The organism is Burkholderia sp. NRF60-BP8, from assembly GCF_001522585.2.
Classification (GTDB): domain Bacteria; phylum Pseudomonadota; class Gammaproteobacteria; order Burkholderiales; family Burkholderiaceae; genus Burkholderia.
In genome coordinates this window covers 1,363,271-1,420,941 of the sequence record NZ_CP013373.1, presented here as the reverse complement: position 1 = coordinate 1,420,941, position 57,671 = coordinate 1,363,271, and the positions used below count along the sequence as shown (strand labels likewise).

Below are 57,671 nucleotides of genomic sequence, written 5' to 3'. Positions count from 1 at the left end.
CGGCGGGCTGAAGACACTGTTCCAGTTGGAGAACGGCTTCGACCCGAGCAACGGCCGGCAGGGCCAGGGCGGCCGCCTCTTCGGCCGGCAAGCGTTCGTCGGCCTGACGAGCGACCGCTACGGCACGCTCACGTTCGGCCGCCAGTACGACCCGCTCGTCGATCTCGTGCAGGGCATCACCGCCGACAACTACCTCGGCAGCGTGTTCGCGACGCCGGGCGACGTCGACAACTACGACAACAGCTTCCGCGTCGACAACGCGGTGAAGTACACGTCGGCCGTCTATGCGGGCCTGCAGTTCTCGGCGATGTATTCGTTCGGCGGCATCGCCGGCAGCACCGGCGCCGCGCAGTCGTACTCGGCCGCCGTGTCGTACAACAACGGGCCGTTCAGCGTCGCGGGCGGCTACTTCCACGCGACCAACAGCCCCGCGTCGAACGGCTTGCGCAACGGCTGGACCAGTTCGTCGGACGGCACGTTCGACGGCCCGATCAACAGCGGCTATGCCAGCGCGCACTCGCTCGGCATCGCCCGCATCGCGGGCCAGTACGTCGCCGGCCCGTTCACGTTCGGCCTCGGCTACAGCAACGCGCAGTACCGCCGCGACGCAAGTTCGGTATTCGGCTCGAACGAGCACTACAACACGGGGCAAGGTTTCGTGAACTACCAGGCGACGAATGCGCTGCTCGTCGGCGTCGGCTACAGCTACACGCGCTCGGGCGGCGACACGTCGGCGACCTATCACCAGGTATCGGCCGGCGCCGACTACAGCCTGTCGAAGCGCACCGACGTCTACCTGACCGCCGCGTACCAGCACGCGAGCGGCCAGACCGGCGACGGCAATGGCGGGTCGATGGCCGCGCAGGCATCGATCGGATCGTACGGTTATGCGGGCACGAGCTCGCAGACGATGGTCAACCTCGGCCTGCGTCACCGCTTCTGACGGCATGCTCGGAGACGGCCGGCTACAGTGGTTGCGCAACGCGCAACGCGGTGTGGCCGCCCGTCTTCGGATTGCGCAGACGGCGGCTTCGGCCGCCGTTTTCATGTCGCTTGCTTTCGCCCGCCATCGGCGGCGACGCGATTATCCCTTTTCGCTCAGGCCATCACCGTTTAATCGCGCAACTGACGTAATACGTCAGGATATGATCGCTGCCGTTGCAATCGCATGCGCGCAAATACCGGCCATTTTTACCGACCGGCCATCGGCTCGACCCGTGATCCGGCGCGATAAAAATGCGCGGCGCATGCGCGCGCAAATGCAAAGGAAAGTTTGACGCGAGCCATTTGCCCGCTTGCTATGGCACACTTCGCGTCTGCGTAATTTCCTTGCACCGGGCGGCCGGATTCCGCCCCATCCTGCCATGCCGCGTCATATCACTCGCCCGCTCAGCCGCGACACGCTGACAATCGCCTCGACGATCGCGCTCTCGTGCGCGCTCTGCGGCGTCGCGCGCGCCGATTGCCTAGACGACGCGGCCGCGTTCCAGCACGTGAGCGTCAGCCTGATGCGCGGCATCGCGCAGGTCGAATCGGGGATGAATCCGAACGCGGTCAATACGAATACCAACGGCACGGTCGACATCGGGCTGATGCAGATCAACAGCACGTGGCTGCCGACGCTCGCGCGCGAAGGCATCACGCGGGAAAGCCTGTTCGATGCGTGCACGAACGCGTACGTCGGCGCGTGGATCCTGTCGCAGAACATCCGCCAGCTCGGCCCCAACTGGAACGCGATCGGCGCGTACAACTCCGCGTCGCCCGACAAGCGCCTCGCGTACGCGCGCAAGGTCTATGATGCAATCCGGACCATGCCGGATTCGCCGGATACTCCCATGCCCATCCTTCCCCCCTCCTTCACGCCGCCGCAACAGGTGCAGACGTACAACCCGTTCGCGAGCCTGAGCGTGTCGGCGCCGCCCGTCACGCGTGCCCGTACGATCTCGCCGGCCGCGCCGCCTCCGCCGACGCAGGGCGGCCCCGCCGGCCCGGCCGGTACGTACAACTTCGGATGGACGGTCACCGGCGCCGATCAGGCCAAGCCGACCCAGGTGTTCGACGACGGCGCGCGGATCTACGTGCAGTTCAGCGACATGAAGCACGTGCCGGCGATCTTCACCGAAACGTCGTCGGGACGCGTGCTGATGTCGTGGGAGCTGCAATTCCCGTATGCCGTTCTGACGCGTCCCGCGCAAACGTTGATCTTCCAGCTCGGGCCGTTCGAAGCGCGCGCGCAGCGGGGTGCGGCGGCCGCAGGCATGACCGCGCAGGCCGGGACGGCGAATACGGCGAATACGGCGACCGCCGGCGCATCGGCCTCGGCATCGAAGAAGTCGGCCAGTACGGCGGCGAACGCGGCGCCCAATACGACGGCGAAACGCACCGCCTCGGCCGATGCGCTATGGTACGTGAATACGCCGTCGACGTCGGGGACGGCGGCGGCCTCGCCTTCGACCGCGAATATTCCCGCCACGCTGCCGACGGCCATCACGTCGAACACGCCGCCGCCCGCGCCGGCTCAAGCCCCGGCCGCGGCCGCTCAGCCGTCGCGCGTCAGCGCGGACGCGCTGTGGTACCTCTCGAAGTAACGCGCGTCCGATCGCACGCCCGTCGCCGCGCTCATCGATCCGCGGTCGGCCGCAGTTCGGGCGCGTTCATGTCGTCCACCCATTGCAGTTCGGCCGTGCCGTTCTTCCGGAAATACACGCGCAGATAACGCGACGTCGACGATTCCGGCTGCGGAATCGTCACGTCGATCGTCTGGTGCTCCGCCGGGACGCCGCGCTCGATCTCGTCCAGCGGCTGCGCGAATGCCCAGTACAGCTTCACCTTCCGCCCCGGCGTGACCTTGCAGCCGCACGCGAACCCGCCACCGCCGCCGAATGCCTCGCCCGCGTCCCGTGCCGACGGATTGCCGAAGCATCCCGACCGATGCTCGTTGTCGAGCCAGAATTCGTGAAGCTTGCGGGTGTACTCGTTGTATCCGGTAATGCACACCGTACGCGCGTCGGCCGATGCATCGCCGTCGTGCGGCCCGCATCCGGCAAGCACGCACGGCACCGTCAGCACCCATGCGAGCGCCCGCGCCCTCATCCTCATCGGCGGCCCGGCATGCACGGCGACGCCGGGCAACGCGTGTCGGGTCACGGCACGCACGGGAGCACGCCACACTGACGCCGAACGCCTCACCCGCGCCGCACCCAGATCACTTTCCCGTCGCGAATGCCGAGATTGCGGCGCTCCTCCCGGTAATCCATCGTGCCCGGCAGCGACTTCCCGTCACGCTCGAGCACGCGCCACAGGCAGCCGTCGAGCAACGCGGTCGCATCGGTCTCGGTCTTGCCGACCAGCGCATCGTCCGGCGCGGCATTCGCCTTGCATACCTGCGCGGCACCCGGCTCCAGAGGGGGTCTGGCCGCGCCGCCGGCGGTGGCGTTGGGGTGCTTCGTGTCCATGTCCGCACATCCTGCAACGGTTGCGCTCGCAACGAGTGCAACGAGCATCGCGATCGTGTTCTTCATCGGTTTCTCCCTGTCGCGGCCCGGCAGTCCGTGGCGGCATTCGCGCACGACCGGGCATCGCATGCGTGATCGGTTCCGCACGCTGCCGGCCGTTTCCTGATGGAGCCGGTCGGCGAACGGCGGCCTTTCGCGACCCGGCCGAGCCGCCTCGGCGCACCGGCGTCGCAGGGCCGGCCTGACGCCGAACCCGCCCGCATGTTACCGCACGCGACTCGCAACGACGGCGCGACGCCGACGCACCGGGCGCACCGGCGTGCACCGGCCCGCGTCGGCAATGCGCTCAGAACTTGTACGTCACGCCCGCGATGCCGTAGTAGTTGTTGCGCGACTGCACGATCGGGCTGTCGCCGGCGCGGCCGAGCAGGCGCGTCACGCCGCCGGTCGCGAGCACCGACCAGTGCCGCGACAGCGTCCAGTTCCACGCCACCGCCATCGCCGCGCTGTCGATCCCGCCGCTCACCGAATACGGCCGGAACCGGCTCGTCATCGACTGCGCGTCGGTCACGCCGTAGAAGGTCTGCAGGTAGCGTCCCGAGCCCGCGTGCACGGTGCCCGTCACGACGATCTCGTGCTGCGACGTCTTGAGTACCGGCACCGCGAGATCCACGTGCCCCGACACGCCGCGCGACGTGTGAGTCACGGGCGTATCGACCGTGATGCTCAGTTCCGCCGCATCGAAGAGCGACACGCCGGCGCGCACGCCGACGAGCACCGAGCCGGGAATCCGGCCCATCCCCTTCAGGTAGTCGGAGCCCGGCAGGTCGAAGCGGTTCTCGTCCGCGCGGCCCGCGTCGTAGCTCACCGCCGCCGACACGAACGCACCGTGCGGCAGGTTCAGCCGGTAGCCGGCGCCCTGCGTGCCGTCGACGAAGAAGCCGTTGCCGAACGTGGCGGAAAACGACGGCGCGACGACGCCGCGATACTGGTTGCTGCCCTGATAGCGCGGTGCGAATCCGCCGCCGAGCGACAACGAATACTGGTTTTCCGCGTGGGCGGCGGCGGCGAGGGTCAGGCCGGCGAGCGGCATGCAATAGCGGTAGCGGCGAAGGGATGGGCGCACAATATCGAGATCCGAGTGACGAAGCCCGCAGTCTAGGGGCCGCCCTGCGCCGAGACTGTCCTGAATGTGCGGAGAATCTGTGCGCAATTGTGTTCGATTGTTCGAGATTGTCGCCCCGCTGCCCCGGCAGCCGGTCCGCCGGATAGAATTCGCGTGCCGCCGCGCATCGGTCTGCCGGGAACGAGATGGCGCGTGCATCCTGAGGAGACCATGAACGAAGTTCCGCTCAAATACCGTGTGCTGCTGATCGAGGACGACGATCGCCTCGCGCAGCTCGTCCGCGAATACCTCGACGGCTATGAATTCGCGGTGACGGTCGTGCGGCGCGGCGACCTCGCCGTCGCCGCGGTGCGCGAGCACCAGCCGGCCCTCGTGATACTCGACCTGATGCTGCCGAATCTCGACGGCATGGAAGTCTGCCGGCGCATCCGCGCGTTCACCAACGTCCCCGTGCTGATCCTGACCGCGCGCGCGGACGTGTACGACCAGGTCGCCGGGCTCGAGACCGGCGCCGACGACTACGTGACGAAACCGATCGAGCCGCGCGTGCTCGTCGCGCGCGCCCGTGCGCTGTTGCGCCGCGCGCAGCCGGCCGCGGCGGAAGCGAGCGCCGTCGCGCCCGACGCGCTCGTATTCGGCGAACTGACGATCTCGCCGCCGAACCGCACCGTCACGTGGCGCGGCGAGCCGGTCGAGTTGAAGACCGCCGAATTCAACCTGCTGCTGATCCTCGCGCGCGCGGCCGGCACCGTGCTGAGCCGCGACGACATCCTCAAGCAGTTGCGCGGCATCGAATTCGACGGGCTCGACCGCTCGGTCGATTCCGGCATCTCGAAGCTGCGCCGCCGCTTCGAGGATGCGTCATCGGAGCCGCACAAGATCAAGACGATCTGGGGCCGCGGCTACCTGTTCAGCCCTTCTGCGTGGGACGAGTAAATGCTGCGCCCGTTGCTCCGGTTGTACCTCGTCGTGATCCTGTGCGTCGGCGCGTCGATCGTCTTCATCCAGCTGTCGTTCGACCGGATCTTCTACGAGCGCGTCGCGCAGGCGCAGCGCGACTCGCTGACGACCTACGCGTTCGTGCTGAACGATTACCTCGAGCGCCATCCGGGCGCGCAGCGCGAGCTCGCGTTGCGCGAATTGGCGCTGCACGGCCGCGAAGGGTTCGGGTTCATGTCGATGGCCGACGCGCGTGCGCGACTGAGCGGCGCGCCGCTGCGCGATCTCGATGCCGGCAGGATCGCGATCAGCTACGACGGCAAGGACTACTACATGCCGCTCGCGGACGGCTCGGTGCTGCATGCGCGGCCCATCGAGGCGGCGGATCTCGACATCCGCATCTATGCGTACATGCTGCTCGCGCTCGCGACGCTGTTCGCGGTGGTGCTGTGGATTCACCATCACTGGCGCGACATTCGCCGGCTGCAGGACGCCGCGCGCGCATTCGGCGCCGGGATGCTGTCGACGCGCGTGAAGCTGTCGGGCAAGTCGAACATCTACGAGCTGTCGCAGCAGTTCAACGACATGGCCGCGCGCATCGAGGCGTCGATCAAGCAACAGCGCGAAATGATGCACGGCATCTCGCATGAACTGAAAACGCCGCTCGCCCGGCTCGAATTCGGGCTCGCGCTGCTCGCCGATCCCGACGAAACCGGCCGGATGCGCGAGCGCCGCGACGCGCTGCGGCGCGACGTGCGCGAACTCGACGAGCTCGTCACCGAATTGCTGACGATCGGCCGGCTCGAACAGGGCGCGAGCGAACTCGCGCCGATGGAGGTCGTCGTCGACGCGCTGCTCGACAGCGTCGCCGGCAACGTCGCAGACGACATCGCCGATCGCGGCATCGCGCTCGACGTGTCGACGCTCGACGCGCCCGCGACCCACGTCTGCGATCCGAAGCTCGTCGCCCGTGCCCTGCTGAACCTGATCCGCAACGGCGCCCGCTATGCGTCGCGCAAGGTCGTGCTGGCCGCCACGCGAGATCGGTCCGGTGCGCTCGTGCTGAGCGTCGACGACGACGGGCCGGGCATCCCGGCCGCCGAGCGCGCCCGCGTGTTCGAACCGTTCCAGCGGCTCGACTCGAGCCGCGACCGGCAGACCGGCGGCTTCGGGCTCGGGCTTGCGATCGTGCGACGCGTCGCGCAGGTGCACGGCGGCGACGTGCGGCTCGAGGATTCGCCGCTCGGCGGCGCACGCTTCGTGATCACGTTGCCCGTGCGGGCGCTGCCGGACAGCCTGTTCGACGTTGCGAACCCGCACGCCGATAGGCGCGGCCGCCACGGCACGGGCACGGTCATCCCGTTTCGATGAAGACGAACCACGGAACTCGGCCCGCCCTCGCCTGACAGCGCCCGCGTTCAGCGCCGCCGCAGCAGCGCGACGAAGAACAGGCTGCCGAACAGCGCGGTCACGATGCCGATCGGCAGATCTTCCGGCGCCGCGAGCGTGCGCGCGGCGACGTCGGCCCACACGAGCAGGATCGCGCCGACCAGCGCGGCGACCGGCAGCAGCCGGCCGTGCTCGGCCCCGACGACGCGACGGCACAGATGCGGCGTCACGAGCCCGACGAAGCCGATCGCGCCGCTCACCGCGACCATCGCGCCCGTCGCGAACGACGCGACGACGAACACTTCGCGCCGCATCCTGGCGCTCGGCACGCCGAGCGACGCGGCGGCGACATCGCCCGACATCAGCGCGTTCAGTTCGCGCCGACGCGCATGGAGCGCGCCGCCGGCGAGCACCGCGCACACGGCCGGCACCGGCAGCAAGTCCCAGCGCGCGAGCCCGACCCCGCCGAGCATCCAGAACAGCACCGACGACGCGGCCCGTTGATCGCCGAGGTACAGCAGCAGGTTGCCGAACGCGGCCATCATGAACGACACCGATACGCCCGCGAGCAGCAGCCGGTCCGATTCGAGCCGGCCGCCCCGGTAAGCGAGCGCGACCACGCAGGCGGTGGCCCCGAGCGCGCCCGCGAAAGCGGCGGCCGACAGCGTGAACGGGCCGAACGCCGCGCCGGCCACCACCGTGACCGCGATCGCGCCGAGCATCGCGCCCGCGCTCACGCCGAGCAGGTGCGGATCGGCCAGGCGGTTCGCGGTCGCCGCCTGCAACGCGACGCCGACCGCCGCCAGCGTCGCGCCGACGATCGCGGCCAGCAGCGCACGCGGCATCCGGATCAGCCAGACGATGCTGTCGTCGCCCGCGCCCGCCGCGAACGCGTCGGCGCCGCCGAACGCCGACGCGACGTGCGCGGCGACGATCCGCACCGCGGCCGGCATCGCGATCGGCGCGGGGCCGAACGCGGCCGACACGACGATCGACACGATCAGCAGTACGGCCAGCCCCGGCAGCACCACCCGCATGCCGGGCCGCGCCGCCTGCCCGCGCACGCTCACCGTGCCGCTCCGGCAAATGCGGCCGGATACAGCGCGCGGGCGAGCGTCTCGACGGCCGCGACGTTCTCGGGGCCCGGCGTCGCGGCATCGTACGGAATCACGACGAAACGCCGGTCGCGAATCGCGGCCACGCGTGCGAGCGCCGGCTGGCTCGTCAGGAACTGCTGCTTCTGCGCGGCCGTGATCGCCGAATAGTCGACGATCACGATCACCTGCGGGTCGCGCGCGACCACGCTTTCCCAACTCACCTGCGTCCAGCTGCGCGGCACGTCGGCCATCACGTTGCGCGCGCCCGCCGCCGCGAGCAACGCGGTCGGCATCGCGAGCCCGCCCGCCGTCATCGGCTTGTCGGTGCCGCTGTCGTAAACGAACACGCGCAGCGGCGCCGGGCGACCGATCGTGCGCGACACCGCCGCGAGCCGCGCGCGCATCGCGGCGACGACTTGCGCGGCGCGCGCCTCGACGCCGAAGATCCGGCCGAGATTGTTCAGGTCGCGGAACACGTCGTCGAACGATGCGGCCGACTGCTTCATCACGTGCGAACACGATTCGGTCAGTTCGTACGTGCGGATGCCGAACGGCGCGAGCGTCGCCGGCGTCACCGCCCCGCCGACATGCATTCCGTAGTTCCAGCCCGCGAGATAGAAATCGGCACGCGCGGCGGCCAGCACTTCCAGCGACGGATACTGGCTCGCCAGTTCGGGCACGCCGCGCAATGCGTCGCGCACGCGCGCGGTGCCCGTCTTCCAGCCGCCGATGCCCGTATAGCCGACGAGCCGGTCCTTCAGGCCGAGCACGAGCATCATCTCGGTGAGGTTCACGTCGTTGCTCACCGCGCGCGTCGGCGCGCGCTCGAACGTCACGTCGCGATCGCAACTGCGTACGGTGACGGGATAGGCCGCCGCGTGAACGGCCGCGCAGCCGAGCACGGCAGCGGCGACGAACCGGCGGGAGACGAAGGACGGAACAGGAAACGGCATGGCGGTCATTCCGGGTGAAGCGGCGTGATGCGCGGGCGGCCCGTGACGGGATGGCGATCGACGAGCGCGGCGACGCCGAACACGTCGCGCAGCAGCGCTGCGGTCAACACCTCGTCCGGCACGCCGGACGCGACGACGCGGCCGTGCGCGAGTACATGGAGCCGGTCGCAATACGCGGCCGCGAGATTGAGGTCGTGAATCGTCGCGAGCGTCGCGATGCCGAGGCGGCGCACGCGCGCGAGCAGTTCGAGCTGGTGACGCAGGTCGAGATGGTTGGTCGGCTCGTCGAGCAACAGCAGGTCGGGCTGCTGCGCGAGCGCGCGGGCCAGCAGCGCGCGCTGCTTCTCGCCGCCCGACAGCGACGAGAAACGCTGTGCGCGACGCTCGACGAGACCGACATCGTGCAGCGACGCTTCGACGATCCGCCGATCGTCGGCCGACTCCGCATCGAACGGCCGCTTGTGCGGCGTGCGGCCCATGCCGACCAGTTCGTCGACCGTCAGTCCGAAATCGTCCGGCGTTTCCTGCTGCAGCACCGCGATGCGCTGCGCGAGCGCACGCGGCCGCATGCGCCACACGTCCTGCGCGTCGAGCGCGACGCGGCCCGCGTCGGGCCGCGCGTAGCGGAACACGCAGCGCAGCAGGCTCGTCTTGCCGCTGCCGTTCGGGCCGACCAGCCCGACGAACTCGCCTTCGGCAACCGTCAGCGTCACCGAATCGAGCACGTCGACCGCGCCGCCGGGAGACCAGCGCACGCGTTCGATGTCGAGCATGTGAGTGACGGGGCGCATGTCGTGCCGCTTCAGAAGCGCATCGTCGCGACGAGCTCCGCCGAGCGCGACGGACCGAGCAGCCATTGCTCGCCGCCATTCGACGTCGTCACCGCGTACGTGCGGTTCGCGAGATTGCGCAGATACAGCGTGAGCTCGGTGCGCGACGTCGGCTGCCAGCGCAGCGACGCATCGAACACGGTGTACGACGGCACCTGCACGCGATTCGCGTCGTCGCCGTAGGTCGGACCGACGTAACGCACGCCCGCATTCGCGTGCCAGCGCTCGGCGAACGCCCAGCCGAGCCACAGGTTCGCGGTCTGCTGCGGCACGCCGGACGGCACGTTGCCGGCCCGCGACACCGTCGCGCCGCCGACGGTCTGGTTGAATGCGTCGTAGCGCGCATGCAGCAGCGCGACGTTCGCATCGATCGTCCAGCCGTGCGGCAGCCGCGCGCCGCCGGTCAGCTCGACGCCGCGCGACGACTGCCGGCCGACCTGCTGGCGCAGCGCCGGATTGAACGGATCGGTGCTGAGCAGATTGCGCTTCGTGATGTCGTACACCGCGACCGTCCAGTACGCGCGACCGTCGAGCAGCGTCTGCTTGAGCCCGGCTTCCCACTGCTCGCCGGTCGCGAGCCGGTAATGCATCTGCGAAGCGGACAGCGTCACGAGCGAGCCGACGCCCTCCGCACCCGTCGTGTACTGCGCATACGCGCTGAACGTCGGCGCGATGTCGAACACGAAACCGGTACGCCAGCCGACGTTCGCGAACCGCTTGTCGAAGCCCGCGCCGGTTGCCGCCTGTTCGCGGCTGAACGCGATGTGGTCGTAGCGCAGGCCGCTCACCCACGCGAGCCGCGGCAGCACTTCGAGCCGGTTCTCCGCGAATACCGCCGCCTGCCGCGCGCGCGTGCTGAACTGCGGCACGGTCGGGTCGGGGCTCGTGAAGACGCCGGGATCGAAGCCGTGCGCCGGCACGGTCGTTTCGCCGCCATACGGTGAATTGTTGGTACCGCTGAACGTGATCTGGCTGAATTCCGTGCCGACGACGAAGCGGTTTGCGCGACCGAACAGCATCCCGTCGACGCGCGCGCTCAGCCGGTCGCCGATCTGCCGCTGATGGTGCCCGATGTCGAGATAGTCGCCACGCGTGACGCGCCCGGACGCCGGGTCGAGCACGTACGATTCGGCGTTGCGCCAATGGCGGTTGGACGTCAGATAGTAAAGCTGGTTGTCGATCGTCACGCCGAGCGCCGGCCGGTAGCGGGCCGACAGGCGCGTCCACTGGTCGTAGTACGAAATCGTCGCGTCGCCGACTGTGTAGTTCAGCTTGCGCAGCGACGGATCGAGCACGCCGTTCGGCGCCGGCACGCCATAGTACGTCGCGGGCATCTGCCTTCCGTAGTCGTAGTCGAGCGTCAGCGCAAGCTGCGGGCTCACGTCGAGCGTCAGCGCGCCGCCGACGGCCGTCGTATGCGTATCGGCCCGCTCGGCGAGACCGTTCGCGCGCGCATCGCTCGCGTAGAAGCGGTACGACAGCCGCGGGCCGAGCGCGCCCGTCGTATCGAACGCGAAGCGCTTCGCGCCGTCGGGGCCGACGCCCGCCTGCAGCGTCGTCTCGCGCGTGCGCTGCGGCCGCTTCGGCACCACGTTGACGACACCGCCGATCGCCCCTTCGCCGTACAGTACCGATGCCGGGCCGCGCAGCACCTCGATGCGCGCGACCGACCACGTGTCGAACGGAAACGTGATCGTGCCGGCCGCCGGCATCAACCGGACGCCGTCGAGCAGCATCATCACCGACTCCTGCCCGCTGAAGCCGCGCACGCTCGACGCGGTGCCGCCGGTGCCCGGCGCGATCGCGCTCGAAAAGCCGGCCGTGCGCGTGAGCGCGTCGAGCACCGTGCGATCGCCGCGTGCTGCGATCGTGTCGGCCGTGACGGTTTCGACGCTTGCGGGCGTGTCGAGGCTGGCAAGCCCGAGCCGCGAGCCCGTTTCGAGCGGTTGCGTCAGCGGGTCGGACGGCGCGGACGACGCGGTGACGCTGATCGCCGGCAGCGCATGCCGGTCGTCCGGCGCCACTGCGGCGGCTTCGGCGGCCAACGCGCCGGTGGCGGCCATCGCGCAGCCCAGCAAGGTCGTGCAACTGCGTGCCGCGCGTGCGCGCGAGGCGCCCGTGTGCCGGCGCGTCGCGGCATGGCGCCGCTCCACGTGCGCCGCGGTGTGTCCGATTCTCGTCACGTCGTATCGATCTTCGTAGCTGTCGTCGCACGCGGCCGACCCGGACAACCCGGCCGGCCGGCGACGAAAACGTCAGATGATATAATATATCAACTTGATCCGTCAGGATTTTGACAGCTTGGGTTGTCGCCCTGCGGCCGGTTGCGCATCGCGTACTCGTGCGGGTACTACACGACCGCGCTCGACGCCGGCCCCTATGTCGCGCAACGGCGGACCGATCGCGACCGTTTGCCCGCGAAAGCCGCGTGCTCCGCGCTTCACTTCGGCCTGCGTATCGTTCGCGAACTGCTGCAGAAACGGTTCTTCGTTACATGGACACGCCGTTCTACACGCTCGACTACGACTTCGTGCTGAATCGCGCGCAGGGTGCCGCATGATCCGGCACGGCGTGACGAAGAAAGTTGCCGGCGCAACCGATCACGAACGCACCGTAGCGCGTACCGCGGTGAAGACTGCCTTCGAAAGCCTGCGCGGCCACCGCCGCGCCGCTCAGCCGCCGGTCTTGAACGCCGGCAACTGCTGCCCGAGCCGCGCGCCCATTGCCGCGCCGAGCGCCTGCAGCGCATTGAACGGCCGGATCATGACCTCGAACTCGACGATCCGGCCGTCGTCGTCGAAGCGGATCATGTCGATTCCCCTCAACGCCTTGTCGCCGACGGTCGCGCCGAACTCCAGCACGACGCTCTTGCCGTCGTCGGTCGCGAACTGGCGGTGATACGTGAAGTTCTCGAGGATCGTGATCACCGTGCGCAGCGCCATCAGCAGCGCAGGCGCCGGCCCGTACGGCTTGAACGCCATCGGCGAACGGAACACGGCGTCCGGATGGACGATCGATTCGAGCGCGCCGAAATCCTTGCGCTCGACCATCGCATGCCATGTTTCGAGCGATTTCGCGACGGCGGGATGAATATGCAGCGGGGAGGATGTCATCGAAGTCTCCAGCATCGAGGTTGGACGGAACGTAAAACGAATCGGCATCAAAGGGTCGCGGCCAGCGTCGTACCCTGATGAATCGCACGCTTCGCATCGAGTTCGGCGGCCTCGCATGCGCCGCCGATCAGATGCACGCGGCATCCGGCGGCCTGCAGTTGCTCGGCCAGCTCGCGCGACGGCTCCTGCCCCGCGCAGATCACCACGTTGTCCACCGGCAGCGTCTGCTCGACGCCGTCGATCGTCACGTGCAAGCCGTCGTCGTCGATGCGCCGGTACGTGACCGCCGACGACATCCCGACGCCGCGCGCCTTCAGCGCCGTGCGGTGAATCCATCCGGTGGTCTTGCCGAGCCCGTCGCCGACCTTCGACGCCTTGCGTTGCAGCAGATGCACGTGCCGCGCCGCCGGCTCGGGCCGCGCGCGGGCAAGCCCGCCGGCATTCGCATACGACCTGTCGACGCCCCATTCGCCGAAGAACCGGTCTGCGTCGGGCCGCTCGGCGCCGTCGCGATGGACGAGATACTCGGCGACGTCGAAGCCGATGCCGCCCGCGCCGACGATCGCGACGCGGCGGCCGACGGCCTTGTCGTCGCGCAGCACGTCGAGATAGCCGAGCGTCTTCGGATGCTCGACGCCGTCGATCGGCGGCGTGCGCGGCACGATGCCCGTCGCGATCACCACTTCGTCGAATTCGCCCTGCAACAGCATCTCGGCGGTCGCACGCGTATCGACGTGCAGCGCGATGCCGCGCAGTTCGATCTGCCGACGGAAATAGCGCAGCGTTTCGTCGAACTCCTCCTTGCCGGGCACCTTCTTCGCGAGGTTGAACTGGCCGCCGATCTCGGCGCCGGCTTCGTACAGCGTGACCGCGTGACCGCGTTCGGCCGCCGTGACCGCGAAGCCGAGGCCCGCCGGCCCGGCGCCGACCACCGCGATCCGCTTGGGCCGCGGCGCGGGTCGGATCACGAGCTCGGTTTCATGGCACGCACGCGGATTCACGAGGCACGACGTGATCCTGCCGCTGAACGTATGGTCGAGGCACGCCTGGTTGCAGCCGATGCACGTGTTGATTTCGTCCGCGCGCCCTTCCCGTGCCTTGCGGACGAATTCGGCATCGGCGAGGAACGGCCGCGCCATCGACACCATGTCGCAATAGCCGTCGGCGAGCAGTTGCTCGGCGACTTCCGGCGTATTGATCCGGTTGGTCGCGACGAGCGGAATGCCGACCTTGCCCATCAGTTGCCGCGTCACCCACGCGTAGGCGGCGCGCGGCACCTTGGCCGCGATGGTCGGGATGCGCGCCTCGTGCCAGCCGATGCCGGTATTGAGGATCGTCGCGCCGGCCGCCTCGATCGCCTGCGCGAGCCGGATCACCTCGTCGAGCGTCGAGCCGCCTTCGACGAGATCGAGCATCGACAGCCGGTAGATGACGATGAAGTTCGCGCCGACGCGCTCGCGTACGCGCCGCACGATCTCGACCGCGAAGCGGATGCGGTTGTCGTACGCGCCGCCCCACGCATCGTCGCGATGGTTCGTGCGTGCTGCGATGAATTCGTTGATCAGGTAGCCCTCGGATCCCATGATCTCGACCCCGTCGTAGCCCGCGTACTGCGCGATCGCCGCGCAGCGCACGAAATCGGCGATCGTCTCGTCGACCTCGTCACTGCTCAACGCATGCGGCGTGAACGGGTTGATCGGCGCCTTCAGTGCGCTCGGCGCCGCGAGCGCCGGATGATACGCGTAGCGGCCGAAATGCAGGATCTGCAACGCGATCGTGCCGCCTTCCGCATGCACCGCGCGCGTCACGACGCGATGGCGTTCGGCTTGCGCTTCGGTCGTCAGCACCGCGCCGCCCGGCGCCGGACGGCCGCGCTCGTTCGGCGCGAAGCCGCCCGTGACGATCAGGCCGGCCTCGCCTCGCGCCCGCTCCGCATAGAACGCGGCCATCCGCTCGAAGCCGTTCGGCGCTTCCTCGAGACCGACATGCATCGCCCCCATCAACACACGATTCCTGAGCGACGTGAAACCGAGCTCGAGCGGGGTCGTCAAATGCGGGTAACGGGATGTCATCGGGCGTCTCCATTTTTATGCAACAAGTTGCACGGATGGTAGCCCGTCGATTCCGTTTATGCAACATGTTGCATAAACGTGCGTTGCCGTTTGTGCTGCAGCCCCGATATGGCAAGATGCGGTTCATTGCGCAGCCTCCTTCGATCCGACATGTCCCTGCCTCACGCGCTTCTCACCGCCCTCGCCGAACGCCCCGGTTCGGGGTCCGAGCTCGCCGACCGTTTCGATCGCTCGATCGGCTATTTCTGGCAGGCGACGCACCAGCAGATCTATCGCGAACTCGGGCGCCTCGAGGAAATGGGCTGGATCGAATCGCTGCCTGCCGAGTCCGGCCGCGGCCGCAAGCGCGCGTACCGGATCCTGCCGGCCGGCAAGAAGGAATTGCGGCGCTGGATCGTCGAACCGGAAGATCCGACGCCGCTGCGCGAGGCGCTGATGGTGCGCCTGCGCGCGGAAGCCGTGCTCGGGCCGGCCGGCCTCGAGAATGAGATCCGGCGGCGCATCGCGCTTCATCAGGAAAAGCTGGACGTGTATCTGCAGATCGAGGCGCGTGATTTCTCGGCGGCCGGCGATCCGGCGGCCGGCGGTCCGGCGGCCGACGATTCGACCGCCGGCGCTTCACGCACGAAGCGCCTGCAGCATCTGGTGCTGCAGGCCGGCATCGCGAACGAGCGGTTCTGGGTCGAGTTTTCGCAGCATGCGCTCGACACGCTGCGCCTGCCGAAGGATTGAAGGCACCGGCGAAGGACGGGCGGCATTCGTTTCGGCACCGCGCGGCATCGTGCGCCCGACTGCCGGGTCACGACGCCTTCACCGCGGGTCGCACCGCGCCCGCTTTCGTGAAACACCCGCCGCACGGCCCGCGTTGAATCGCCGCGCGGCGAAACCGGATCACGCGTCCGGGAAAATCACCACCTTGCCCTTCACCTGCCGGTTCGCCATCCGCGCGATCGCGTCGGCCGCGCCGGCCAGCGACACGCGCTCGGTGATCGCGGGCCGCACCTTGCCGGCCGCGAACCATTCGGCGAGCAGCCGCATGTTCGCGGCATGCTGCGCCGGATCGCGCCGCACCGCATCGCCCCAGAACACGCCGAGAATGTCGCGCTCCTTCAGCAGCGCGAGGTTCAGCGCGATCTTCGGGATCTCGCCGGCCGCGAAGCCGACCACGAGGAACCGGCCGCGCCACGCGGTCGCGCGCAGCGCCGCTTCGCTGCTCGCGCCGCCCACCGGATCGTAGACGACGTCGGCGCCGCGCCCGCCGGTCAGCTCGTCGACGCGGCGGCGCAGGTCCTCGGTCGCATAGTCGATCGTCTCGTCGGCGCCCGCTTCGCGGCACAGCGCGAGTTTGTCCGCGCTCGACGCGGCCGCGATCACGCGTGCGCCGAGCGCTTTCGCGATCTCGATCGCGGCGATCCCGACGCCGCCGGCCGCGCCCAGCACGAGCAGCGTCTCGCCCGCCTGCAGGCGCGCGCGCTGCTGCAATGCGTGCAGCGACGTACCGTAGGCGAGCACGAGCGCCGCGCCCTGCTCGAACGTCATGCCCGGCGGCAGCGCGGCGAGCTGGTGCGCATCGGCCACGCACTGCTCCGCGAACCCGCCGTGTCCGGTAAACGCCATCACCGAATCGCCGGGTCGCCACGCGGTGACGCCCTCGCCGACCGCGTCGATCACGCCGGCAAACTCGGCGCCCGGCGAAAACGGCAGCGCCGGTTTCACCTGATACAGCCCCTGGACGATCAGCGCGTCGGGAAAATTGAGCGATGCCGCCTTCACCCGGATCCGGACCTGCCCGGCAGCCGGTTCGGGAATCGCGACGTCCTCGATGCGCAAGCGATCGATCGGGCCGAATGCGGTACACAACAGGGCTTTCATGCGCTTCTGTCTCCTTGCGCGGCGTAGCCGCGCATCGGTGCGGTGGGTGGGATACCCCCGCGCGGCCGGTTCACGACGCGCATGCGATGGCCATCGGCATCGGCAAGATCGTCGGTATTCCGGAATATCGTTGAAACCACGTTCAGAACCACGCGTCGCGCATGTCGAGCGTCGTCGTGTCGACGCTCGACAGCAGGTCGAGCTGCGCATCCACCTTCGGCAGTTCCCAGCGGAAAAAGTAACGGGCCGCCGCACGCTTGCCGTCGTGGAAATCGCCGTCGTGTCCGTGCGCGGCGAGCGTCACGTCGAGCCAAAGCCATGCGACGACGAGATGGCCGAACGCTTCGAGATAGACGCTCGCGTTCGCCAGCCGCGTCTGCGGATCGCCGATCGCGCTCAACTGGCGCGTCACGTCGCATAGTCTCGTCCAACGCCGGACCAATGCATCGGCCTGCTCGCGCGTGCCGGCAGCCAGCGCTCGCGCGCGCTCGACGGTCGCGCCGATCCGCACATCGAGCGCGTGCAGCGACGCGCCGTCGTCCTGACTCACCTTGCGGCCCAGCAGGTCGAGCGCCTGGATCCCGTGCGTGCCTTCGTGAATCGGATTCAGACGATTGTCGCGATAGAGCCGTTCGACCGCGTAGTCGCGCGTGTAGCCGTACCCGCCGTGCACCTGGATCGCGAGATCGTTCGCGGCAAGACACCACTGCGACGGCCAGCTCTTCGCGATCGGCGTCAGGATGTCGAGCAGGCGCGCGGCATCGGCGCGCACCGCCGCATCGTCGTGCGCGCGCGCTTCGTCGACCTGCCTCGCGCAATACAGGATCAGCGCGAGACCGCCTTCGACGTAAGCCTTTTGCGCGAGCAGCATGCGCCGCACGTCCGGATGGTCGACGATCGGCGTCTGCGGCGCGGCCGCATCCTTGCCGCGAGGCCCGAGCGGGCGCCCTTGCGGACGGTTGCGCGCGTAGTCGAGCGCGTGCAGATAACCGGTATAGCCGAGCGCCACCGCGCCCGCGCCGACCCCGATGCGCGCTTCGTTCATCATGTGGAACATGTACGCCAGACCTTGATTCGGCTGGCCGACCAGGTAGCCGATCGCGCCCGCACGCCCTTGCGGCCGATAACGCGTCCCTTCGCCGAAATTCAGCAGGCAATTGGTCGTGCCGCGATAGCCCATCTTGTGGTTCAGCCCCGCGAGCACGACGTCGTTGTGCTCGCCGTTCGCGTCGGCATCGGCGCCGGTCAGGAACTTCGGCACGATGAACAGCGAGATGCCGCGCGTGCCGGGCGGCAGCCGGCCGTGTTCGTCGGGAATCTTCGCGAGCACGAGGTGGACGATGTTCTCCGCCAGCTCGTGCTCGCCGCCGGAAATCCACATCTTGTTGCCGGTCAGCCGGTAGCGTGCGCCGAGCGGCGAATCGCATTCGAAATCGGCGCGCGTCGCAATGTCGGACAGCGACGAACCGGCTTGCGGTTCGGATAGACACATCGTGCCGAGGAAACGCCCTTCCAGCTCCGGGCGGGCGAACGCGTCGATCTGCGCGGCGCTGCCGTGCGCGACGAGCAGGTTCGCATTGGCGACGGTCAGGAACGGATACGCGGCCGTCGCGATGTTCGCGGCCTGAAAGAACAGGAACGACGCGGCTTCGACCAGTTTCGGCAAGCGCATGCCGCCGAGCGCTTCGTCGTGACCCGCGGCGATCAGCCCGGCGTCCGCGAACGCGCGCACGGCCGGTTCGACCTCCGGGATCAGCGTCACGCGGTCGCCGTCGAACCGCGGCTCCTCGCGGTCGCCGCGCGCCGCGTGCGGTGCGAACAGGTCTTCGGCAATCCGCTCGCTGGTGTCGAGCACCGCATCGAAAGTCTCGCGACCGTGCTCCGCGTAGCGCGGCAGCGCGGCGAGCGCCTCGGCGTCGAGCCAGTCATACAGCAGGAACGCGAGATCGCGTCGCGACATCAACAGACTCATCGTGCTGCCTCCCGGGCTACCGGCCATGTCAGCCGAATGTAGGGTTGCGTGACTGCAAGTGCTGGCAGGAATTTAGCACGGTCGTTCGCAAACGACAACGCCGTGCGTCAGGGCCGGTTCACACGAATCATGGGTCCGGTGTTCAGGGCGTCGAGAGGGGGCCGGGCCGCACGATGCGGCCCGGCGCGGGACGGTTACCGCGTCAACCCGCCTGCGGTTTCGCGAGCTGATCGGCAATCGGCAGGCTGCGGATGCGCGTGCCGGTCGCCGCGAAGATCGCGTTGGTCAGCGCCGGCGCAACGGGCGGCAGGCCCGGCTCGCCGACCCCGCCGAGCGGCGTCGCGAAATCGTCCGGCGCGACGAGATGCACGCGGATGTCGCGCGGCGCCTCGTTCATTCTCAGCACCTGGAAGCCGTTGAAGTTGCTCTGCTCCGGACGGCCGTCCTTGAACGTGATCTCGCCGTGCAGCGCGATGCCGAGCCCCATCACGACGGCGCCCTCGAGCTGCGAGCGTACCCGTTCAGGATTGACCTGCGGCCCGCAGTCGATCGCGATGTCGACGCGCGGCACCGAAATCCTGCCGTCCGCACCGACCTGCACCTCGCACACCACGGCCGTATACGACACGAAGCTGCGATGCGCGGCGATCCCGAGCCCGTGCCCCTTCGGGAGCTTGCGCCCCCACCCGGCTTCGCGCGCGACCGTCTCGACCACGCGCCGCAGGCGCCCGGTATCGACCGGATACAGCGCGGGATCCTCGCCATAGTTCACGTTCTTCACCGTGATGTGCGGCTCGAAACGCCGCGCAGGCCCGATCAGTTCGAGCAGGAAATCCTTCGGATCGCGACCGGCGGCATGCGCGAGCTCCGACACGAAACTCTGGATGCCGAACGCATGCGGGATGTTGTACACCGAGCGGAACCAGCCGATCCGCGTGTGCGCTTCCGCGGCCGGATTCTCGATCCGCACGTTCGGAATCGCGAACGGCAGATCCGCGATGCCTTGCGCGAGCTCGCCCGGCTGCTCGTGCACGACGCCGGCGCGAAACGTCGACTGGATCGACGGCGCGACCGTGCGATGCCGCCACGCGATCACCTTGCCCGACGCATCGATTCCGCCGTCGAACACTTCGAGCGACACCGCGTGAAAGTAGTCGTGCGCGATGTCGTCCTCGCGCGTGAACGTCAGCTTCACGGGCGCGCCGACCGCCTTCGACAGCAGCGCGGCTTCCACCACGTAATCGGGCTTCGACTTGCGGCCGAAGCCGCCGCCGAGCAGCGTCACGTTGACCGTCACGCGCTCGGTCGGCAACGCGAGCGCCTTCGCGACCTCGTCGCGCGTGGTCTGCGGCGCCTGCGTGCAGGCCCACACTTCGCAGCGGCCGTCGGCCACCCGCGCGACGGCCGCGGGCGGCTCCATCGTCGCGTGCGCGAGATGCGGAACGTAGTACGTCGCACGCACGCGTTTCGCGGCGCCGGCAAGCGCGGCGGCCGCGTCGCCGTCGTCGCGGATCACGTCGCCCGGCTGCGCGGCGGCCGCTTCGAGCGTCTTGCGATACGCAGCCGAGTCGTAGTCCGCATGCTGCCCGCGCTTCCAGTCGATCTTCAACTGCGCGCGTGCCTGGATGGCCGTCCACGTATCGCGCGCAATGACGGCCACCCCGCCGAGCGGCTGAAAACCGGACGGCAGCGGCGCCGACGCCAGCTGCACGACCTTGACGACACCCGGCAGCTTCTCGGCGGCCGATGCGTCGAACGACCCGACCGTGTCGCCGTAGGCCGGCGGTCGCGCGACGACCGCATACAGCATGCCGTCGAGCCGCGTATCGATCCCGTACCGCGCACGGCCGCCGACGATGTCGCGTCCGTCGATCAACGCCGTCTTGCCCTTGCCGATATAGCGGAACTCGGCCGGCGCCTTCAACGCGAGCGTCTTCGTATCCGGCACCGGCAGCGCGGCCGCTTTCGCCGACAGCTCGCCGAAGCCGAGCTTGCGCCCGCTCCCGGTATCGACGACCTCGTGCACCGTCACCTTCACCCGACCCACGTCGACGCCCCACACGGCAGCCGCCGCCTGCGCGAGCATCGTGCGCGCGGCCGCGCCCGCACGGCGCAGCGCGGCGAAGCTCTGGCGCAGGCTGCGCGATCCATCGGTGTTCTGGTTGCCGTACCGCGGCTCGTCGCCGACCGCTTGCGCGACCTTCACGCGCGCCCAGTCCGCGCCCAGCTCGTCGGCCACCACGAGCGCGACGCTCGTGCGCACGCCCTGTCCCATCTCGGAGCGGATGCAGGTCACCGTGACGGTGCCGTCCGTTGCGATCGCAACGAACAGGTTCGGATCGTCGCGCAGTCCGTGCGGCATCCCCGCGCCGCCATACTGCGGATTCGCGCTGACGGGTGGCTGCACCGGGGCAGCCGCGTGGGCGAGCGACGGCACGCCGAACGCGAGCAACAGCCCGCCGGACGCGAAACCGAGCAGCAGCGCGCGACGGCTTTCGTTGCGGACGGAGAGTTCGGGCGCGCTCATGCATCACCCCCTCGGCGCACGGCAAGCCTGATCGCCGCGCGAATGCGCGTATAGGTGCCGCAGCGGCAGATGTTGCCGGACATCGCGTCGTCGATGTCGGCGTCGGTCGGATGAGGATTCGTCTTCAGCAGCGACGCGGCCTGCATGATCTGCCCGGACTGGCAGTAGCCGCATTGCGCGACGTTCAACTCCTGCCACGCCTGCTGCAGCGGATGCGTGAGGTCCGTCGACAGCCCCTCGATCGTCGTCACGCGCTTGCCCGACGCCGCCGCGACCGGCGTGATGCACGACCGGATCGCCACGCCGTCGAGATGCACGGTGCACGCACCGCACAGCGCCATCCCGCAGCCGAACTTGGTGCCGGTGTGGCCGAGCACATCGCGCAGATACCAGAGCAACGGCATGTCGGGATTGCCGTCGAAGTGCTGCTCGCTACCGTTGACGGTCAGCGTGATCATCGTTCACCTCCTGGTTGCGACGCCCGCCGGGCAGGCATCGGGTGGGGATTCGAACGGCGCGGCTCACGTTCCGGACGATCAGGCAGGCGTGGCGCCGTTTCGTCGACCGTGTCGCGTGCAGGCACGGTCGGGCAGATGCCGCGAACGCCGCTGTCGGCCGGTTGCCTGCGCAACCTTTCAATCTCGCTCCGGTCAGCCGTTCGTCCGCATGGATCGCCGTCCGCATTATCGAACCATTTCGGATTCGGCGTCGGATCGGCGCGATTCGGGCGTTTCGGGCAAACGGGGAGAAAGCACGCCCCGGAACGGGACGTGTCGGTGGCATGACTTTGAATGCGTCGGGGAAATGCGCTTCGGGTCGTCACGTGCGAGCATCGCCCGACCTTGCGGCCGGACCGGATGCCCGACGTTCACGCCGAACGCGCCGGAGCGGGCTACCGCGCGCTCCGCGTCACGGCGACCGCAACGCCTGCAGCCCGAGCGTGAGCGCGTTGAACGGCATCTCCGTGGCGCCCATCGAGAAACTCGTCGTCTTCGTGGGCGCCCCGGGCGTACGCATCAGCGCATGAACGATCCGCTCGCTCGCATGGCCGTCGCCGTATGGATTGCTCGCACGCGACATTTCCTCGTATGCGCTCTCGCTATCGAACAGCCGCGACGCCTCCCAGACGATCCTGTCCCGATCGGTGCCGACGAGCCGCGCGGTACCGGCCTGAATCGCCTCGGGCCGCTCCGTCGTCTCGCGCGTGACGAGCACCGGCTTGCCGAGCGCCGGCCCTTCTTCCTGAATGCCGCCCGAATCCGTGATGATGAAATGCGCTCTCGACATCAGGAATACGAACGAAAGATATTCTTGTGGCTCGATCAGGTAGATATTGGGAATATCGCCGAGCCGCGCGCGCGCCGGCTCCCGCACGTTCGGGTTCGGATGCAGCGGATAGACGAACTGCGCATCGCGATAGCGGCCCGCCAGCGTGCACAGCGCATCGCAGAAATGCCGGAACGGTTCGCCGAAACTTTCCCGGCGGTGGCCGGTGACCAGCACGACGCGCCGCGACGGTTCGAGAAACGGGAAGTACGCGGCGATCCTGTCCGACAGCGCGGCGGTGCGATCGAGCATGCGCTTGACCTCGTGCAACGCATCGATCACGGTATTGCCGGTCAGCGACACCGCGCCGCCCGGTACGCCTTCGCTCAGCAGGTTGTCGCGCGCCAGCCCGGTCGGCGCGAAATGCCACGACGACACCGCATCGGTCACGCGGCGATTCAGCTCCTCCGGCCACGGCGACCAGATGTCGCCGCTGCGCAAGCCGGCCTCCACGTGACCGACCGGCAGATAGCGATAGAACGCCGCCAGGCTCACCGCGAGCGTGGTCGTCGTGTCGCCGTGTACCAGCACGACGTCCGGCCGAAATTCGTCGAAGACGATGCCGATCGCCTGAAGAATGCCGGTCGTCACGTCGGTCAGCGTCTGGCCTTGCCGCATCAGGTTGAGATCGTAGTCGGGCTTGATGTCGAACAGCGTCAGCACCTGGTCGAGCATTTCCCGATGCTGCGCGGTCACGCATACCCGGGCGTCGACGTCCGCTTGCACCTTCAGCGCACGCACCAGCGGTGCCATCTTGATGGCCTCCGGCCGAGTCCCGAACACAAGCAAGATCTTCTTCATCGTTATCCTCGTTTTAGCCGCTTCGTGCCCGGCGATCCAGCACACGGCGCGAAGCATGTATTCGGGCGGCGCATCCCGTACCCGCGTGCGATCGACACGCGGCGGTGTTGCGGGGCGAGCGCGCTGCCTCGTCCGCGCGGTCCGGGCCGCGCGAATCGTCGTGCTACCGGCGTCCCGTTGCATTGAATCGATCACGTCATGAGCCGTTCCTCGCCGTGTCGAGCGTCACGTCCTCCCACTACAGCAATATTCAAACCAGCCGGCCCGCATCCCGGCCTGCATCGTTGCACGGCCATCGCGTACGGACGGTGCGTTACGGAATGTTTCACAACTGCTACGGACACTCGCATCGCCGCTTCGACACGACGACGACAAACGGCCGGACGCTCGCGCGGTCCGTCCGACGACGTCGTCCGATGAATCGCACGTGCATGTCGAGCGCCCATGACGAAGCCAATCGCGTATACCTTTCGACGCGCTTTGCGTCGCCTCGATTCGCCACTTTCGTCTGTGCAGTGCACCGCACGCACCCGAGCGTCGACTACCGTCGCGCGCACCGGATTTCCCGCCACCCGACGGGGCTTGCGTCACACGAATCGCGGCGGCGGGAAATGTTGCGAATGTGTAACGCTGAGCCGAAATCCGAAAATACATCGGAGTCCCGTCTATTCGTCGCATGTGACGGCGGTTCCCGTTCCGACCGCTCGACTGACGCGCACACGATGCACGATGCACGGCGGTCAGTCGCACCAAGCCGCACCCGGCACGGCGACGTCGACGGGCACGACGACCCGGTCGCCGCGCGACCTGCTCGCTGCGTGCGATCGACCGCCAGCGGCTGATGCAACGCGCGCACGCTGATTCGTCGGTGAATCAAAACGCGTCGACTGCACGCCTGCCGCATCCGTTCCCCGCGCGCGACCCCTTGCTGCGCGGGGCATCGCGGCAGATGGCTCACGCCTTGCTTAACGTCAGACGGGTGCGTCCCGAAGCACTCGCATCGCAGCAGACAGATGGGGACGCCACAGCAACGAAGCCGGGAGGCGACGCCACGCGTCCGTCCGGGGGCAACCGATCACCGCCCCAGTGCGACGAATGCGCGACCGCTTCCCATTGACATCCGCGCGATCCACGGAGCGCCTTCTGCTCTCATCGGTCGTCGCTGCGGGCACGGGGACCAGAACATGAAGCAAACGCGGATGGCGTCACGCTGCGAGCAAGGCATCCTGCTGCTGATCGTGCTTGCCTGCTCGCTGATCGTGCGCGACACCGCATTGCAAGCGATCGCCGAACCGGCCCGGTTCGACTTGCCCGCCGCACACGCCACCCACGCCGCAACCACCCGGATCGCGATGGAGCGCACCGCGCTCGACAGCGCGACGCTCCCGCCCGCCGCACCGGCCTCGCCCGATCCCGATGCGTCGCTCGCTCCGCTGTCCGCCGCCACGCCGGACGTCACGTTCGACCCCGAACTGCTGCTGATGCCGTGCGTCGCGTATCTGTGGCTGTTCACGCTGTTGACGTGCGGGTATGCCGCACGGCATTACGTATTCAGCCTCGACCGCCTGTTCAAGCCGCAGCGCGCGCCCTACCGGACGATGACCCACGGCGATTGGCCGCGGCTCACGGTCTTCGTCGCCGCCCACAACGAGGAAACCGTCATCGTCGACTGCCTGATGGCGCTGCTGGCCACGACCTATCCGCGCGACCGGCTGACGATCGTCCCGGTCAACGACCGCTCGACCGACAACACGCGCGCATTGATCGACGAAGTCCGGGCACTCGCGCCCGAGCTGATCCGGCCGTTTCACCGCGATACCGGCAAGCCGGGCAAGGCAGCCGCGCTGAAGGACGCGCTGCGCTTCATCCGCGGCGACATCATGGTGGTATTCGACGCCGACTACCTGCCGCGTCCGGGGCTGCTGAAGGAACTGGTCGCGCCGTTCTTCGATCCGGAAGTCGGCGCGGTGATGGGCCGCGTCGTGCCGCAGAACGCCGACAGCAACCTGCTCGCGCGGCTGCTCGATCTCGAGCGCGCGGGCGGCTACCAGGTCAATCAGCAAGCGCGCAACAATCTCAACCTGGTGCCGCAGTACGGCGGCACGGTCGGCGGCATCCGCAAGGGCGCGCTCGACGCCGTGGGCGGCTGGTGCGACGACACGCTCGCCGAAGATACCGACATGACCTACCGGCTGCTGCTGAGCGACTGGCGCACGGTCTACCTGAACCACGCCGAATGCTACGAGGAAGTGCCGGAGCGCTGGGCCGTCCGCGCCCGGCAACTGACGCGCTGGGCGAAGGGCCACAACCAGACGATGCTGCGCCATCTGGTCCCGGTGCTGCGCAATCCGCTGATCTCGCGGCGCTGCCGGCTCGACGGCGCGCTGCTGCTCGGCGTGTTCGCGATGCCGGCGCTGCTCGCGCTCGCATGGAGCGCCGCGCTCGCGCTCTACCTGTTCAACGGCGTCAACTCGACCACCCTCGGTCTGCTCCTGTCGCTGTTCGCGCTGTTCTCGTTCAGCACCTTCGGCAACTTCGGCGTGTTCTTCGAGATCGTCGTCGCCGCGCGGCTCGACGGCCGCGCGACGCGCCTGCGGCTCGTGCCGGTCAACGTCGTCGGCTTTTGCGTGACGATTGCGGCGGTCGTCTCCGCACTCTGGGGACTCGCGCTCGACGCCGCGTTCCGCCGCGAGCTGAAATGGGACAAGACCGAGCGTTTTCGCCGACAGTTGAAACCGGAGCGATGAGCGATGACGACCTTCAACGTGATGGTGCCGGTGGCCGGCGTGCTCACCCTGCCGTTCCTGCCGATGCTGCATGAACTGATCCGGCGCAGCGACGTCGCGGCGCTGCCGATCGGCGACGGGCCGTTCGTCGATCAGGCGCTGCTCGCCGCGCGCTGGCACGACGCGCTGCGCGCGCACGTGGCCGGCACGCCACCGGCGGATGCGTCCGTCGCGCCGCCTTGGCAAGCGCTCGGGCTGGCCGTCCGGCATGACGAGGCGATCCATGTCGCACGCGACGCGCATCGCGACGACGTGCTCTACGCCAGCCGCGCGATCACGCTCGACGATGGCGCGCGAGCGGCCTACGCGTTCGCCGACGAGCACATCGACATCCGCGCCGGCGCGACGATCGGCACGCTCGCGCATGCGCCGCTGATCGACGTCGACGACGCGGTGCTCCGTGGCGTCGTGGTCGGCGGCACGCTGCGCCTGCGCGGCGCCGGCGGCTTCGCGTGCCTGTATGGCGAGCCGATCGTCTTCGGCGCGGCGCCCCGCGCGCGCCCCGCGGACACACCGGCCGCCCCGCGCCGCGCGGTCTCGCTCACCCGCCACTTCGCATCGCTGCCGCATCGCTTCCTGCACGGTCGTTACCTGCTGCCGTGCGACGTTCGCCTGCCCGCGCATACGGTCGTGCAAGGCAACCTGATCGTCGAAGGGACGCTCGTCCTCGGCGAAGGCTGCGTGCTGCGCGGCAGCGTCAAGGCGCATCGCGTCGAACTCGAGCGTCACGCGTTGCTGCACGGCGCGGTATTCGCGCGCGACGACGTGTTGCTCGCCAACGCGAGCTGCATCGACGGCGTCGTGTCGGCCGGCGGCCTGCTGCGGCTGACGGGTGCGCGCATCGGCGTCGCCGGACATCCGGTCAGTGCGTGCGCGCGCGACGTTTCGGTCGTCGATCATGCGTGCGTGCATGGCGATCTCGTTGCGTGGCGCAGCGGCTGGTTCCACACGTCCCGTTAAGGAGCGCCTCATGTCCGATCGCCCCAGCCATCGCGGCCCGCGCGTGCCGGTTGCCACCCTCGCGATGCTGTGCGGCGTCGCCTTCGGCGCGCCCGCGGCGCTGGCGGAGCAGCCGGACGATGCCGCCGCCATGCCGGCCGTACCCGCCGAACCAGCCGTGCCGCCTCCGGCCCCCGCCACCGTCATCACGCCACGGCCGCGCGACGAATCGATGTTCGTGCGCGTGGACGCCGAAGGCCTGCCGGACGGCGTGCCGCTCGCCGAGTTCACGCCCGAGGATACGAACCGGCCGCCGCTGCCCGATGCAATCGTCACACATGTGCAGGCGCCGCAGGAATCGCACACCGAACTGTCGCTCGGCTATTCGAGCGCACACCTGACGCACGGCTACGGCGACTGGTACGGCGTCCATCTGCGCGGCGTCTATCAGGATGGCGGGCGCACCGTGCTCGGCGAACTGGCGCAATTGCACCGCTTCGGCGAGAACACGCAGCTCGGCGCGCTGACCTACGTGCAGGACCTCGGCCCCGACTGGTTCGGCGGAATCGGCTTTTCCGGCACCACGTCGGGCACGATCCTGCCGAGTGCGCGCGTCGACGTATCGATCAATCGCAAGCTATTGTCCGATCGTTCGCTGGTCGTGTCGCTCGGCGCCGGCTACGCATGGAACCGCAGCGGCCACCGCGATCAGCTCTATCACGCCGGCGTGATCTGGTATGCATTGCCGAAGTGGATTTTCGAGGCGGGCGCGAACTATACGGTCGATTCGCCCGGATCGGTGAAGGCGCCCGCATACTACGGCGCCGTCACCTACGGCGAAGTCGGCAAGAGCGTGATCGTGCTGCGCGGCGGCGTCGGCCGCGAAGCGTACCAGGTCACCGGTTCCGGCACGCAGATCGCCGATTTCCGCAGCCACGAGATCACCGCGAAATGGCGCTACTGGTTCACGCGCAAGTGGGGAACGCAACTCGAATTCGCCTACTACCACAACCCGTACTACTCACGAATCGGCGGCGAGCTCAGCGTCTTCTATCGCTGGTAACCGGGCGGGCGCCATGCACACGCATCCGGTCCGTCCTCCCGTCGATCGTTCGCTGCGCACCCACGCGTACCCGCAACGCTGGCTTTCGTCGATCGCGCTGCTGACGCCCGCGCTGTACGCGTCGCTGTGGTTCGGATTGCCGCTCGCGTGGCGCTACTGGCGCGCGGTCATGGCGTGGGGCGCGCAGCAGATCGATCCGGCGCTTCATGTGATCGTGATCGGCTATCCGCCCGATGCGCCGCGCGTGCCGCTGCTGTCGATCGACGTCGCCGCCCGCATGCCGGGCGACACACTGCTGGCCGCCACCGCCACGCTCTGTGCGACCGGCTTCGCCGCATCTTTCATCCGGCGGACGAACTGGTTGCCTGTTGCATATCTGTTACGTATCGCGAGCTTCGCCCAACTGCTGATCTGCGCGTACTTCTGGCTCGCGCCCGGCACGTTCCCGTATGTCCCGCAACTGCATCTGCGCGACATGTTCGTGCTGCACGGCGCGGCGATCGCGCTGGTCCCGCTGGTCATGGCCGCGCTGTACTACCCGCTCGATTTCTCGCTGCCGCAAAAGACCGCCGCGTCGCTGCTGGTGCTCGGCTACTTCGTGTTCGCGCTGCCGTTCGTGATGCTGCTGCACGCGACCATCATCCATCACGGCTCGCTGCTGCTCCTGCCGTTCTGCTATTTCCTGCTCGGCGGCCCGCTGCTGATCGGCCTGCTGGTGACGCTCTATACCTACTGCGCAAGCTGGCCCGGCGCGCTGACGCGCGATCGCGATTCCGTCTGCCGATAGCGCGTCCAAACGCGCCGTATCAGCGATGAAACGATTCCGCCGTGTTTCCGAACGCGCCGCGCGACCCTTATCGCAGGAAGCCAGCAGGACCGGGCTTCCTGCGCCAATGGCACGTTGTTCGCTTCGTTGGATACGTCGCATCGAGTCCTCTCACGGCGAAGGCAGCGCGGCAGGGCGGCGCATGGGCGCAATCCGACCGCCGTCTACACGCACTGCTCGATACCCGACGAACCGGACAGCCGCACACACCTACGGGGCTGGATTGGTCGACCTGGCGACACCGCATTCCGGCTGCCGCACGCCCCCATTCCTTGAGCGAGGAGCACACCATGTTGGCAAAGTCAGGCAAGTTCTTGCGGATCCTGCTCGCGCTGTTCGCGCTCGCGTTCGCATTCAGTCCGGGCGGCGCTCGGGCAGCCAGCAACCAGCTTCTCCTGTTGGTGCCCGACACGCTGACGCTGCCCGATTCACGCGTGTCGGCATGGCTCGACAGTGCCCAGGAGGAAGGGCTGCAGATCAAGGTGATGACCGACAGCCAGTTCATGGCGGCCGGCGCGTCGCTGTCGCAGTATCCGGGCCTGATCCTGCCCGACCAGGTGCATACGACGGCCGACGACACGCTCGTGACGGCGATCCAGAACTATGCGCTGAACGGCGGCAAGGTGATGCTCGTCTACGATTTCGGCGTGCTGAATGCGGCCGGCTTCTACGTCAGCCCGAAATCGCGCTTCAGCAGCATGGTCGGTGTGGATTACGTGCTGTATGACCAATACGGCGGCAACATGATCGGCCTCGGCAACGTGACCGGCATGAGCAGCTGGCTGCGTACGCTCCAGGTGCCCCCCGGCAAGTCGATGGCGTGGACCACCGCTTCGTCGTCCACCACGACGGCGAGCGCGCTCGCATCGACGAGCACCGCGGGCACGTCGACGAATTCGACGTCGGGCAGCGCGCAGTTCCTGACCGCCAGCCGGTCGAACCCCGGGGGCCTCGCCAACTACAACCACTCGGCATGGTTCCAGTACACGACGCCGCCCACCGGCAGCGGCGTGCTGAACCAGACGGCCCCGAAGCTGACCGGCACCGTCACCGGCAAGCTGAAGAAGACCACGACGTATACCGCCAACTCTCTCCTGAGCACGTCGACCGGCAAGACGGCCAGCACGCTCGCGTCGACGCTGTCGACGACCACCGACACGCTCGAAGGCATCTCCGGCTACGTATACGGTTTTCTCACTTATCCGAGCTTCGTCACGCAGGGGACGTATACCGGCACGACGATCCTGACCTCGCCGACCTTCGGGCTGGTGTCCGGCTACAACACGTACGGCAACGGCGGCGTGCTGTTCGTCAACCTGCCGCTCGCCTACCTCGACGGCCAAACCGACGGCATGCTGATCCACGGCTACCTGCATTATTTCGGCACGCAGATGCTGAACCTGGCGTCGCTGTCGCCGCTGCCGAAGGCAATGGCGGGCCTCGTATTCAACTGGCACTTCTGCGCGGGCGACCAGATTCAGCCGGCGCTTTATCTGAAGAGCCTCGGCGTCTGGAACAACGGGCCGTTCTCGCTCGTCATCACGGCCGGCCCCGACGAAGCGGCATTCGGCGACGGCAACGGCATCAACCTCGCCAACAACCCCACCGCGCAGAATCTCGTCAAGTATTTCGTGAGCAAGGGCCAGCACGTCGGCAGCCACGGCGGCTGGATCCACGATTACTGGGGGGCGAATGCGAGCGAAACGAACGCGAGCACGTTCACGCAGTATCTGGTGATGAATCACCAGGCCGTTCAGGCCGCGACGGGCTTGCCCGATGTCGAGTATGCGGCGCCGGAAGGCAACACGCCGACCTGGTCGGTCAACTGGCTCGAAAGCAACGGCTTCAACGGCTACTACTTCACCGGCCACACCGGCTCGCCGCCGACCCGCGCATACCGCAACGGCGCACTGCTGAACCCGGGCCTGTGGGCGTACCCGGTGATGCCGTTCGGCAAGTACGCGACGTTCGAGGAGTTCCAGCAGTACGCAGTGCCGACGAGCGACGTGAACAACTGGTACGCATCCCTGATGAACTTCGTCGTCGCGAACCGCACGAGCCGGCTGATCTACGCGCACCCGCTCGGTGCGTCGTCCTACACGTCGACGTTGTCTGCGATCTTCTCGCAAGCCAATACGCTGAAACTGACGGGTCAGTTCAAGTGGTACACGATGAGCGACATCACGGTCTTCGACCGCGCACGCCTGAACGTCACATGGTCGGCCACCGACACGGGCAGCGGCTGGACGTTCGCCGCCAGCCACCCGACCAGCCTCGCGAACATGACGTGGCTGCTGCCGAAGAAGGGCTTCGCACTGCCGACGATCACGCAAGGCAGCGGCAGCGTCGTCATCACCGACGCGACCTACTGGCTCGTGACCGCGAACGGCGGCACCAGTCTCACGTTCACCAGCGCCAAGGTGCACTGAGCCGCGACCTCGATACACCCGCCGGCGCGCGACGCGGCCAACGCCGCACCCGGCGGGATTTGCGCAGGACCACCGCGCAGGAGCCCCCAGATCATGAACCGGCCCGCGCTTTTCCCGGCCGCACGCGCACGCGCGGCGGCCACCGCCCGGCTATGCCGCCGGTGGTGCGTCGCCTGCTGTGTCGCCGCATGCGGCGTCGCGCTGCATGCGGACGCCGCCGAACTCCAGCTCAACGGACTCTACCAGCGCCCCGACGGCGCGATCACCGTACGCCTGAACGGTTCCGGCATCGATCCTTACTTCGCGGCGAAAGCGCTGCTCGGCGCCGCCGATGCCGGGCTCGACGCCCGTCAGGCCGCGCTTGCATGGATCGCGTGGCTGTTGCCGCGCCAGCGTCCGGACGGCGGGTTCGACCGCTACTGCGTGAAGAACGGCCAGTACAGCGCCTGTGCCGAGGCCGACGCCGACGACGCGATGATGGCGACCTGGATCGAACTCCTCGCCCGCTTCGCGCCGCCCGACGGTCTGCCTGCCGCATGGGAACTCAGCCTCAATCGCGCAGGTGCGCATCTCGACACGCTGCTCGGCAAGCCCACCGGCGTTTATCAGATCTCGTCGACGCTGCACGTCGCGTTGCTGATGGACAACGTCGAGGTACACAGCGCGTTCCGGGCGCTCGCGGCGTATTACGTCCGGCATGCCGACTACGCGCGCGCCGGCCCGTGGAGCCAGCGCGCCGACCGGCTCGCGTCCGCGATCCTGAAGGTGTTCTGGCGCGGCATGCAGACCGGATTTCGCGCGAGCACGCAGCGCATCAGCGACACGACGTTCTATCCGGCGAAAGTCGCGCAAATCTTTCCGCTCCTGTCCGGCATTCAGGTTCCCGAACAATCGAACGAGACGATCTACGCGCAGTGGATGCAGAAGTACGGAAAGACCTGGCTTCAACTCGCCGGCTCCGATTATCCATGGGGCTTGATCGCACTGGTCGCCTTCAAGATGAACGACAGGAACACGGTCGCGTGCTGGCATGCGCGATCGGGCCCGTACCGGCACGGCGCGCACTGGAACGTACTGGAGGAGGCGCTTTACCTGGCATTCGAAAGCCGGATGGCCGACCCGGTCGCGCCCGCTCAATGCGGTTTCACGACGGCGGCGGCGACGGAGACCGCGTCGCGCTGATCCACGCACGCGCACGGTCCGGGGACATCTACAGGGAAGGAGACGGGTCATGTGTGGCATCGTCGGCGCGGTCGCGCAACGGGATATCGTCCCGATTCTGATCGAAGGTCTGCGCCGCCTCGAATATCGCGGCTACGATTCATGCGGGGTGGCGACAGTCGTCGACGGCCAGGCACGCCGCGAGCGCAGCATGTCGCGCGTCGCCGATCTCGACGCCCACGTGCGCAGCGCCGGCCTGACCGGCAGCACCGGCATCGCGCACACGCGCTGGGCAACCCACGGCGCGCCCGCCACCTGCAACGCGCATCCGATCTTCTCGCGCGACGAAATCGCGCTGGTTCACAACGGCATCATCGAGAACCACGAAACGTTGCGCAAGCAACTTTCCGACGCGCATTACGAGTTCGACGGGCAGACCGACACCGAAGTGGTCGCGCATCTGATCCACAGCAAGTACCGCGGCGACCTCCTCGCCGCCGTACGCGATGCGACCTCGCAACTGCACGGCGCCTATGCGATCGCGGTGTTCAGCAAGCACGAACCGCAGCGTCTGATCGGCGCGCGCGCCGGCTCGCCGCTCGTCGTCGGCGTGAAGGACGGCGAATGTTTTCTCGCGTCCGACGCGCTCGCGCTCGCGGGCATCACCGACCGCTTCATCTTTCTCGAGGAAGGCGACATCGTCGAACTGACGCCGGGTGGCGTGCGGGTGCTCGATCGCACCGGCGCGCCGGTCGAACGCGCGATACAAACCGTTTCGTCCGCGCAAGGCGCGGTCGAACTCGGGCCATACCGGCACTTCATGCAGAAGGAAATCTTCGAGCAGCCGCAAGCCGTGGCCGCGACCATCCCCGATGCAGGGCTGTTCGATCCCGCGGTATTCGGCCCGGACGCCGCGCGCGCGTTCGAGCAGATCGACAACGTGCTGATCCTCGCGTGCGGCACGAGCCACTATTCAGGCCTGACTGCCCGCCGTTGGCTCGAGACGATCGCGCGCATCCCCGCGCAGGTCGAGATCGCGAGTGAATACCGCTACAGCGACGCGCTCGCGATGCCGAATACGCTGGTGGTCAGTGTGTCGCAATCCGGCGAGACCGCCGACACGCTCGCCGCGCTCAAGTATGCGCAGGCGCTCGGCCACATCGACACGCTGGCGATCTGCAACGTGCCGACCAGCGCGATGATGCGTCAGACCGGCTTGCGCTTCCTGACACGGGCCGGCCCGGAAATCGGCGTCGCGTCGACCAAGGCGTTCACGACGCAGCTCGTCGCGCTGTTCATTCTCGCCGTCACGCTCGGGCGGCTGCGCGGCTACGTCGACGACGCGCAGCTCGCGCGCTACACGATGCAGTTGCGGCGCCTGCCCGGCGCGCTCGAAGACGTGCTGGGGCTGGAGCCGCAGGTCGCGCGCTGGGCGGCGGAATTCTCGCGACATGAAAACGCGCTGTTTCTCGGGCGCGGGCTGCACTACCCGATCGCGCTCGAAGGCGCGCTGAAGCTGAAGGAGATCTCGTATATCCATGCGGAAGCGTATCCGGCCGGCGAGCTGAAACACGGGCCGCTCGCGCTCGTCACGCATACGATGCCCGTCGCCACGATCGCGCCGAACGACGCGTTGCTCGAAAAGCTCAAGTCGAACATGCAGGAAGTGCGAGCTCGCGGCGGGCAGCTTTATGTGTTCGCGGATGCCGATACGCGGATCGACAACGGTGAAGGCGTGTCGGTGCTGCGAATGCCGGACTACTACGGGTTGCTGTCGCCGATTCTGCACGTCGTGCCGTTGCAACTGCTCGCGTATCACGCGGCGTGCTTGCGGGGTGCGGATATCGACAAGCCGAGGAATCTGGCGAAATCGGTGACGGTGGAGTGATGGGCGGTTTGCCTCTCGCATTCGCTTCAACTGATCGAGTGACAACGTTGCTGCTCCGCTAAATTCTTTTCGTTGGCCTACCCGCGCATAGAGGCCAAGAAGTCGACCACCCCCAACGTCTGATTCTCGCAACTTATTCTCGTGAGATCGAAGCCGCCTGCACCAAGTTCGGATCAATCACACGGAGTTGCAAAATCCTATTTGTCAGACCGCCAAATAATCTCGCCAAAATCGAACCCTTTTAGTTTATTTTGCCCCACAAGATCTCTAAAACGCTCGGATACGAATACTGCAGCAGGACTTTCTTTTAGGCGAAATATATCAACCCCTTCAATTTGACTCTTCAGAAGAAATATTTTATTAAAAACCGTCGCCTGAGGATAGACTTTGAATTTTTATGCATCCATATCGACAGCATTCTCTATCACCCGGGTTACATGAAATCCGGACATGTCTTTTATCGGGGCATCGACCTGCAATATCTCCCCGCTGTCACGAAGTACCGGCGCCAATACATCCAGCGCCCTCTCACTAAACACGAGAAACGGAGATAGCATCGTATGAACGTCGCTAGTCTTTTTTCTGCGCGAAGTGCCCCACGTAAGCTTAACGGGGTCATAGTCTCGGCCAAACCCTCGCCCACATAGAGCGGTTGCTCGTATAGCTACGCTCTTGTCATATGCGATTTCACCGTGATCATCGACTTGAACGAGAGGCTGAAATGCTTCATCCTGCCTCAAACCGTAAACGTCACTCACGCATTGCCTCACATCCAAATCATAGCGTCCAGATAAATAGCGGCCTACGGTACCTCACCCCAAGGGTCATAGGAATAGCTTTCATCGATCGGCGAAAAATCAATACCTTTCAATGCGCATCGCTCCACTTCCGACTTAAACCCCTGACTACATACCAGCTCCATTGTTTCGGTACATCTAAAAAGATTGCTAGCACAGTCGTCGCGCGGAATGAAGGTTTTGATCCAACTATACATTGGAGTCCCTGGAAACAACTTATTCTCGGCGACCTCTTTTGTTTCCAGATCCCGGTCCTCGGAATAGTCCGACTTTTGTCGATCAAGCAGCGACTCATGATCTGCCGGCAAGAAAATTGAATACGCCTTATTACCCGCTGGCTTTCCACCCGCAACGATGCCAATGGGGACCGCCCTATATCTAACTCCCAATTTTTCACACGCAGCCAAAAACTCTTTTGACACGTAATTCGTTTGCGTTCCATAGAAATCGAAATCAATCGAAATCGATGGATCTGATAGCGTGAAAATATATTCATGCTTTACATCGACGCCAAACGGATCAGCCACATACATCGGCCACTCCCATTCATCACGGTTCAATTCTCCCGATAGGGATGGAGGGCAGCCTGGGTCTCCAGCGCGGTATTTAACAACAAAGAAACGTGCATTCATCAAAGTAACCTTCCCGTTATTGCATCAACCAAATATTTACCGGACTCCAATCCTTCTCTCGCCATATTTTGAATGCGCCCGACACCGAGCACAAGTTGCGTATCACTGAGACGGCCCGCCAGGAATTGTTGGTTAAGTTTCGTTAGCTCAGTTTCAATGGCCGCAGTGTATTGCCCGTGGTTCGACCAATGCCCAGGGAGCTCGGGCCTGTCAGGAATTTTGTGTTTAAGGCATAACATGCTCCCAAGGAGAGTTTATGCCTCGCAAACCGAAAGCCCAGCCGGTGGCTCTGCCGGCGATTCCGGCCGAGCTGCTCGAGCAGTTCGGCAACGGTCCGATGACGGCCGAAGCCATCAACGCCGCGACGCTGGCGCTCAAGAAGGCGCTGATCGAACGGGCATTGGGCGGCGAGATGAACCATCATCTCGGCTACCCTCCCGGTGCGGCCAAGCCGGTCAACGCCACGAATCAGCGCAACGGCAAAGGGGCCAAGACGGTTCTGACCGAAGACGGTCCGATCCGTATCGAGGTGCCGCGTGACCGCGACGGCAGCTTCGAACCCATCCTGATTCCCAAGCACGAACGGCGCTTCACGGGCTTCGACGACAAGATCGTCGCCATGTATGCCCGAGGCATGACCGTACGCGAGATTCAGGGCTTCTTGCTGGAACAGTACGGCACCGAGGTCTCGCCCGACTTCATCAGCTCGGTCACCGACGAGGTCATGGCCGAAGTAACCGCCTGGCAGGCCCGGTCGCTCGAGCCGATGTATCCGGTCGTGTTTTTCGACGCACTGCGGGTCAAGATTCGCGAAGACGCCGTCGTGCGCAACAAGGCGTTGTACCTGGCGCTGGGCGTGCTGCCCGACGGCACGCGGGAGATCCTGGGCCTGTGGATCGAGAATACCGAGGGTGCCAAATTCTGGATGAAGGTATTCAACGATCTGAAGACGCGCGGCGTTCACGACATCCTGATCGCCGTCACTGACGGTCTGAAGGGCATGCCCGAAGCGCTGGCAGCCGTGTTCCCGGCCACCACGCTGCAGACCTGCATCGTCCACCTCATCCGCAACAGCCTCGATTACGCCAGTTGGAAGGACCGCCGAGGCTTGGCCGCGGCGATCAAGCCGATCTACGCCGCTCCCAGCGCGGAAGCCGCTCAGGCCGAACTCGATGCGTTTGCGGATGGGCCGTGGGGTCAGAAATTCCCGACTGTCAGTAGCGCGTGGCGCAACGCCTGGGATCGCGTGATCCCGTTCTTTGCGTTCCCTCCGGGTGTGCGCAAGATCATCTACACGACGAACGCGATTGAAAATATCAACTCGCAGTTGCGCAAGATCATCAAGACCCGTGGTCACTTCCCGACCGACGAGGCTGCCACCAAGCTCATCTGGCTGGCCTTGCGCAACATCACCGCGAATTGGGGAAGTGCCGCGCACGACTGGAAGACGGCCATGAACCAGTTCGCTATCCTTTATGCAGATCGGTTCGTTCGACCTTCCGTGTAATTGTTCCACCCGCCTTGAACACGGAAATCCTGACACCCCCGATCGAAGCGCTGGACGCCGATCACGCTGATCTACCCAAGCTTCTGGACGAGGCGCTCAAGGGATCGCTCTGGGCTCGCCAGATCGCCCGCGAAAACGAGGGCGCCGCTCCCCGACACAAGAAAGTGTTCGAAGCGCGCGCCGCCCTCATCTGGAAGTACACCACGCCGCAGGTGCGACGTGGGCATTTCGCCATGGGCGTCGGGCTGGAAGCTGGCCTCACCATTGACGCCATGGCCGACGAGCTGGCCGGACTCCTCGACCGAGCAGACAAGGCGGCACTGAGCGGCGACATCGACGAACTCGCCGGTGCACTCGGCGGTCTCGGCGAACGCCTGCTGTTCATGCGGCCTTTCATCCCCGACAAAGCGAACGCGCTGCCAGCGAACTGGAAAGCCATCCTGCGCAGTTGGGTATCTGGTGAGGAGGTCGCCAAGATCGGACCGCAGAACATGCGGGTGGTCGAAGAGGCTTTCACCTATCGCTTGGTCCGGGCGCTGGAAGCCGTACGTACTCGTCGCATGTCCCTTGGCTGGTCGCCGGACATCGTGGCGGGCGGCGCGGCGGCAACGATCGAAACCGGCGTCCCGCGATTCATGATGGCGATGCTGATCCGCACGGGCCTGCCATCACGGCGCGCGGCCATGGCGGCCATCGAGAATGCCGAACCAGTTTTTGTTAGCCCTGCAGAGATGCGCGCCTGGCTCGAATCCGACGAGATCACTGCCTTCACCGACGCCGGCGACTGGCCAACGCCCGAGACCTCCGCGCTATGGGCGCGCTTCCGAACCGAGGCACTCAGCGGCGGTATCCAGAAGTGGTCGGTCGAACACTATAAGCGCCTACTCGACACCAATGCGGCCCCGGCCGCCGGCCTTTATCGGATCATCACCGATGAGGGGGACGGACGGACCTGGTTGGCAACCCCCGACTATCAATGGCTCGCCGCCTTCAAGAAGCCGGCCGTTGATCCCAAGCCCGGTCTTTTCTCGGGCCGGCTGTCGGGAAAAACTAAGACCGTGGAAGCCCTACGTGTCGGTCGTGGAAAACTGCACTGGCCGCCTGCCAATGCTTAAAGAGGAACTGTAGATATGCTCTATGCTTGGGTTGGCGACCGAATAAGCAATTCATCGAGAAGTGGAAACGTGCTACCGCCCACGTCTTCTTCAATGCTGGTTCCCATATCTTCTACCTTGCCGGCCTTGGCGTGACCGCTCGCTTGGGAGGCCCCTTCCAGCGCGGCGAATTCGCTCTCTGCGCCCTCACCCGCGATGATTTTCTGCGGGCCGTCCACTGGACGGATAGTGCCGACTCTAATACTCCCGCCAGCTAGGAATCGACACACGTAGCGGAAGGCTGCTGATGATTTGGACGGTCCTCTGCCTGCTGAACCCTCGATCCCTTGCCATGAATGCTTCTAGCGTGTGCGGGATTAGCGTCGTGGCATCGACGGCCTCGCCATATGCCTGCGCGTGCAACGCGGCGTAGCGGTCAACGTCGGCCCTCGGGCGTAAGCGGCGCGGTCCGACCGTTTCCCGACGCGGATTTTGCTAGCGCACGATAGGCACGTTTAGATTGACGGAGACGGTCAGCTATGCCGAACGCAGCGCGCCCAGCCCATCGCGCGTATGCGCGGGAATTCAAACAGCAAGTGATCAAGGAAACGTCCGCTCCCGTATCTTCAACTTGGTCCCGTATGCTTCCCAATCAACCCGAGGTTCGGGAAGCAACTCGTGAGCTGCACTCCATCGCTGAATCGCTTCATCGAACTTCGATGCACCACACAAGACATTACCCTGCTCCGAGAGAGCATCTAACTCATCTTGGATTTTCTTGGGAAACCTGGTCATCTTTATTTGCTTCCCCTCGATGCACGCTTCGCGAATTCGAGATACTTCTTATCCTCACCGGAAAATGGTCTGCTTCCAAATTGCTCATACAGCGGCACAAAAAATTCCGCGGATTTATCTAGATCACCGGCTTCGAAATACACTGTTCCGCTGAGAAATCCGATTATCAGATCCGGGCCGGTTCCAGAACCGTACGCCTTCTTCATTTCTTCCAACCAGTGGACAGCCTTATCAAACTGTTTAGTATTGCGATAAAAAACGACGAATCCGCGTGTCATCGATTGCGCGAGATCATATTGTTCTCTAGGCTCGGGCAAAACCTCCCACGCTCTAATGAAACTTACCTCAGCGTCAGCAATTTCCCCCTTCCTCCACGCCTCCCGACCAGCGACGCCGTAAGCGTATATGTCTTTGATCAGATCTTCCGAGATCTTCATGACTTCAACCTTACGCAACGATGCACAACCTCGATGTCACAGACAAGAACTCTCGAATGACCTCACGTCATAGATCGCATTAATTCAATATATGTCCATGATCAATTCTTCCGAGAGCCCCGAGGTCGACGATATGCAAACCTACCCAGACTCAGGGACTATTGTGAGGATTTTCGAATACTTCCCACTGTACCCCGTCGTATCGGGCCAGCCTTCGAGACGCTAACACCCATAAAACACCATCCTTCGCCTCCACGGTTGAAATGCCGTCCAAGGAAAACTTGTCGCTAACCATCAACCTTTGTGGTCCATTTTCATCGAGCTCATAGATGCCGTCGCCGGCACCGATGAAGAGTCGATCGTTAAACCACGCCAGCGAATAAAAGTCCGTACTGAGGCTCTTCCGGGCCACCCCACTAAAACCGGTCTGAAAGTTGCCTTTTAGCAAAGTCCCTTTGCTTCCGGCGACCCAAACGCTATCGGCCGAGACTGGCATGACACAATTGAGATGAGCTGCTGTTGCTTTTGGCAATTTTGTCCAGCTCGTGCCGTCAGAGAATGCCATGTATCCATCATTACCGACGACATAGATAGATTTCTCATCGAGACCGTTGATGTCGATGAGACCGATCGTTTCGTCGGCGGATTTGGTCAATGCCGCAAGTAACTCGCTTGGGTCTTCAATGCCACCAATGTCAACTTTCTTCTGGAGAAGCTGGGCATCAACATGTGCCCAGCCCGCTGAGTCGCGCTTATAGACTTGGCCACCATATCCACAAACATAAAGGTGACCATCAATTTCTCGAATACGCGTAACGTATCCGTAGTTGGGTGACACCGGCTCTAGGCCAGCATCCGCGATTTTCTCGATTACCGAACCATCCCGACTGTAACTTTCGACATCTCCCTGCTCACTCAGTGCATAGATCTTGCGAACACTATTGGGAGCGGGATTTGGGTAGCAGGTTGACACAATACGCCACGCAGGAAGGTCATGGTAGAACCATTTGTCGGCCGTTTGATGTTGATAAAACACCATCCGCGAAACAGGAGTGTCTTCCGTAGCCTCCAACTCGTCCAAAGTGCTGGACAGATAGAACATGTCTCGATTAATTGCGCAACCAGTACCGAATGTCAGCTTCGTTTTTTGCTTCGCCATAAAAATCTTCCTCAGAAGTCGCCTGCCCCAGTCTTCATCTGCTCGGCAAAATCCTTCAATTCCATACCCTTAGTTAAGCCCCCCGTCGGATCGGCACGGACCTTGAAGTCTGGCCCCATGCCTTTCAATTGATGGTACGCCCGAAGCTCAGCCATAATTAAAGCTGGATTACATTTTGTTACCGCTGCGACCGACGCTGCTCCTGCCGCCTCTAGCTTCCAGAGTTCAGTCGTACCCGGCGGATTGCCCTTCAAGCCCAATGCCAACTCCGCTGCATCGTACAATGCGTGCGCCTTACCATGCTCGGTTGTCGGTGTACGATCCTTGCCCTCTAAACAGATCACCAAACCGTCGCCTTCTGAAATGCCTCCAGGAATCTGACGACGCTCAGATCCTCTGCGCGCCCCCGGTAAGCGAAAAGCTCGGTCTGCCACGACATGGTGTCCGGTCTTTCCTTCCGCTTTGCAGGTATCTGGCTGGTAGGGACGAAGATTGCAGCGGCCCTTACCCTTGATCTTACCGCCGTCTTTTCCGCCATTCGAAGCGGCTTCCTTCTCCGCCTTCTCCGCGGCTTCCTTCTCGGCCTTTTTAGCAGCTTGCTCTGCGGCCTGTTTAGCTTCCTGCTCTGCCAATTGCTTGGCCTCTTTCTCGGCGAGTACTTTCGCTTCTTGCTTCGCTAGTTGCTCCGCAGCTTCCTTGGCCCCCAGCTTTGCCACGCCCTTTGCCCCGTACTTGACAGCTTTTCCGGCCGTGCCTAAGCCGGGCACAAGGTCCGCAATGACTGAGCCACCGGAAATAGCCGCCTCCGCCGTGTTGCCTTCGGCCGCGTAAATCAAACCGTTCGCACCGTCGAATATGGCGCCAACTTCCGGGATGGCCCCAAGGACATCCAATCCGGTGTGAACGTATCCTACTGCCTGACTGAACCATCCCGCTTCCGCCGCTGTTTCAGCCACGACAGGTGGATTGGCCGCCGACGCAGCAACACGCGACATGGCCGTTTGTCCGTAGAGCCTACCGACGGTGTTCCCTTGATCGCTCACGATATGCCCCGCGCCTTATTTTTGGCTCATCTGTTCTCGAACCTTTGCCGGCGGGTCGGGCGGAAACTTCGCCCCTTTCGCAATCATCAGCGCGCGCAGACGCTCGAATTTTTCCAGGCGCTCCTTGCCCTCGGGCGACAACCCTGGTGCGGGAGGCGTCTGTGTCGTTCTGACCGGTTGCCCATCCTTATCCAACGAGATGTCGGTGACCGTGGCCTGCTTGGCCTCCGGTTGCAGTGCGTCGATGTCTTTCTGCACGGAGTAGGCCACGCTCACGCCGTTCGTCGTATGGGCGTTGACATCGGCACCATGCTCAACGAGAAAAATCGCAATGTCCGGCTTGGCGACGTCGAGCGCCGAATCCAGTGCGGTCCCGCCGATGCTGTCGCGATGATTGATGTTTGCGTGATGTTCGACTAGCAGCTTTACTCGCTCCATCGCGCCGTTGCCTTCCATCGCCCGCTGCAACAGACTCGTGCCATCGCTATCGACCGTATCCGGCGACAAGCCCCCATCGAGCATGGCCTTCAGGTAGCGAGTGTCTTCATTGGTGATCGCGAAGTACATCGCGCTGCCCAGCCCCTCCACAATTTGAGCGTCCGGCTTTGAGCCATGCGCGATCAGTTCGCTAATCGCGGGGAAATTCTTGGTCGAGATGGCAAACCAAAGCAACGTCATCTCTTGTCGCCCGGGCTTGTTCACGTCGATCCCGGGCAACGCCGATTTCAGTTGAGCAACGTCGCCATCGCTGATCGCCTTGGCAGCAGACAGATAGCTGCCGTCAAAATACTTGCTGGGTGAGTTCGCGCTCATATTGCATCCACTTACGATGATTGTTAGTGCAGAGACAGCGGCTAGAGCCATCCACCGCCACCGCGCCGTGTACCTCACGCTTCGGGCCAGCGAAGTTGTCGTATTGGTCCTCAAGGACGCGTCTCCTGAACGATCGTCGCCTGATCGGCTGTTTTTTGTGCTTCGATGCCATCGATGACCTGATTCATGCCATGGCGTGCGACCGCACCACCCGTTCCCGGAAGGATGTGCGGCGTGCCTACAGCTGTAGGCATCATGCCGTGACTGCCTTCCTGAACCTTCGTCAGGATCTCGCCTTCCACGCGGTACGCCTGAATATCGGACGCCACCGGTGTCCCGCCATAGCGCGCTACCGTCGCCGGATTGAGACCCGCTGCGTTGAACGTGGTCGCTGCCAAGCCACTTGCGCGCGATGCGGCAGAACCCATGCCGCCACCGAGCGAATGCCCCACAATATCTACATCGGTTCCGCTCTTCTCAAGGGCTCGCCCGATCTTGACTGCACGATCGTAATAGGCCGAGTTCTTATTGGCCCCTTGAGCGATGTTATTGGCCCAGTCGGACCACTTGTACTTGTCTGTGCCCTGAAAAACCACCTGCGTCTTGAAATCGTTTCCGAAAACCGCAGGATCGGGCTCGTAGACCTGTGCACGAAAATTTGTCCCCGGTATCGAAAAATCGTTGGGCTTCAACTTGAACTGAGCCAATTTCGCAGGGTCGCCGCTGACATTCGTCCATCCCTCTGGCGCCGCCTGCCCCGGGTGGTAAACGTTCTCGGCCAAGCGCGCCTTTTCGACGGCCGTATTGTTTTGCTCAAAGCGATTTGCCGCCGCTTCGAGTTTGCTCCGCTCCGGTCCCGGCGGCATCGAAGCAGCTTTCTGCCGTGCCTCGGCAATCTGGGCCTTCCGACCTCGCCAACGGGCAGCCTTTGCTTCCTTCCCGACGTAATTGCCGTTCATCCAGAACTGATCGCTGTGACGCACGACCATCTTGCTCTCAACCCGGACGGTCTTGCTATGGTCGATCGGCCAGCACTTGGCGCCAACGGTTCCGCTTTCGACTCCATGTGCCACACCGGCCTGATCGCCGATCGTATCGGGCGCGAAACTCGAGTCGAACCGCACGATCGGATTCCCGTTCGCAAAGACCGTCTTCGATGTCATCTGACTGTCGCCGAGGCTCGCCGTGACAGGATAAGGTACGGGCGGCGTGCTACTCCCCATCGGGGTTTTGCATACGTCGGGCATCATCGACACGATGGTCCACTGGCCATCCTTGCGGGCCATTACGTTGTCTGCCACGCGTCCTCCGATTCGCTGGTTGTTTTCGGGACAGCCATTCGCAGCAGAGGCGCATGCCGATCGAGTTCGAAACGTGCCTCGCACACGCGCACCGCCGGCTGCAACGGAAAAACCGCCCGCCATGTAGCCGATACGCGCATTTCCTCGGTATCGATGAAAAGTGTGTCGAGCTTCATCTCGAGTGGCACGATTTCACCGCTCTTGAAGCGAAGCGCCACAAGGGCGCGATGCCCCGGAAGCCTCGCACGCAAAAAGCCTGCAAGCGTGTGCTCCGGCGGCGCGAGATTGGCAAGCTCGAAGGCGAGCCCCGGCGCAGGCCATTCGATCTGCTGATCTGCCGGCGCACCATTCCAATAGTGGAAGTCGTGATCCACCGGATGGTACGGCCATCTTGTCTTATGCCAGGTCTCGTCGTAAGTCCCGGCAAACTGCAAACGGGGTGTCCAGGCGCGACCGACAACACCCAATCCGACAGGCGTCGTCGCATAGCGGGCTACGACCTCTTTCATCTGCTTGGCATCCAGCCCCGAAGCGGAGTGCTCGGCGACGTCGAGACTGGTTATCGGAATGTCCCATGCTTCTATCTGCGGCGCCGGAATTTCGGCAATCTTGGGCAATGGTCCTGGAATCGATGATGCACACAACGAAGCGACGACCGACTTATGGGTCGCCCGATCGAGGAAACGCTTCTCCACCCATCCCCGGCCCAGCGGGTTGGTGAAGCAAACTTCGTTCAGCTCAAGATCCGTGCTCGCCCCCTTTGCGCTCTGCGCAAGGGCGACGCGGCTCGTGCCGCCGTATGCCTGCTCCCAGCGCACCGGAACTGCTCGTGTCGGTTCAGGTTCACCGAGCTTCCACCCGCGCCAGCCCTTCGTAAACGAGCGCGGCCCCGTTACGCGCAGTCCTTTGTCGATGACCATCGTGCCAGCATCGAAGACCCGAACGCGAGCGGGCCACGAAGCCGCAGGCGTGCCATGCGGGGCGTGTGCCGTCGCACGAACAAGGACATCACACTTTGGTTTGAACGGTGCGAGATCGCTTTCCCATTTCACACTGCTCTTACCCGTTTCGCCTTCGTATTCGTCTGCCATTGCCAACGGGACGGCATTGTCGCCGGTCAGCAGCACGCAACGATGCGTATCGCCATCGGCGTCGAGCGACTGCGCCGGCTCAAGCCGATACGCCGCCTTGAGCGCCACCACGTGGATTTCGTTTCCCGGCACGTCGACGGCACTAAACGACATCGCATGCAGCGGCGTAAGGTTGCGGAATTCCATCACTGTCGCGCTCAGTTCAGATCGACGGTCTTTCCATCAACCGTCACCGCGTCGGAACCGAGAATGTCAATGCTCGTCCCGCTAATCGTGATGTGACCGCTGCTTTCCAAAACGATCGACGCTTTACCGGTTCGCAGCTCAATGCGATCGCCTGCAGTAACCGTGTAGGTCTTGCCCACCACCGTGGTTTTCGACAGACCGACTTCCTCAGCACTGGCAAGGCCGGCCGCAGTATTGATTGCGCCTGCTACCGTCACCGTATACGCACCGCCCACGGTCAGTGCTTTCGCAAGCCCTACCGTCTCCGTGGACGTCAGTGCAATCAGAAGATTCTCCATCCCCTCGATCGTCTCGTTCCGGTTGCCGCCGACCGTCAGCGTCTCGTTGTTGCCAACGGTCTCGGTGCGATCCACGCCAACGTGAATCGTCTCGTTGTTGTCGACCGTTTCCGTGCGATCGTGGCCAACGTGCACCGTCTCATCGTGATCGATGTTCTTGGTACGGTCGTTACCTACCCAATGCGACTCATCGTGCTCGACCTCGATGCGCTGATCCTTCTCGGCGTGAAGCCAGACCTCTTCCTCGCCCTTCTTGTCCTCGAAGCGGATCGCATTGGCCGTGTTGACGTTGCCGGTCTTGGTCGAGCGCGTCAGAATCCCGCTCTGTGTCGCGTTGGCTGGCAACGCCCACGGCGGCATGTTCTGCGAGTTGTAAACGCGCGACGTCACGAGGGGACGGTCCGGATTTCCATCCAGGAAACTCACGACCACTTCATCCCCGATTCGCGGGATCTGAATCATCCCGAAACCGCTACCCGCCCACGGCTGGCTCACGCGCACCCAGCAGGAGCTCCCTTGGTCGCGTTTGCCGAGACGATCCCAGTGGAACTGCACCTTCACCCGGCCGAGGCTATCCGTATAAATCTCCTCGCCTTTCGGACCTACGACGATCGCCGTCTGCGGCCCCACGATCATCGGGCGCTCGCCCTCGAACGCCGGACGGTACGGAATCTTCTTGCGAATGCAGGTGAAGCTGCATGAGTACGCCGAAGTCGCTTCACCAGGCTCATAGTTGTTCGTGCCAGTGTGCGAGACAGTCAACAACAGGAATTGCCGGTCTTCCTGTTTGGTGCTGGCGTGATCGTAGTGGTCGTCCAGTTCGAAGTATCGGCACGGCATCATCCGCCGCCCCGTCGTCACCCCGACGAACGTCTTGCTGTGTGCAGCCAGCGCTTCCGTTCGGAAGCGCGCGAGCTCTTCACCTCGATCGCTGTCAGCGAAACCATGCTCGCCGAGGTAGTCGTAGATCTCGTAGGACGGTACGTCGCCTTGATTGACTTCCGTGCCACCCGACACGAATCGCCGGGCATGGGGAATTTTGTAGTCGAAAGTTTTCAGTCCGACCGTGTCCGGTGCAAGCTGACGCTGCGCTTGAAACGACGTGACGACGGCCAGATTGTCCATCGCCTCGCCCTGGTTGTATTGCAGCGATGGACTGCGCCCGTCGATCGGCTTCGCGGTCACCGAGTTATCGGCGATGATCAGCTTGTGCCCATCCTTCGCATGCTCGAAGTAATAGAACAGGCCATCCTCTCGCATCAGCCGTTCGACAAAGGCTAGATCGGTTTCCCTGTACTGCGTGCAATAGCTGCGATTCTGCGTTCCCTTCGATAGCCGGAACTCGAACGACGCGAGCTTGCCGTACTCGCGAAACACGCGCGAGAGAATCGCCTCTGTATTCTCTTCCTGAAAGATCCGAATATCCTGCCGGCGAGAGAGCATCCAAAGCCACGGCAGGATCGTTGCGCTGTACATCGCAAAACCGCCATCGGTATCCAGATGCGAAAACGCCGCGACGTATCCGTGGAAGTAGCGTTCTTCGGAACTGGCGAGCGCGTCGGTGAGCTGTAACGTAATTGTCACGGGCTGGCCGATCAGCTTCTTCAGCTCGATATTCTTGTCTTGCGACGCGAGCCGGACATGCATCTCGAAATTCTGAGATAACCCCTCGGTACAATGGAAATCGACGAGTACCAAATCCGATCGACCTTTCAAAGGCGTTTCAATCGTAAACAGGCGATTGCTCTGGAGCTGGAAGAAGCTCGCAATTTCGGACATTTGCATATGTAGCCTCGGAATCTCTCAGCGGAGGGGGCAGCTTTTTGTCGGCGCGGCCATTTTAATATGTCCTCGCATCATTTTGACTAGATGTCGGCTCCGGAAAAACGGGGACGGATTTTCGCGAATTTTGTATATTTGCGGCGAATGGACCACCTGCTGTCACATTACGAACGTGAAATCGGACTGCTTGCACGCAGTCTGGCGGACTTTGCTCGACGCTTTCCGAAGATTGCAGCACGCCTGGGCATGTCCGGCGGCCACGTCGAAGATCCGCACGTCGACCGAATGACTCAGACGTTCGCGCTGCTAGCCGCTCGTGTCGATGCGAAGCTCGATGACGACTACCCGCAATTCACCGAGGCACTTCTCGAAATTGCCTATCCGCAGTATCTGCGCACGGTCCCGTCATGCGCGATTGCGTCGTTCGACCCATCTGTTCTGTTCGGTCAGCTTACCGAACCGCTGACGATAGCCCGGGGCACGATGCTGGACGCCAATGCTGCACCGTGCCGCTTCCGTACCGTCTACGACGTCACGTTGTCGCCATTGCGTATTCACTCGGCACGCTATTCGCCAGCGACGCTTGCGCCAGCAGCGGCGCGCATCCCGGCAGAAGTGACGGGGATCGTTTCGATTACCTTTACGAGCGAGTCCGCGCCGCAAGCATTCGACGACGCCATTCCGTCCGCCCCGGTGCGGGTACATTTGTCCGGAGAGCGGCCGCTCGTCGCCGCGCTTTCCGATACGCTGTTGCTTCGCGCATCGGCCGCCTACGTGGAGGTGGACGAAAGCGGACGCTGGACCCGCTTGTCGAAAGTCCCCATTGAGCCGGCCGGCTTTGCCGATGGCGAGCGATTGTTACCGAACGAAGACGACACGAGCGCACAATCGTTCCGGCATCTGATCGAGTATTTTGCCTTCCCCGAGAAATTCGATTTCGTGGACATCGACCTGGGTCGAATGCGTCGCGCCGCGCGCGCCGAAGCAGCTCGACGATTGACGCTTCACATCGCCGTGCAAGGCACCGCCCATGATTCCGGGGCCGCTCAGATCCTGGCGACGCTGAACATCAGCACGTTCCGATTGTTTTGCACGCCGGTCGTCAACCTGTTCGAACGCGCGGCAACACCTATCCAGCTAACCAGTAGTGATGTCGCATATCCGATCACGCCGATCCCTATGGCAACCGGCATTCCGCTGAGCATCTATTCGGTTGAAGCCGTGTATCTGGGCGAGCGCACGAAGTCGGACGAAGACAAGGCCGCCATCGCTTCACACGCGGCACCGCGCACGCATGTGTGGCCGTATCGTGCATTCAGTCACGCGCGGCCCACGGATTCGTCCGCCATCTATTGGCTGGCCTACCGAGATCCGGAAGCCATGCCGGACGGACCGCTGGCGGAATTGCAACTGGTGTTGGTCGACTTGAAGGGTCAATCTACTCATCCGCGACACCCTCAGGTCGATGTCGATGTACTGGCAACCAACGGAGCCATGCCGTCCCGGTTGCCGATCGGTGCCCCGGATAGCGATCTTCTGTACGAGGGTTCGGCATTGGCGTGCCCGATCACGCTGCTCTCGCGCCCCACCTTGCCGGCTGCCTTGCCGCGCGGCGGTGCACTTTGGCGCGTACTGTCGGCACTGGCACCGCATCCGCTCGACCTGACGCGAACCGGACTACCCGCGCTGAAGGCGTTTCTCCGTTTCCATGCTCCGCGCTCCAGCGTGGTTGCCCAACGTTGTATCGACGCAATCGTATCCATCGACTACAAACCGGCGATCAGGTGGATGTCTCTCGACAACCAGTTCCCGTCATTTGTTCGCGGTGTGGAGATCCTGCTTGCGCTCTCCGAGGCTGCGACACGAGATGTCAGCCTGCATCGGTTCTCGGCCGTCATGGACCGGTTCTTCGGCCTGTACGCTCAGTCGAACAGCTACGTTCAACTCGTCGTGTTATCGGCAGAGAGCGGCACGGAGCTTTTGCGGTGCGCACCACGCCCTGGGACACAACCGCTCATATAGATCAGTGAACGTAACCAGCCAGAATTCCAGCCCCGCCGCCGAAGCCCTTACCGTCCGCGTTCAGTCCCGCATTGATACCCGCCATGATCACGAGCGCCTTTGCCCGTTGTATCACCCACTCGAACAGCATCGGGTTGATCGTAAGCTGGCTTAGCGCGAGCGACAGCAATGCCGGGTTTATACCAAGCAACATGACCGACCCACTACCGCCAGCCAACAGGATTTCAGCACTTCCGTCAAGATAAACGGCACCACCCTGAAAGTCAGAATGCTCGAGTTCCGTCCCGGAGAAGGCCGATGTCATGTAAATCCAGCCGGTGCTGGGAAACGCCTCTGCCGAACCGCTTCCGCTGACAGATTTCCCCTTGATCGCGAACTTCGGCAACCGAACTTTCGGAATCTTGACGCCGATGCCCAAACCTACGCCAAGGCCACCGTACCAGAATCGCTGAAACTGTCCCGCTGGATTCTTCAACAAAATCTCACCGCCCGAGCCCATAACGAATTCGATGCTCGCACCGAACGTCGAACCGGTCTGGTACTCCCATTGACTACGTCGCAAGAAAGACATGGACTTATTCCAGAAGGTCAAGACCGAGGAAAACTAAGGAAGCCCCCTAACACCGCACTCACACCAAAGAAACCCAGGAAGATCGGTACGGTCCAGATCGCCAAAAATCGATCCAAGGTTGCAGATGTCTTGGGCGAAGACGCGAGATAGCGCACTTGCACCGCGTCACCGACTTTCATACCGAACACGAGACCGCCTTGAGCGTATGAGACATGCTCACCGGTGGAGGTCACGAATGCAATTTCGGGATGACTACCGCCGGCATTTAACGCAACGACCTGCCCATTCGCAACCTCAGCGTCCTTGAGAAAGGCGCGCGTATCGACGATCGAATAGGCCATACCTGCGAGTAAGGCCACACCAAGCAGGCAGAAAAACACCGCTTTCATCGCTTCAGCTGACTTCGTCATGTTCGTTTATTTACCTCGATTCATGGCTGACGTCATCCACCGGGATGACTGATTTTACAGCCTGAGTTGGACCGGCCAGAGTTTCATGGACACTCACGAGCCGTTTAACGCATAGCGCCGCTCAAACTCGATCGGTGAAAGATCATGCCGACGAACCGGGTTATAAAACATTTCGATGTAATCGAACAGGTCCGAGGTCGCCGTCGTCCGACTCGGATAGACGCGCCGCTTGATTCGCTCCTTTTTTAGGGCACTGAAGAAGCTCTCGGCTGCGGCATTGTCTTGGCAGTTGCCGCGCCGATTCATGCTTGGCATCACATGGTGCGCCCTCACGAATGACTGCGGGTCATCGCTCGTGAATTGACCGCCCTGATCAGAATTCACCATGACGCCGGGTCCCGGTTTGCGTTTCCAAACCGCAGCCAACCGCGCCTGTAAAACCAGATCGCTGGCCATTGTCGAGCGCGTAGCCCAACCGACGATCTGGCGCGAGCACAGATCCATAACAGCCGCCAGACACAGCCAGCCCTCGCAGGTCCGGATGTACGTGATGTCCGTTACTCAGACTCGATTCGGGACGGTTGGCGGCCGTACGGTGAACAAAAGAGCATCGATGTGCATCTACGTTGACCCAATTGGGTTACATAGCGGTTGCACGAACATGCCGATTCGACAAGGGCAGTATGGAAATATCAGCCAACATGCTGATTTACTGGCCCGCCCTACACGATTCGAACGTGTGACCTACGGCTTAGAAGGCCGTTGCTCTATCCAACTGAGCTAAGGGCGGTCGGGGAGAAAAGACACGGCCTGCCACGGACCGCATTCGGCATCGGGCTTTTGAGCAACGAGCAGCAACACCGCCCGCAACCACATACACTCAAACCCCTGAAACAAAAACGGGCCCGGCATGGAGCCGAGCCCGAAATTATACCCGATCATCGCGCCGGATCACGCGAGACCAGCGCCCGCGGCATCAAACCGGCTGCGGATGCAGCATGAACCAGCCGAGGCAGAACACGCCGGCGATCACGCAATACACGCCGAACGACGCGAGCCGGCCGCGCCCTTCGAAATAGCGCATCAGGAACCGCACGCTCAGGTATGCGGCGATCGCCGTCAGCACGCCGCCGAGCAGCGCATCGGCGAGCTGATCGCGCGCATGGAACAGCTTCGGCAATTCGAGCACGCCCGCGGCGAAGATGATCGGCGTGCCGAGCAGGAACGAGAATTCCGCCGCCTTCTCCGCCGTCAGCCCCGCCGCGTTGCCGGCGATCATCGTCAACCCGCTGCGCGAGAAGCCCGGAATCAGCGCGCCGATCTGCGCAAGGCCCACGAAGAACGCCTGCTTGAACGTCATCTTCTCGGGCGGCCGATGCGCGCGGCTACGCTGAATGCGATCGCCGAGCCACAGCAACACGCCGTTGACGATCAGCGCGATCGCGACGATCCGCAGATCGTGAAACACGCGTTCGATGCGCTTCTCGAGCAGCAGCCCGACGATGCCGGTCGGGATCGTGCCGATGATCAGCGCCCACATCAGATGCCCGTCGTCGTTCTTGCGGCCGCCGAGCTGCGCGAAGAAGCCGCCGATCAGCGCGATCCAGCGCGCGCGAAAGTACCACAGCAGCGCCAGCGCGGTGCCGAGGTGGAGCGCGACGAGAAAGGGCAGCAGTTGCGGCGCGTGCTTGTCGATGTGCATGCCGAACAGCGCCGGCACGAGCAGCGTATGGCCAAGACTGCTGACGGGGAAGAGTTCGGTTACGCCCTGCAGGACGCTCAGGAATACCAGAAACCAGAGGCTCACGCGTCGGTCCTTTTAGTGAAGATTAAGCGGAAGGGAAAGCGGACGACGCGATGCGCGTCCTGAAAACGCGCCCCGATTATGCCCAGCCAGGATTACTGCGCCAAGGCATTTGGCAGGATATTGCGGCAATGCACACAAACGCTTGCAATTTGTAAGCATCAAGAAAGCAAAAAGCCCGCCATTTGCATGGCGGGCCTGCAGGCGCCGGCAGAAATTGCCGTCAGCGACCGAGCTGATAGAAAAATAATACCGTGCTACCGGTAAACATGCCGAACAGTGCGATTCCCATTGCCATTGCCAGATCCATGGCCCCCTCCGCGAAGTGTCATGACCCGGCAACATCACCGGTTTAGACGCATTATCCAGACCGTCGACAGTGTTAAAAACTCGCAATTTCCCGAGAAGGGTTTTCCCCGACCGCCCGCGGCCCGATAATGGAACGCACGCTGCTCCAGTCACTTCCAACCCGATTCGCCATGCCGATCTTCCAGCAACACGACATTCACGAACTTCACGCCGGCCCGTCGCTCGTCCGGGTCGCTCCGCAATTCGGCGGCCGTCTGCTGTCCTGGCACGTCGACGGCGAACCGGTGATCTTCTGGCCGGAAACCGCCGATTGGAGCAACCTCGCCCGCGTGCGCGGCGGCAATCCGCTGCTGTTCCCGTTCCTCGGCCGCCACCGCGTCGACGGTGAAATCGGCCGCTGGCGCGACGCCGCCGGCGTGGTTCGCGATCTGCCGATGCACGGTTTTGCGCGCGACCTGCCGTTCGACGCGCACCCGTCGGCCGACGGCGCCGCGCTGACGATGACGCTCGACGCGAACGACACGCTGCGCGCGAGCTACCCGTTCGATTTCCGGTTCGAAACGACCTACCGGCTGGCCGACGCGCACACGCTGGAAGCCGCGTTGACGACGACCAATCGCGGCGATACGCCGCTGCCCTATTACGCCGGCCACCATTTCTATTTCGCGCTGCCGCATGGCGAGCGGGCCGACACCCTCCTCGAGCTGCCGCCGACCCGCCGTTGCCAACAGCGCGCGGACGGCTCGATCAGCCCGCTCGAACCGGGCGAAGCCCGTTACCGCCTCGACAATCCGGACATCCTCGATCGCTTCCACTGTCTCGACGGCGAGCCGTCCGCGCCGGTGCGCATCGTGATGCCGGGCCGCGGTCGCACGATCGAGATCGCGCTGGACGTGCCGGGCTCGATCCCGTGGTACGCGGTCACGACGTGGACAGAAAAGCCGGATTCGGACTTCTACTGCGTCGAGCCGTGGCTCGGCCTGCCCGATGCGATCCACAACGGCCTCGGGCTGCGCATGCTCGCACCGGGCGCGACCGAAACGGCCACGCTGCGGATCCGCGTCGCCCCGCTCGCCGGCTGATTCGGCACGCATCGAACCGGGGCGCGGCGGCCCGCCTGCGACCGAAACTGCGGTGCGCGGGTCGAACCCGTTAAAATCGGACGTTTTGTGTTGCCTGCCGCGTCACGCGCGGCAGGGTTTTGCGAGGTTCAATGTTCGAAACAACAACGAAGCGACTCTTCGCAGCCGCCTGCGCCGCCCTGCTCGTCGCGTGCGGCTCCGCGCCCGTCGGCCCCGGGTTCTATCGCGTAGAGCGTGGCGACACGCTCTACAAGATCGCGCGCGACAACCGCACGTCGGTACAGAGCATCGTGCGCTGGAACCAGATGACGAACCCCGATGCGATCGAAGTCGGCCAGGTGCTGCGCGTCGCACCGCCGCCCGGCACGGCCACCGCATCGACGCCATCGAGCACCGGCACCGGCAGCGCGGGCCGCGCGCGCCCGGCCCCTTCCGCGCCGGTCGAATCGGCCGTGAAACCGGCCACGAGCATTGCGCTGATCTGGCCGGCGGCCGGCAACGTGGTGCGCACGTTCGACGGCTCGAAATCGAAGGGCATCGACATCGCGAATTCGCCGGGCACGCCGGTGGTTGCGGCCGCACCGGGTGTCGTGGTCTATGCCGGTAACGGGTTGCGCGGCTACGGCAACCTGATCATCCTGAAGCACAACGCCGATTACCTGACGGCCTACGCGCACAATCGCGCGTTGCTGGTGAAGGAAGGTCAATCGGTCACGCAAGGGCAATCGATCGCCGAGATGGGCAACAGCGACAGCGATCGCGTCGCGCTGCATTTCGAGTTGCGCTATGGCGGCCGCTCGATCGATCCGTCACGCTACCTGCCGGCGCGCTGAGCGCGCGACGGACGACACGCGACACCGGCGCGCATCGCGTGCCGTCGCGGCGAAAACGGAAAAAATCGAGTCAGCGCTTGCGCAGACGTCCGGTGAAACGGCCGGACAACGGATCGACATGACGAGCAAACGCCACCAGCACACCGATTCCGATCAGGCTGAACCCCGCAGCTATCAGAAGCAAATCCATGGTCACACCACTGTTTTGTCTTGATCTTATGCGTCATTGTGGAATCGTGCACTGAGCCGTCACTATTGGACGAGTCAGAACATTCCCTATCAGCGAACACCATTGTGAATTCGTCTGCGTGAAATCCTGATGTAAGCCGTTCACCCGACGCCACGCCGACGCCCAGGAGACCATGCGATGCTGCCCGCCGCCGACCGCTACGACCACCTCCTCTCCCGCTTCCACTGGGACATTCCGACGCATTACAACATCGGCGTGGACGTGTGCGACAAATGGGCCGACGGCAGCGGACGCCTCGCGCTGATCCACGAAACCGCGCAAGGCGACGTCTCCCGCATCACGTTCGACGACCTGAAGAATGCTTCTAACCGGCTCGCGAACAGCTTTGCGCGCGCCGGCCTGCGGCGCGGCGACCGAATCGGCATCTTTCTCGCGCAGGGCCCCGAAACGGCGATCGCCCATCTCGCCGCGTACAAGTCCGGCGCGATCGCCGTGCCGCTCTTCACGCTGTTCGGCGTCGATGCGCTCGAGTACCGGCTCGCGAACAGCGAGGCCGCCGCGCTCGTCACCGACGCGGCCGGCTACGCGAAGATCGCGCCGCTGCGCGCACGACTGCCGGCACTGCATACCGTCTACTGCGTCGGCGACGATGCGCCCGATGCGCCGGGCGTGCTGCGCTATGACGCGGCGCTCGCCGCCGAATCGCCGGATTTCGTGCCGGTCGATACGGCCGCCGACGATCCGGCCGTGATCATCTATACGTCCGGCACGACGGGCAAGCCGAAAGGCGCGCTACACGCGCATCGCGTGCTGCTCGGCCACCTGCCGGGCGTCGAGATGTCGCAGCAGTGCTTCCCGCGCGACGCACGCCTGTTCTGGACGCCCGCCGACTGGGCATGGATCGGCGGGCTGCTCGACGTGCTGCTGCCGTCATGGCATCACGGCGTGCCGGTGCTCGCGCGCCGCTTCGAGAAATTCGACGGCGAGGCGGCGTTCGCACTGATGGCGCGGCACGGCGTCACCCACGCGTTTCTGCCGCCCACCGCGCTGAAGCTGATGCGCGCCGTCGCGGCGCCGCGCGAACGCTACGCGCTGTCGCTGAAATCGGTCGCAAGCGGCGGCGAATCGCTCGGCACCGAATTGACGGCGTGGGGCCGCGACGCGCTCGGCGTGACGATCAACGAGTTCTACGGGCAGACCGAATGCAACATGGTGCTGTCGTCGTGCGCGGCGCTGTTCGATGCGCAGCCCGGCGCGATCGGCAAGGCGGTGCCCGGCCATGCGGTCGCGATCGTCGACGCGGACGGCGCACCGCTGCCGCCCGGCGTCGAAGGCCGCATCGCGGTGCGCCGCCCCGATCCGGTGATGTTTCTCGAATACTGGCGCAACCCCGGCGCGACGCGCGACAAGTTCGCGGGCGACTACCTGCTCACCGGCGATACGGGCACGATCGACGCCGACGGTTTCGTGCGCTTCGTCGGCCGCGACGACGACGTGATCACGAGCGCCGGTTACCGGATCGGCCCGGGCCCGATCGAGGATTGCCTGCTCACGCATCCGGCGGTGCGAATGGCGGCCGTCGTCGGCGTGCCCGACGCGACGCGCACCGAAATCGTCAAGGCGTTCGTCGTGCTGAACCCCGGCCACGCCGGCGACGCTGCGCTCGTTCACGCGCTGCAGGAACACGTGCGCACGCGGCTCGCCGCGCACGAGTATCCGCGCGCGATCGCGTTCGTCGACAGCCTGCCGATGACCGCCACCGGCAAGATCGTGCGCCGGGCGCTGCGCGACGCGTGAGCGGCCCGCTCGCTCGGCCGGCCCGGCCGGATGGTTTATAGTGGCGCCACGCAGCTATTCCAAGAACTCGATGTCCTCTGATCAACACTCCGCCACGGGCGCGTCGCACAGCCCGCTCTACGCCAAACTCCTCGGCGAGACCGCCAAGATCGACTGGTGCGATCTCGAGCGCTTCTTCGCACAAGGCAAGCTGTTGTCGGTTGCGCGCGACCTCGATCTCGTCAGCGTCGCGGAAGCGGTCGCCAGCGACGACACCGAACAGGTCACGCGCTGGCTGTCGTCCGGCCTCGTCGCGCGCATGCCGGCCGAGACCGCCGCCGACTACGCGGCGCGCAATCCGGAACTGTGGGCGGTCGTCGTCTCGCCGTGGGTCTGCGTGCAGGAACGCGCCTGACGCATCCGCCATGTCCGAATCCGCGTTACCGCACGGGGCCGGCGGCGCTGCGGCCGTCGTCACGCACCGGCGCGTGCTCGCGCTCGCGTTCCCGATCGTCGTCGCGAACCTGACCCAGCCGATCCTCGGCGCCGTCGACACGGCCGTCGCCGGCCACCTCGACGGGGCGCAATATCTCGGCGGCGTCGCGCTCGGCGGCCTGTTCTTCAATTTCGTGTTCTGGGGCTTCGGCTTCCTGCGGATGGGAACGACCGGGCTCGTCGCGCAAGCGCATGGCGCCGGCGACGACGCCGGGATCCGCCTGAATCTGCTGCGCGCGCTGATCGTCGCGTTCGCGCTCGGCGCCACGGTGCTGGCGCTGCAGGCGCCGCTGCTGTCGTTCGCGCTGTCCGCGCTCGGCGGCAGCGACGCCGTCCACGCGACGGCGCTCGCATACAGCCACGCACGGATCTGGAGTGCGCCGTTCGCGCTCGCGAACTACGTGGTGCTCGGCTATCTGCTCGGCGTGCAGCGCGTTCGACTCGCACTCGTCGCACAGGTGTTCATCAATGCGGTGAACATCGGCGCCGTGCTGCTCTACGTGTACGGCTTCGGTTGGGGCATCGCCGGCATCGGCGCCGCGACCGCCACCGCGGACGCGTGCGGCTTCGCGCTCGGCGCGTGGATGCTGTGGCGGCTGCGGCCGCGCGGCCTTGCACCGCTCGCGGTACGCGCGCTGGC

General features: G+C 64.9%; 45 protein-coding genes, 1 tRNA gene and 3 pseudogenes (2 of these 49 running past the window's edge). 20 read left to right on the top strand and 29 right to left on the bottom strand.

All coding sequences use genetic code 11. The features are described from left to right. On the top strand, window positions 1–943 hold the 3' portion of the coding sequence (locus WS54_RS19970) for a porin (protein ID WP_059782779.1). 218 nt of this gene lie to the left of the window's left edge; the window shows 943 of its 1,161 coding nt (coding positions 219–1,161); its start codon lies off the left edge, out of view; it ends in the stop codon at window positions 941–943. A gap of 421 nt (window positions 944–1,364) precedes the next feature. Beyond that, window positions 1,365–2,588 carry a lytic transglycosylase domain-containing protein gene (locus tag WS54_RS19965; RefSeq protein WP_059782698.1) on the top strand — a complete coding sequence of 408 codons (1,224 nt, stop codon included), beginning with the start codon at window positions 1,365–1,367 and terminating at the stop codon, window positions 2,586–2,588. A gap of 31 nt (window positions 2,589–2,619) precedes the next feature. Here the strand turns inward: WS54_RS19965 and WS54_RS19960 are convergent, their stop codons facing one another. The 3 genes from WS54_RS19960 to WS54_RS19950 all read right to left on the bottom strand — a co-directional run bounded on the left by WS54_RS19960 (window position 2,620) and on the right by WS54_RS19950 (window position 4,548). Beyond that, complete coding sequence (locus WS54_RS19960) at window positions 2,620–3,156, bottom strand: hypothetical protein (RefSeq protein ID WP_236872809.1); 537 nt, start codon at window positions 3,154–3,156, stop codon at window positions 2,620–2,622. Window positions 3,157–3,185: 29 nt separating this feature from the next. Beyond that, on the bottom strand, window positions 3,186–3,521 hold the full coding sequence (locus WS54_RS19955; RefSeq protein WP_059782777.1) for a hypothetical protein: 336 nt from the start codon (window positions 3,519–3,521) through the stop codon (window positions 3,186–3,188). Window positions 3,522–3,801: 280 nt separating this feature from the next. Then, complete coding sequence (locus WS54_RS19950; protein WP_034207004.1) at window positions 3,802–4,548, bottom strand: MipA/OmpV family protein; 747 nt, start codon at window positions 4,546–4,548, stop codon at window positions 3,802–3,804. A 243-nt stretch (window positions 4,549–4,791) separates the two neighbouring features. Here WS54_RS19950 and WS54_RS19945 point away from each other — a divergent pair, with 243 nt between their 5' ends. Both WS54_RS19945 and WS54_RS19940 read left to right on the top strand, forming a co-directional pair. Then, window positions 4,792–5,517, top strand: coding sequence for a response regulator (locus WS54_RS19945; protein WP_034207003.1), 726 nt, complete (start codon window positions 4,792–4,794; stop codon window positions 5,515–5,517). After that, window positions 5,518–6,891: an ATP-binding protein gene (locus WS54_RS19940; RefSeq protein WP_059782697.1), complete on the top strand. Its 1,374-nt coding sequence runs from the start codon at window positions 5,518–5,520 to the stop codon at window positions 6,889–6,891. 47 nt (window positions 6,892–6,938) lie between these two features. On the opposite strand, the gene WS54_RS19935 is transcribed toward WS54_RS19940, so the two are convergent. The 6 genes from WS54_RS19935 to WS54_RS19905 form a co-directional block, all read right to left on the bottom strand. Then, window positions 6,939–7,979: a FecCD family ABC transporter permease gene (locus WS54_RS19935; RefSeq protein WP_059782696.1), complete on the bottom strand. Its 1,041-nt coding sequence runs from the start codon at window positions 7,977–7,979 to the stop codon at window positions 6,939–6,941. Then, window positions 7,976–8,968 carry an ABC transporter substrate-binding protein gene (locus tag WS54_RS19930; protein WP_059782693.1) on the bottom strand — a complete coding sequence of 331 codons (993 nt, stop codon included), beginning with the start codon at window positions 8,966–8,968 and terminating at the stop codon, window positions 7,976–7,978. The genes WS54_RS19935 and WS54_RS19930 overlap by 4 nt, the downstream gene beginning before the upstream one ends. After that, window positions 8,965–9,750, bottom strand: coding sequence for an ABC transporter ATP-binding protein (locus tag WS54_RS19925; RefSeq protein WP_059782772.1), 786 nt, complete (start codon window positions 9,748–9,750; stop codon window positions 8,965–8,967). The genes WS54_RS19930 and WS54_RS19925 overlap by 4 nt, the downstream gene beginning before the upstream one ends. 11 nt (window positions 9,751–9,761) lie before the next feature. After that, complete coding sequence (locus WS54_RS19920; protein ID WP_059782775.1) at window positions 9,762–11,852, bottom strand: TonB-dependent receptor; 2,091 nt, start codon at window positions 11,850–11,852, stop codon at window positions 9,762–9,764. A 609-nt stretch (window positions 11,853–12,461) separates the two neighbouring features. Further along, the gene (locus WS54_RS19910) at window positions 12,462–12,902 is read right to left on the bottom strand and encodes a nuclear transport factor 2 family protein (RefSeq protein WP_059782770.1); all 441 of its coding nucleotides are present in this window, start codon (window positions 12,900–12,902) and stop codon (window positions 12,462–12,464) included. 47 nt (window positions 12,903–12,949) lie between these two features. After that, window positions 12,950–14,974 (bottom strand): oxidoreductase, encoded by a 2,025-nt coding sequence (locus WS54_RS19905; RefSeq protein ID WP_059782691.1) that lies wholly within the window; start codon window positions 14,972–14,974, stop codon window positions 12,950–12,952. A gap of 150 nt (window positions 14,975–15,124) precedes the next feature. Here WS54_RS19905 and WS54_RS19900 point away from each other — a divergent pair, with 150 nt between their 5' ends. After that, on the top strand, window positions 15,125–15,706 hold the full coding sequence (locus tag WS54_RS19900; RefSeq protein ID WP_179955222.1) for a PadR family transcriptional regulator: 582 nt from the start codon (window positions 15,125–15,127) through the stop codon (window positions 15,704–15,706). Window positions 15,707–15,865: 159 nt separating this feature from the next. On the opposite strand, the gene WS54_RS19895 is transcribed toward WS54_RS19900, so the two are convergent. The 5 genes from WS54_RS19895 to wecB all read right to left on the bottom strand — a co-directional run bounded on the left by WS54_RS19895 (window position 15,866) and on the right by wecB (window position 23,472). Beyond that, on the bottom strand, window positions 15,866–16,846 hold the full coding sequence (locus WS54_RS19895; protein ID WP_059782687.1) for an NADPH:quinone oxidoreductase family protein: 981 nt from the start codon (window positions 16,844–16,846) through the stop codon (window positions 15,866–15,868). Window positions 16,847–16,988: 142 nt separating this feature from the next. After that, on the bottom strand, window positions 16,989–18,818 hold the full coding sequence (locus tag WS54_RS19890; protein ID WP_059782684.1) for an acyl-CoA dehydrogenase: 1,830 nt from the start codon (window positions 18,816–18,818) through the stop codon (window positions 16,989–16,991). Between the two features lie 202 nt (window positions 18,819–19,020). Then, a complete protein-coding gene (locus tag WS54_RS19885) occupies window positions 19,021–21,345 on the bottom strand; it encodes a xanthine dehydrogenase family protein molybdopterin-binding subunit (RefSeq protein ID WP_059782682.1) in 2,325 nt (774 codons plus the stop codon). Next, entirely contained in the window at window positions 21,342–21,803 is a 462-nt protein-coding gene (locus WS54_RS19880) for a (2Fe-2S)-binding protein (RefSeq protein ID WP_034206991.1), read from the bottom strand. Before WS54_RS19880 ends, WS54_RS19885 begins: the two co-directional genes overlap by 4 nt. A gap of 451 nt (window positions 21,804–22,254) precedes the next feature. Beyond that, complete coding sequence (gene wecB / locus WS54_RS19875) at window positions 22,255–23,472, bottom strand: non-hydrolyzing UDP-N-acetylglucosamine 2-epimerase (protein ID WP_034206990.1); 1,218 nt, start codon at window positions 23,470–23,472, stop codon at window positions 22,255–22,257. 1,184 nt (window positions 23,473–24,656) lie between these two features. On the opposite strand from wecB, the gene WS54_RS19870 reads away from it, so the two are divergent. The 7 genes from WS54_RS19870 to glmS all read left to right on the top strand — a co-directional run bounded on the left by WS54_RS19870 (window position 24,657) and on the right by glmS (window position 34,564). Next, entirely contained in the window at window positions 24,657–26,219 is a 1,563-nt protein-coding gene (locus WS54_RS19870) for a glycosyltransferase family 2 protein (RefSeq protein WP_059782681.1), read from the top strand. A 3-nt stretch (window positions 26,220–26,222) separates the two neighbouring features. Further along, on the top strand, window positions 26,223–27,218 hold the full coding sequence (locus tag WS54_RS19865; protein WP_059782678.1) for a polymer-forming cytoskeletal protein: 996 nt from the start codon (window positions 26,223–26,225) through the stop codon (window positions 27,216–27,218). Window positions 27,219–27,228: 10 nt separating this feature from the next. Next, on the top strand, window positions 27,229–28,260 hold the full coding sequence (locus WS54_RS19860) for a YaiO family outer membrane beta-barrel protein (RefSeq protein WP_059782676.1): 1,032 nt from the start codon (window positions 27,229–27,231) through the stop codon (window positions 28,258–28,260). A 13-nt stretch (window positions 28,261–28,273) separates the two neighbouring features. Next, entirely contained in the window at window positions 28,274–29,047 is a 774-nt protein-coding gene (locus WS54_RS19855) for a hypothetical protein (protein ID WP_059782674.1), read from the top strand. Window positions 29,048–29,376: 329 nt separating this feature from the next. Then, complete coding sequence (locus WS54_RS19850; RefSeq protein WP_059782673.1) at window positions 29,377–31,515, top strand: polysaccharide deacetylase family protein; 2,139 nt, start codon at window positions 29,377–29,379, stop codon at window positions 31,513–31,515. 93 nt (window positions 31,516–31,608) lie between these two features. Further along, complete coding sequence (locus WS54_RS19845) at window positions 31,609–32,697, top strand: hypothetical protein (RefSeq protein ID WP_034206984.1); 1,089 nt, start codon at window positions 31,609–31,611, stop codon at window positions 32,695–32,697. 49 nt (window positions 32,698–32,746) lie between these two features. Further along, window positions 32,747–34,564 carry a glutamine--fructose-6-phosphate transaminase (isomerizing) gene (gene glmS, locus WS54_RS19840; RefSeq protein ID WP_034206983.1) on the top strand — a complete coding sequence of 606 codons (1,818 nt, stop codon included), beginning with the start codon at window positions 32,747–32,749 and terminating at the stop codon, window positions 34,562–34,564. Window positions 34,565–34,761: 197 nt separating this feature from the next. Here glmS and WS54_RS34465 read toward each other — a convergent pair. Both WS54_RS34465 and WS54_RS33740 read right to left on the bottom strand, forming a co-directional pair. After that, window positions 34,762–34,926 (bottom strand): annotated as a pseudogene (locus WS54_RS34465) (imm11 family protein); the annotation flags it as partial. Window positions 34,927–35,366: 440 nt separating this feature from the next. Continuing rightward, window positions 35,367–35,993, bottom strand: a complete 627-nt coding sequence (locus WS54_RS33740) for a hypothetical protein (protein WP_159086699.1) — start codon at window positions 35,991–35,993, stop codon at window positions 35,367–35,369. Window positions 35,994–36,249: 256 nt separating this feature from the next. Between WS54_RS33740 and WS54_RS19825 the strand changes: the two genes are divergently transcribed. Together WS54_RS19825 and WS54_RS19820 are read left to right on the top strand one after the other, a co-directional pair. Beyond that, on the top strand, window positions 36,250–37,500 hold the full coding sequence (locus tag WS54_RS19825; protein WP_059782671.1) for an IS256 family transposase: 1,251 nt from the start codon (window positions 36,250–36,252) through the stop codon (window positions 37,498–37,500). A 14-nt stretch (window positions 37,501–37,514) separates the two neighbouring features. Next, entirely contained in the window at window positions 37,515–38,615 is a 1,101-nt protein-coding gene (locus tag WS54_RS19820) for a hypothetical protein (RefSeq protein WP_059782669.1), read from the top strand. A 237-nt stretch (window positions 38,616–38,852) separates the two neighbouring features. Here the strand turns inward: WS54_RS19820 and WS54_RS19810 are convergent. The 8 genes and pseudogenes from WS54_RS19810 to WS54_RS19775 all read right to left on the bottom strand — a co-directional run. After that, a pseudogene (locus WS54_RS19810) lies at window positions 38,853–39,044 on the bottom strand (DUF2274 domain-containing protein); the annotation flags it as partial. A 347-nt stretch (window positions 39,045–39,391) separates the two neighbouring features. Beyond that, window positions 39,392–39,826: a hypothetical protein gene (locus tag WS54_RS19800; protein WP_236872808.1), complete on the bottom strand. Its 435-nt coding sequence runs from the start codon at window positions 39,824–39,826 to the stop codon at window positions 39,392–39,394. 151 nt (window positions 39,827–39,977) lie between these two features. After that, on the bottom strand, window positions 39,978–40,985 hold the full coding sequence (locus WS54_RS33735) for a WD40/YVTN/BNR-like repeat-containing protein (RefSeq protein ID WP_159086698.1): 1,008 nt from the start codon (window positions 40,983–40,985) through the stop codon (window positions 39,978–39,980). Between the two features lie 11 nt (window positions 40,986–40,996). Then, window positions 40,997–42,028 (bottom strand): hypothetical protein, encoded by a 1,032-nt coding sequence (locus WS54_RS33730; RefSeq protein WP_159086697.1) that lies wholly within the window; start codon window positions 42,026–42,028, stop codon window positions 40,997–40,999. 15 nt (window positions 42,029–42,043) lie between these two features. After that, the gene (locus WS54_RS19790; protein ID WP_059782666.1) at window positions 42,044–42,841 is read right to left on the bottom strand and encodes an ankyrin repeat domain-containing protein; all 798 of its coding nucleotides are present in this window, start codon (window positions 42,839–42,841) and stop codon (window positions 42,044–42,046) included. A 110-nt stretch (window positions 42,842–42,951) separates the two neighbouring features. Next, window positions 42,952–44,142, bottom strand: coding sequence for a PAAR-like domain-containing protein (locus WS54_RS19785; protein ID WP_038799229.1), 1,191 nt, complete (start codon window positions 44,140–44,142; stop codon window positions 42,952–42,954). Next, on the bottom strand, window positions 44,127–45,419 hold the full coding sequence (locus WS54_RS19780; RefSeq protein WP_059782664.1) for a DUF2169 family type VI secretion system accessory protein: 1,293 nt from the start codon (window positions 45,417–45,419) through the stop codon (window positions 44,127–44,129). Before WS54_RS19780 ends, WS54_RS19785 begins: the two co-directional genes overlap by 16 nt. Before the next feature lie 11 nt (window positions 45,420–45,430). After that, window positions 45,431–47,542 (bottom strand): type VI secretion system Vgr family protein, encoded by a 2,112-nt coding sequence (locus tag WS54_RS19775; protein ID WP_059782663.1) that lies wholly within the window; start codon window positions 47,540–47,542, stop codon window positions 45,431–45,433. Between the two features lie 141 nt (window positions 47,543–47,683). On the opposite strand from WS54_RS19775, the gene tssF reads away from it, so the two are divergent. Next, complete coding sequence (gene tssF / locus WS54_RS19770; RefSeq protein WP_059782661.1) at window positions 47,684–49,561, top strand: type VI secretion system baseplate subunit TssF; 1,878 nt, start codon at window positions 47,684–47,686, stop codon at window positions 49,559–49,561. 1 nt (window position 49,562) lies between these two features. Here the strand turns inward: tssF and WS54_RS19765 are convergent, their stop codons facing one another. The 5 genes and pseudogenes from WS54_RS19765 to WS54_RS19745 form a co-directional block, all read right to left on the bottom strand. Then, complete coding sequence (locus WS54_RS19765; protein ID WP_059782658.1) at window positions 49,563–50,132, bottom strand: hypothetical protein; 570 nt, start codon at window positions 50,130–50,132, stop codon at window positions 49,563–49,565. A 17-nt stretch (window positions 50,133–50,149) separates the two neighbouring features. Next, the gene (locus WS54_RS19760; protein ID WP_236872807.1) at window positions 50,150–50,542 is read right to left on the bottom strand and encodes a DUF3592 domain-containing protein; all 393 of its coding nucleotides are present in this window, start codon (window positions 50,540–50,542) and stop codon (window positions 50,150–50,152) included. A 93-nt stretch (window positions 50,543–50,635) separates the two neighbouring features. Beyond that, window positions 50,636–51,103, bottom strand: a pseudogene (locus tag WS54_RS19755) (IS3 family transposase); the annotation flags it as partial. Window positions 51,104–51,255: 152 nt separating this feature from the next. Next, window positions 51,256–51,332 (bottom strand) — tRNA-Arg (locus WS54_RS19750). A 186-nt stretch (window positions 51,333–51,518) separates the two neighbouring features. Further along, entirely contained in the window at window positions 51,519–52,349 is an 831-nt protein-coding gene (locus tag WS54_RS19745) for an undecaprenyl-diphosphate phosphatase (protein WP_034206973.1), read from the bottom strand. A gap of 476 nt (window positions 52,350–52,825) precedes the next feature. Here WS54_RS19745 and WS54_RS19740 point away from each other — a divergent pair, with 476 nt between their 5' ends. The 5 genes from WS54_RS19740 to WS54_RS19720 form a co-directional block, all read left to right on the top strand. Beyond that, complete coding sequence (locus WS54_RS19740) at window positions 52,826–53,737, top strand: aldose epimerase family protein (RefSeq protein WP_059782656.1); 912 nt, start codon at window positions 52,826–52,828, stop codon at window positions 53,735–53,737. A gap of 131 nt (window positions 53,738–53,868) precedes the next feature. Continuing rightward, complete coding sequence (locus WS54_RS19735) at window positions 53,869–54,570, top strand: peptidoglycan DD-metalloendopeptidase family protein (protein WP_059782654.1); 702 nt, start codon at window positions 53,869–53,871, stop codon at window positions 54,568–54,570. A 367-nt stretch (window positions 54,571–54,937) separates the two neighbouring features. After that, window positions 54,938–56,557 (top strand): acyl-CoA synthetase, encoded by a 1,620-nt coding sequence (locus WS54_RS19730; RefSeq protein ID WP_059782652.1) that lies wholly within the window; start codon window positions 54,938–54,940, stop codon window positions 56,555–56,557. A gap of 70 nt (window positions 56,558–56,627) precedes the next feature. Then, window positions 56,628–56,951: a DUF2288 domain-containing protein gene (locus tag WS54_RS19725; RefSeq protein WP_034207875.1), complete on the top strand. Its 324-nt coding sequence runs from the start codon at window positions 56,628–56,630 to the stop codon at window positions 56,949–56,951. 10 nt (window positions 56,952–56,961) lie between these two features. Then, window positions 56,962–57,671, top strand: the 5' portion of a protein-coding gene (locus WS54_RS19720; protein WP_059782650.1) for an MATE family efflux transporter. 670 nt of this gene lie beyond the right edge of the window; only the first 710 of its 1,380 coding nucleotides appear in the window; it begins with the start codon at window positions 56,962–56,964; the stop codon falls past the right edge of the window.

Excerpts from the sequence above, each read along its gene's own strand:
- WS54_RS19925 (WP_059782772.1), bottom strand. The coding sequence starts at position 9,750 with ATGCGCCCCGTCACTCACATGCTCGACATCGAACGCGTGCGCTGGTCT.
- WS54_RS19880 (WP_034206991.1), bottom strand. The coding sequence starts at position 21,803 with ATGATCACGCTGACCGTCAACGGTAGCGAGCAGCACTTCGACGGCAAT.
- WS54_RS19735 (WP_059782654.1), top strand. The coding sequence starts at position 53,869 with ATGTTCGAAACAACAACGAAGCGACTCTTCGCAGCCGCCTGCGCCGCC.
- WS54_RS19945 (WP_034207003.1), top strand. The coding sequence starts at position 4,792 with ATGAACGAAGTTCCGCTCAAATACCGTGTGCTGCTGATCGAGGACGAC.
- WS54_RS19855 (WP_059782674.1), top strand. The coding sequence starts at position 28,274 with ATGCACACGCATCCGGTCCGTCCTCCCGTCGATCGTTCGCTGCGCACC.
- WS54_RS19780 (WP_059782664.1), bottom strand. The coding sequence starts at position 45,419 with ATGGAATTCCGCAACCTTACGCCGCTGCATGCGATGTCGTTTAGTGCC.
- WS54_RS19760 (WP_236872807.1), bottom strand. The coding sequence starts at position 50,542 with ATGACGAAGTCAGCTGAAGCGATGAAAGCGGTGTTTTTCTGCCTGCTT.
- WS54_RS19765 (WP_059782658.1), bottom strand. The coding sequence starts at position 50,132 with ATGTCTTTCTTGCGACGTAGTCAATGGGAGTACCAGACCGGTTCGACG.
- WS54_RS19800 (WP_236872808.1), bottom strand. The coding sequence starts at position 39,826 with ATGAAGATCTCGGAAGATCTGATCAAAGACATATACGCTTACGGCGTC.
- WS54_RS19910 (WP_059782770.1), bottom strand. The coding sequence starts at position 12,902 with ATGACATCCTCCCCGCTGCATATTCATCCCGCCGTCGCGAAATCGCTC.
- WS54_RS19825 (WP_059782671.1), top strand. The coding sequence starts at position 36,250 with ATGCCTCGCAAACCGAAAGCCCAGCCGGTGGCTCTGCCGGCGATTCCG.
- WS54_RS19920 (WP_059782775.1), bottom strand. The coding sequence starts at position 11,852 with ATGGCCGCCACCGGCGCGTTGGCCGCCGAAGCCGCCGCAGTGGCGCCG.
- WS54_RS19740 (WP_059782656.1), top strand. The coding sequence starts at position 52,826 with ATGCCGATCTTCCAGCAACACGACATTCACGAACTTCACGCCGGCCCG.
- WS54_RS19930 (WP_059782693.1), bottom strand. The coding sequence starts at position 8,968 with ATGACCGCCATGCCGTTTCCTGTTCCGTCCTTCGTCTCCCGCCGGTTC.
- WS54_RS19850 (WP_059782673.1), top strand. The coding sequence starts at position 29,377 with ATGTTGGCAAAGTCAGGCAAGTTCTTGCGGATCCTGCTCGCGCTGTTC.
- glmS (WP_034206983.1), top strand. The coding sequence starts at position 32,747 with ATGTGTGGCATCGTCGGCGCGGTCGCGCAACGGGATATCGTCCCGATT.
- WS54_RS33735 (WP_159086698.1), bottom strand. The coding sequence starts at position 40,985 with ATGGCGAAGCAAAAAACGAAGCTGACATTCGGTACTGGTTGCGCAATT.
- WS54_RS19790 (WP_059782666.1), bottom strand. The coding sequence starts at position 42,841 with ATGAGCGCGAACTCACCCAGCAAGTATTTTGACGGCAGCTATCTGTCT.
- WS54_RS19940 (WP_059782697.1), top strand. The coding sequence starts at position 5,518 with ATGCTGCGCCCGTTGCTCCGGTTGTACCTCGTCGTGATCCTGTGCGTC.
- WS54_RS19905 (WP_059782691.1), bottom strand. The coding sequence starts at position 14,974 with ATGACATCCCGTTACCCGCATTTGACGACCCCGCTCGAGCTCGGTTTC.
- WS54_RS19845 (WP_034206984.1), top strand. The coding sequence starts at position 31,609 with ATGAACCGGCCCGCGCTTTTCCCGGCCGCACGCGCACGCGCGGCGGCC.
- WS54_RS19900 (WP_179955222.1), top strand. The coding sequence starts at position 15,125 with ATGTCCCTGCCTCACGCGCTTCTCACCGCCCTCGCCGAACGCCCCGGT.
- wecB (WP_034206990.1), bottom strand. The coding sequence starts at position 23,472 with ATGAAGAAGATCTTGCTTGTGTTCGGGACTCGGCCGGAGGCCATCAAG.
- WS54_RS19775 (WP_059782663.1), bottom strand. The coding sequence starts at position 47,542 with ATGCAAATGTCCGAAATTGCGAGCTTCTTCCAGCTCCAGAGCAATCGC.
- WS54_RS19950 (WP_034207004.1), bottom strand. The coding sequence starts at position 4,548 with ATGCCGCTCGCCGGCCTGACCCTCGCCGCCGCCGCCCACGCGGAAAAC.
- WS54_RS19895 (WP_059782687.1), bottom strand. The coding sequence starts at position 16,846 with ATGAAAGCCCTGTTGTGTACCGCATTCGGCCCGATCGATCGCTTGCGC.
- WS54_RS19730 (WP_059782652.1), top strand. The coding sequence starts at position 54,938 with ATGCTGCCCGCCGCCGACCGCTACGACCACCTCCTCTCCCGCTTCCAC.
- WS54_RS19860 (WP_059782676.1), top strand. The coding sequence starts at position 27,229 with ATGTCCGATCGCCCCAGCCATCGCGGCCCGCGCGTGCCGGTTGCCACC.
- WS54_RS33740 (WP_159086699.1), bottom strand. The coding sequence starts at position 35,993 with ATGAATGCACGTTTCTTTGTTGTTAAATACCGCGCTGGAGACCCAGGC.
- tssF (WP_059782661.1), top strand. The coding sequence starts at position 47,684 with ATGGACCACCTGCTGTCACATTACGAACGTGAAATCGGACTGCTTGCA.
- WS54_RS19725 (WP_034207875.1), top strand. The coding sequence starts at position 56,628 with ATGTCCTCTGATCAACACTCCGCCACGGGCGCGTCGCACAGCCCGCTC.
- WS54_RS19865 (WP_059782678.1), top strand. The coding sequence starts at position 26,223 with ATGACGACCTTCAACGTGATGGTGCCGGTGGCCGGCGTGCTCACCCTG.
- WS54_RS19955 (WP_059782777.1), bottom strand. The coding sequence starts at position 3,521 with ATGAAGAACACGATCGCGATGCTCGTTGCACTCGTTGCGAGCGCAACC.
- WS54_RS19965 (WP_059782698.1), top strand. The coding sequence starts at position 1,365 with ATGCCGCGTCATATCACTCGCCCGCTCAGCCGCGACACGCTGACAATC.
- WS54_RS19890 (WP_059782684.1), bottom strand. The coding sequence starts at position 18,818 with ATGAGTCTGTTGATGTCGCGACGCGATCTCGCGTTCCTGCTGTATGAC.
- WS54_RS19885 (WP_059782682.1), bottom strand. The coding sequence starts at position 21,345 with ATGAGCGCGCCCGAACTCTCCGTCCGCAACGAAAGCCGTCGCGCGCTG.
- WS54_RS19870 (WP_059782681.1), top strand. The coding sequence starts at position 24,657 with ATGAAGCAAACGCGGATGGCGTCACGCTGCGAGCAAGGCATCCTGCTG.